Source organism: Pseudoflavonifractor phocaeensis, from assembly GCF_016901735.1.
Taxonomy (GTDB): domain Bacteria; phylum Bacillota; class Clostridia; order Oscillospirales; family Oscillospiraceae; genus Pseudoflavonifractor_A.
In genome coordinates, this window is the sequence record NZ_JACLZC010000001.1 from 54,843 (window position 1) to 112,513 (window position 57,671).

At 61.7% G+C, this 57,671-nt stretch carries 48 protein-coding genes, 1 tRNA gene and 2 pseudogenes (2 of these 51 cut by a window edge); 20 read left to right on the plus strand and 31 right to left on the minus strand.

The features are described from left to right. Positions 1-656: the 3' portion of an alanyl-tRNA editing protein gene (locus H7U37_RS00310; protein WP_204872678.1), read on the plus strand. The gene continues 511 nt to the left of window position 1, outside the view; 656 of the gene's 1,167 nt are visible here — the last part of the coding sequence; the start codon falls outside the window, past its left edge; the stop codon is at positions 654-656. Here H7U37_RS00310 and H7U37_RS00315 read toward each other — a convergent pair. Further along, positions 650-1,264, minus strand: a complete 615-nt coding sequence (locus H7U37_RS00315) for a Crp/Fnr family transcriptional regulator (protein WP_204872680.1) — start codon at positions 1,262-1,264, stop codon at positions 650-652. The genes H7U37_RS00310 and H7U37_RS00315 overlap by 7 nt on opposite strands. Before the next feature lie 223 nt (positions 1,265-1,487). Here H7U37_RS00315 and leuC point away from each other — a divergent pair, with 223 nt between their 5' ends. The 8 genes from leuC to pfkA all read left to right on the plus strand — a co-directional run bounded on the left by leuC (position 1,488) and on the right by pfkA (position 9,973). Then, the gene (gene leuC, locus H7U37_RS00320) at positions 1,488-2,747 is read left to right on the plus strand and encodes a 3-isopropylmalate dehydratase large subunit (protein ID WP_204872682.1); all 1,260 of its coding nucleotides are present in this window, start codon (positions 1,488-1,490) and stop codon (positions 2,745-2,747) included. 155 nt (positions 2,748-2,902) lie between these two features. After that, positions 2,903-3,388 (plus strand): 3-isopropylmalate dehydratase small subunit, encoded by a 486-nt coding sequence (locus H7U37_RS00325; protein WP_204872685.1) that lies wholly within the window; start codon positions 2,903-2,905, stop codon positions 3,386-3,388. Then, positions 3,385-4,464, plus strand: a complete 1,080-nt coding sequence (gene leuB / locus H7U37_RS00330; RefSeq protein WP_204872686.1) for a 3-isopropylmalate dehydrogenase — start codon at positions 3,385-3,387, stop codon at positions 4,462-4,464. The genes H7U37_RS00325 and leuB overlap by 4 nt, the downstream gene beginning before the upstream one ends. Before the next feature lie 113 nt (positions 4,465-4,577). After that, positions 4,578-5,363: a type III pantothenate kinase gene (locus H7U37_RS00335; RefSeq protein WP_204872688.1), complete on the plus strand. Its 786-nt coding sequence runs from the start codon at positions 4,578-4,580 to the stop codon at positions 5,361-5,363. 16 nt (positions 5,364-5,379) lie between these two features. Further along, the gene (locus H7U37_RS00340) at positions 5,380-5,985 is read left to right on the plus strand and encodes an ECF transporter S component (RefSeq protein WP_204872690.1); all 606 of its coding nucleotides are present in this window, start codon (positions 5,380-5,382) and stop codon (positions 5,983-5,985) included. 93 nt (positions 5,986-6,078) lie between these two features. Beyond that, positions 6,079-7,269, plus strand: a complete 1,191-nt coding sequence (locus H7U37_RS00345) for a pyridoxal phosphate-dependent aminotransferase (protein ID WP_338049720.1) — start codon at positions 6,079-6,081, stop codon at positions 7,267-7,269. A gap of 22 nt (positions 7,270-7,291) precedes the next feature. Beyond that, entirely contained in the window at positions 7,292-8,728 is a 1,437-nt protein-coding gene (gene purB, locus H7U37_RS00350; RefSeq protein ID WP_204872692.1) for an adenylosuccinate lyase, read from the plus strand. Positions 8,729-8,965: 237 nt separating this feature from the next. Further along, positions 8,966-9,973 carry a 6-phosphofructokinase gene (gene pfkA / locus H7U37_RS00355; RefSeq protein WP_204872694.1) on the plus strand — a complete coding sequence of 336 codons (1,008 nt, stop codon included), beginning with the start codon at positions 8,966-8,968 and terminating at the stop codon, positions 9,971-9,973. A 133-nt stretch (positions 9,974-10,106) separates the two neighbouring features. On the opposite strand, the gene H7U37_RS00360 is transcribed toward pfkA, so the two are convergent. Next, positions 10,107-11,351, minus strand: a complete 1,245-nt coding sequence (locus H7U37_RS00360; protein WP_204872696.1) for a 6-phosphofructokinase — start codon at positions 11,349-11,351, stop codon at positions 10,107-10,109. Between the two features lie 181 nt (positions 11,352-11,532). Here H7U37_RS00360 and fba point away from each other — a divergent pair, with 181 nt between their 5' ends. Beyond that, a complete protein-coding gene (gene fba, locus H7U37_RS00365) occupies positions 11,533-12,498 on the plus strand; it encodes a class II fructose-1,6-bisphosphate aldolase (protein WP_204872697.1) in 966 nt (321 codons plus the stop codon). Between the two features lie 105 nt (positions 12,499-12,603). After that, positions 12,604-13,140 carry an amidase domain-containing protein gene (locus H7U37_RS00370; protein ID WP_204872698.1) on the plus strand — a complete coding sequence of 179 codons (537 nt, stop codon included), beginning with the start codon at positions 12,604-12,606 and terminating at the stop codon, positions 13,138-13,140. A 33-nt stretch (positions 13,141-13,173) separates the two neighbouring features. On the opposite strand, the gene H7U37_RS00375 is transcribed toward H7U37_RS00370, so the two are convergent. From H7U37_RS00375 to H7U37_RS00385, 3 genes are all read right to left on the minus strand, one after another. Next, entirely contained in the window at positions 13,174-14,160 is a 987-nt protein-coding gene (locus H7U37_RS00375) for a tyrosine recombinase XerC (RefSeq protein WP_204872699.1), read from the minus strand. Positions 14,161-14,319: 159 nt separating this feature from the next. Beyond that, positions 14,320-15,711: a DNA repair protein RadA gene (gene radA, locus H7U37_RS00380; RefSeq protein ID WP_204872700.1), complete on the minus strand. Its 1,392-nt coding sequence runs from the start codon at positions 15,709-15,711 to the stop codon at positions 14,320-14,322. A gap of 10 nt (positions 15,712-15,721) precedes the next feature. Next, entirely contained in the window at positions 15,722-16,435 is a 714-nt protein-coding gene (locus H7U37_RS00385) for an N-acetylmuramoyl-L-alanine amidase (protein ID WP_243413503.1), read from the minus strand. Positions 16,436-16,607: 172 nt separating this feature from the next. Between H7U37_RS00385 and H7U37_RS00390 the strand changes: the two genes are divergently transcribed. Beyond that, entirely contained in the window at positions 16,608-17,063 is a 456-nt protein-coding gene (locus H7U37_RS00390) for a NanQ anomerase/TabA/YiaL family protein (RefSeq protein ID WP_204872701.1), read from the plus strand. Between the two features lie 77 nt (positions 17,064-17,140). Here the strand turns inward: H7U37_RS00390 and H7U37_RS00395 are convergent. From H7U37_RS00395 to H7U37_RS00500, 22 genes and pseudogenes are all read right to left on the minus strand, one after another. Next, positions 17,141-17,467: pseudogene (locus H7U37_RS00395) on the minus strand (manganese catalase family protein); the annotation flags it as partial. A 15-nt stretch (positions 17,468-17,482) separates the two neighbouring features. After that, entirely contained in the window at positions 17,483-18,571 is a 1,089-nt protein-coding gene (locus H7U37_RS00400; RefSeq protein WP_204872703.1) for a tetratricopeptide repeat-containing glycosyltransferase, read from the minus strand. Positions 18,572-18,658: 87 nt separating this feature from the next. Further along, the gene (locus H7U37_RS15965; protein ID WP_338049722.1) at positions 18,659-19,615 is read right to left on the minus strand and encodes a collagen-like domain-containing protein; all 957 of its coding nucleotides are present in this window, start codon (positions 19,613-19,615) and stop codon (positions 18,659-18,661) included. Positions 19,616-20,070: 455 nt separating this feature from the next. Then, positions 20,071-20,144: transfer RNA gene (locus H7U37_RS00410), tRNA-Pro, on the minus strand. 139 nt (positions 20,145-20,283) lie between these two features. Continuing rightward, positions 20,284-21,681, minus strand: a complete 1,398-nt coding sequence (gene gltA, locus H7U37_RS00415) for an NADPH-dependent glutamate synthase (protein WP_204872704.1) — start codon at positions 21,679-21,681, stop codon at positions 20,284-20,286. An 18-nt stretch (positions 21,682-21,699) separates the two neighbouring features. Then, positions 21,700-22,563: a sulfide/dihydroorotate dehydrogenase-like FAD/NAD-binding protein gene (locus tag H7U37_RS00420; RefSeq protein WP_204872706.1), complete on the minus strand. Its 864-nt coding sequence runs from the start codon at positions 22,561-22,563 to the stop codon at positions 21,700-21,702. 200 nt (positions 22,564-22,763) lie between these two features. Further along, positions 22,764-23,666, minus strand: coding sequence for a sensor histidine kinase (locus H7U37_RS00425; protein WP_204872708.1), 903 nt, complete (start codon positions 23,664-23,666; stop codon positions 22,764-22,766). 35 nt (positions 23,667-23,701) lie between these two features. Beyond that, positions 23,702-24,463, minus strand: coding sequence for an ABC transporter permease (locus tag H7U37_RS00430; RefSeq protein ID WP_204872710.1), 762 nt, complete (start codon positions 24,461-24,463; stop codon positions 23,702-23,704). A gap of 17 nt (positions 24,464-24,480) precedes the next feature. After that, positions 24,481-25,236 (minus strand): ABC transporter permease, encoded by a 756-nt coding sequence (locus H7U37_RS00435; protein WP_204872712.1) that lies wholly within the window; start codon positions 25,234-25,236, stop codon positions 24,481-24,483. Continuing rightward, positions 25,229-26,152, minus strand: a complete 924-nt coding sequence (locus H7U37_RS00440) for an ABC transporter ATP-binding protein (protein WP_204872715.1) — start codon at positions 26,150-26,152, stop codon at positions 25,229-25,231. The genes H7U37_RS00435 and H7U37_RS00440 overlap by 8 nt, the downstream gene beginning before the upstream one ends. A gap of 287 nt (positions 26,153-26,439) precedes the next feature. After that, positions 26,440-27,129, minus strand: coding sequence for a response regulator transcription factor (locus H7U37_RS00445; RefSeq protein WP_204872717.1), 690 nt, complete (start codon positions 27,127-27,129; stop codon positions 26,440-26,442). Positions 27,130-27,142: 13 nt separating this feature from the next. After that, on the minus strand, positions 27,143-28,867 hold the full coding sequence (locus H7U37_RS00450) for an Rqc2 family fibronectin-binding protein (RefSeq protein WP_204872719.1): 1,725 nt from the start codon (positions 28,865-28,867) through the stop codon (positions 27,143-27,145). A 3-nt stretch (positions 28,868-28,870) separates the two neighbouring features. Next, the gene (locus H7U37_RS00455; protein WP_204872721.1) at positions 28,871-29,272 is read right to left on the minus strand and encodes a Mini-ribonuclease 3; all 402 of its coding nucleotides are present in this window, start codon (positions 29,270-29,272) and stop codon (positions 28,871-28,873) included. A gap of 25 nt (positions 29,273-29,297) precedes the next feature. Next, positions 29,298-30,530 carry a class I SAM-dependent rRNA methyltransferase gene (locus H7U37_RS00460; RefSeq protein WP_204872723.1) on the minus strand — a complete coding sequence of 411 codons (1,233 nt, stop codon included), beginning with the start codon at positions 30,528-30,530 and terminating at the stop codon, positions 29,298-29,300. A 149-nt stretch (positions 30,531-30,679) separates the two neighbouring features. Further along, positions 30,680-31,693, minus strand: a complete 1,014-nt coding sequence (locus H7U37_RS00465; protein ID WP_204872725.1) for an L-threonylcarbamoyladenylate synthase — start codon at positions 31,691-31,693, stop codon at positions 30,680-30,682. A gap of 159 nt (positions 31,694-31,852) precedes the next feature. After that, entirely contained in the window at positions 31,853-32,122 is a 270-nt protein-coding gene (locus tag H7U37_RS00470) for a hypothetical protein (RefSeq protein WP_204872727.1), read from the minus strand. Between the two features lie 18 nt (positions 32,123-32,140). Next, the gene (prfA, locus tag H7U37_RS00475; protein ID WP_204872729.1) at positions 32,141-33,205 is read right to left on the minus strand and encodes a peptide chain release factor 1; all 1,065 of its coding nucleotides are present in this window, start codon (positions 33,203-33,205) and stop codon (positions 32,141-32,143) included. A 12-nt stretch (positions 33,206-33,217) separates the two neighbouring features. Further along, positions 33,218-33,820 (minus strand): YdcF family protein, encoded by a 603-nt coding sequence (locus H7U37_RS00480; RefSeq protein WP_204872731.1) that lies wholly within the window; start codon positions 33,818-33,820, stop codon positions 33,218-33,220. Further along, a complete protein-coding gene (gene abc-f, locus H7U37_RS00485; RefSeq protein ID WP_204872733.1) occupies positions 33,817-35,718 on the minus strand; it encodes a ribosomal protection-like ABC-F family protein in 1,902 nt (633 codons plus the stop codon). Before abc-f ends, H7U37_RS00480 begins: the two co-directional genes overlap by 4 nt. Before the next feature lie 13 nt (positions 35,719-35,731). After that, complete coding sequence (locus H7U37_RS00490) at positions 35,732-37,123, minus strand: UDP-N-acetylmuramoyl-tripeptide--D-alanyl-D-alanine ligase (RefSeq protein WP_204872735.1); 1,392 nt, start codon at positions 37,121-37,123, stop codon at positions 35,732-35,734. A gap of 14 nt (positions 37,124-37,137) precedes the next feature. After that, positions 37,138-38,190: a D-alanine--D-alanine ligase family protein gene (locus tag H7U37_RS00495; protein ID WP_204872737.1), complete on the minus strand. Its 1,053-nt coding sequence runs from the start codon at positions 38,188-38,190 to the stop codon at positions 37,138-37,140. 216 nt (positions 38,191-38,406) lie between these two features. Then, entirely contained in the window at positions 38,407-39,969 is a 1,563-nt protein-coding gene (locus H7U37_RS00500; RefSeq protein ID WP_204872739.1) for an L-lactate permease, read from the minus strand. A gap of 641 nt (positions 39,970-40,610) precedes the next feature. On the opposite strand from H7U37_RS00500, the gene larA reads away from it, so the two are divergent. The 3 genes from larA (at position 40,611) to H7U37_RS00515 (ending at position 46,438) form a co-directional block, all read left to right on the plus strand. Beyond that, positions 40,611-41,879, plus strand: coding sequence for a nickel-dependent lactate racemase (gene larA, locus H7U37_RS00505; protein ID WP_204872741.1), 1,269 nt, complete (start codon positions 40,611-40,613; stop codon positions 41,877-41,879). A gap of 56 nt (positions 41,880-41,935) precedes the next feature. Then, on the plus strand, positions 41,936-43,357 hold the full coding sequence (locus tag H7U37_RS00510; protein ID WP_204872743.1) for an FAD-binding oxidoreductase: 1,422 nt from the start codon (positions 41,936-41,938) through the stop codon (positions 43,355-43,357). Positions 43,358-43,795: 438 nt separating this feature from the next. Continuing rightward, positions 43,796-46,438 (plus strand): calcium-translocating P-type ATPase, PMCA-type, encoded by a 2,643-nt coding sequence (locus H7U37_RS00515; protein WP_204872745.1) that lies wholly within the window; start codon positions 43,796-43,798, stop codon positions 46,436-46,438. A gap of 403 nt (positions 46,439-46,841) precedes the next feature. On the opposite strand, the gene H7U37_RS00520 is transcribed toward H7U37_RS00515, so the two are convergent. Next, a complete protein-coding gene (locus H7U37_RS00520; protein WP_204872747.1) occupies positions 46,842-47,273 on the minus strand; it encodes a GTP pyrophosphokinase in 432 nt (143 codons plus the stop codon). Continuing rightward, positions 47,270-48,295, minus strand: coding sequence for an ADP-ribosylglycohydrolase family protein (locus tag H7U37_RS00525; RefSeq protein WP_204872749.1), 1,026 nt, complete (start codon positions 48,293-48,295; stop codon positions 47,270-47,272). Before H7U37_RS00525 ends, H7U37_RS00520 begins: the two co-directional genes overlap by 4 nt. 237 nt (positions 48,296-48,532) lie before the next feature. On the opposite strand from H7U37_RS00525, the gene H7U37_RS00530 reads away from it, so the two are divergent. The 5 genes from H7U37_RS00530 (at position 48,533) to H7U37_RS00555 (ending at position 57,502) form a co-directional block, all read left to right on the plus strand. Continuing rightward, positions 48,533-50,293 (plus strand): dynamin family protein, encoded by a 1,761-nt coding sequence (locus tag H7U37_RS00530; RefSeq protein WP_204872751.1) that lies wholly within the window; start codon positions 48,533-48,535, stop codon positions 50,291-50,293. Between the two features lie 733 nt (positions 50,294-51,026). Then, a complete protein-coding gene (locus H7U37_RS00540; protein ID WP_204872754.1) occupies positions 51,027-53,075 on the plus strand; it encodes a dynamin family protein in 2,049 nt (682 codons plus the stop codon). 32 nt (positions 53,076-53,107) lie between these two features. After that, on the plus strand, positions 53,108-54,079 hold the full coding sequence (locus H7U37_RS00545) for a M48 family metallopeptidase (RefSeq protein ID WP_204872756.1): 972 nt from the start codon (positions 53,108-53,110) through the stop codon (positions 54,077-54,079). A gap of 11 nt (positions 54,080-54,090) precedes the next feature. Then, positions 54,091-55,830: a dynamin family protein gene (locus H7U37_RS00550; protein WP_204872759.1), complete on the plus strand. Its 1,740-nt coding sequence runs from the start codon at positions 54,091-54,093 to the stop codon at positions 55,828-55,830. A gap of 220 nt (positions 55,831-56,050) precedes the next feature. Then, complete coding sequence (locus tag H7U37_RS00555) at positions 56,051-57,502, plus strand: recombinase family protein (protein ID WP_204872761.1); 1,452 nt, start codon at positions 56,051-56,053, stop codon at positions 57,500-57,502. 15 nt (positions 57,503-57,517) lie between these two features. Here the strand turns inward: H7U37_RS00555 and H7U37_RS00560 are convergent. Both H7U37_RS00560 and H7U37_RS00565 read right to left on the minus strand, forming a co-directional pair. Next, positions 57,518-57,613: pseudogene (locus tag H7U37_RS00560) on the minus strand (manganese catalase family protein); the annotation flags it as partial. After that, on the minus strand, positions 57,613-57,671 hold the end of the coding sequence (locus H7U37_RS00565) for a spore coat protein CotJB (RefSeq protein ID WP_338049724.1). The gene runs 421 nt beyond the window's last position; the window shows 59 of its 480 coding nt (coding positions 422-480); its start codon lies beyond the right edge, outside the window — the gene reads right to left on this strand; its stop codon occupies positions 57,613-57,615. The pseudogene H7U37_RS00560 and the gene H7U37_RS00565, both read right to left, overlap by 1 nt.

A 57,671-nucleotide genomic window follows, 5' to 3' on the forward strand; every position in this document is an offset into this window, starting at 1 on the left:
TGGCCCGGCTGGACTACCGCAGCAAGCTGGACCTTACGAACCATGTGCGCATTGTGACCATCCCCGGCTATGACGTGTGCGCCTGCTGCGCCCCCCATGTGAAGCGTACCGGCGAAATCGGCCTCATCCATATCTTGTCCAGCCAGAACTGGAAAAAGGGCGTCCGGCTGCGGGTGCTGTGCGGCAGCCGGGCGGTGGAGGATCTGCTGGAAAAGCAGGTGCTCCTCACCAGGATCGGCGCGCAGCTGTCGGTCCGGCAGCCGGATACCGCCCGGGCGGTGGAGCGGCTGTCGGAGGCTCTGGTCCAGGCCCGCTATGAGAGCGCCTGCCTGGGCAAGCGTCTGGCCCAGGCCATCGCCCAGACCCTGCCGGCGGAAAAGCACGCCCTGGTCATCGAGGAACTGGACACCGACGCCCTCCGGGCGCTGGTCAACGCCGCCGTGGAGCGGGGAGTGCCGCTGTGCGCCGCCTTTGCCCCCAACGGCGACCGGTATTCCTACATCGTGGGCAGCAGCCAAACCGACCTGCGCCCCTGGGTCAAGGAGCTCAACCGGGCCCTCCACGGCCGGGGCGGCGGTCAGGCCGAAATGGTCCAGGGCAGCGTGGCCGCCGACCAGGCGGACATCACCCGCTGGTGGAAATCACTGGGCTACTGAGACAGGGCCTCCAGCCCGTCCCGGTCCAGAATGACCAGCGAGCGGTAGCCGGTACGGATCAGCCCCGCCTTGACGAACCGGGATAGGGTACGGCTCACGGTGACCCGGCTCAGCCCCACCGCCGCGCCCAGCTCCTCGTGGGTACAGGAGAGGACGCCGGTTTCATCGGGGGACAGGGTGAGCAGATAGCGGGCCAGCCGGTGGTCGGCCTGCAAAAAGGCGCTGTCCACATGGGCGGAGAGGAGGCGCACCGTCTGGGCCAGATACTCCAGCATGGATACGGCCAGGTCCGGATGGCGGGCAAAGACATCCTCCAGCCGGGGCCGGTCAATGCGCACCAGCATACACGACGTTACCGCCACCGCCGACGATACCCGGGGCTGCTTATCGAAAAAGGACGCCTCGCCGATGAGGTCGCCGGCGTGGTGGAGGGTGAGGGTCCGCTCCTCGCCGGTGGGCGCGCTGAGAAAGCAGCGGACCGTGCCCGAGACAATGTAATAAAACGCCTCGGCTTCGGTGTCCTGCAAATAGATGAGCTGGCCGGGGGCGTAGGGGAGCGGCGACTGTCCCTCCGCCAGCGGGGACCAGATATTTGCAGAGCTCTTCATAGTAAACAACCGCCTTGTTAGAGTTTAGAGTGGAGAGTGAAGAGTGAAGATATGGTGTCCGGCTTTGCCGGACAATTTGAAATCATTCGCCGCAGGCGAATACCATATCTTCACTCTCAACTCTTTACTCTCCACTCTTTCCGAAATTGTATCACGGTTTACATTCTTTTGGCAAGAAGTCTGCCATACTAAAAAGCAAGAAAGAAACAGGAGGGATTCCGTTATGGGAATGACGATGACCCAGAAGATCCTGGCCCGTCACGCGGGTCTGGACCATGTAGAAGCCGGCCAGCTGGTGGAGGGCAAGCTGGATCTGGTGCTGGGCAATGATATTACCGCTCCGGTGGCCATCACCGAATTTGACAAGGCCGGTCTGACCCAGATTTTTGACAAGGACAAGATCGCCATTGTGCTGGACCACTCCGCGCCCTGCAAGGACATCAAGTCCGCCCAGCTGTGCGCCCAGGCCAGAGAATTTGCCAAGCGCTTCTCCATCACCCACTTTTACGACGTGGGCCAGATGGGCGTGGAGCACGCCCTCATCCCCGAAAAGGGCCTGGCCGCCCCCGGCGAGGCCATCATCGGCGCCGACTCCCACACCTGCACCTACGGCGCCCTGGGCGCTTTCTCCACCGGCGTGGGCTCCACCGACATGGCCGCGGGCATGGCCACCGGCATGGCCTGGTTCAAGGTGCCTTCCGCCATCAAGGTCACCCTCAAGGGCAAGTTCCAGCCTTACGTCTCCGGCAAGGACCTGATGCTCCACCTCATCGGCATGATCGGCGTGGACGGGGCCCTCTATCAGTCGCTGGAGTTCATGGGGGAGGGCGTGGCGTCTCTCACCATGGACGACCGGTTCACCGTGGCCAACATGGCCATTGAGGCCGGTGCGAAAAACGGCATTTTCCCCGTGGACGACGTGACCCGGGCCTATCTCGCCGGCCGTGTGGACCGCCCCTGGGAGGCGGTGGAGCCCGACGCCGACGCGGTGTACGAGCGGGAAGTGGTCATCGACCTCTCCGCCCTGGAGCCCACCGTGGCCCTGCCCCATCTGCCCTCCAACACCCGCACCGTCCAGGAGGTGGCCGGTATGCCCATCCAGCAGGTGGTCATCGGCTCCTGCACCAACGGCCGTCTGGACGACCTCCGGCAGGCCGCGGCCATCCTCAAGGGCAAGAAGGTCCATAACGGGGTGCGCTGCATCGTGCTCCCCGCCACCCAGCAGATCATGCTGGACGCCATGGCCGAGGGCTTGGTGCAGATCTTCATCGAGGCCGGGGCGGCGGTGTCCACCCCCACCTGCGGTCCCTGCCTGGGCGGACATATGGGCGTGCTCTCCAACGGCGAGCGGGCGGTGTCCACCACCAACCGGAACTTTGTGGGCCGCATGGGTCCCACCGACTCGGAGATCATCCTGGCCAGCCCCGCCGTAGCGGCAGCCTCCGCCGTGGCCGGCTGCATCGCGGACCCGAGAGAAGTGTGAAGATAGGAGAGTGAAGAGTGGAGAAAAGGAATTCGCCTCCGGCGAATGATTTTGAAATTGTCCGGCTTTGCCGGATACCATATCTTCACTCTTCACTCTTCACTCTTCACTCTTTACTCTCCACTCTAAATAACAAGGAAAGTGTGGTCTACACCATGAAAGTATATAAGTACGGCGACAACGTGGATACCGACGTGATCATCCCCGCCCGTCATCTGAACAACCCCGACCCCAAGGCCCTGGCCTCCCACTGCATGGAGGACATCGACGCCGACTTCGCCTCCACCGTGGAGGAGGGCGACATCGTGGTGGGCGGCGCCAACTTCGGCTGCGGCTCCTCCCGGGAGCACGCCCCCCTGGCCATCAAGTCCTGCGGCGTCAAGTGCGTCATCGCCAAGAGCTTTGCCCGCATCTTCTACCGCAACGCCATCAACATCGGCTTTCCCATCATGGAGTGCCCCCAGGCCGCCGGGGAGATCGTGCCCGGCCATCAGGTGAGCGTGGACTTCGCCAGCGGCGTCATCACCGACGAGACCACCGGCAAGACTTACCAGGCCGCGCCCTTCCCGGCCTTTGTCAACGGCATCATTGAAAACGGGGGCCTGCTCAACTCCCTGAAAGCGAGAGGTGTGGCGAAATGAATTATAAAATCGCGCTGATCCGGGGCGACGGCATCGGCCCCGAGGTAGTGGGCGAGGCCGTCAACGTGCTGGAGGCCGTGGGAAGGAAGTTCGGCCACAGCTTTACCTATGAGGAAGTGCTGCTGGGCGGCTGCGCCACCGACGCGGTGGGCAAGAGCTACCCCGACGGCACCGCCGAGAAGTGCAAGGCCTGCGACGCCGTCCTGCTGGGTGCGGTGGGCGGTCCCAAGTGGGGCTCCGACAAGCCCGCCGAGCAGCGGCCCGAGACCGCCCTGCTGGCCATCCGCAAGGATTTGGGCCTCTATGCAAACCTCCGTCCGGCGGCGCTGCGTCCCGCCATGGCCGACGCCTGCCCCCTGAAAAAGGAGACGGCGGAAAAGGGCATCGACCTGATGATGGTACGGGAGCTCACCGGCGGCATCTACTTCGGCCAGCGGGAGAAATACGAGACCCCCGACCGGGGCATGGAAGCGGCCGACCGGATGGCTTACTCCGAGATGGAGATCGAGCGCATCGGCCGGAGAGCCTTTGAGCTGGCCCGCCTGCGCCGCAAGAAGGTGTCCAGCGTGGACAAGGCCAACGTGCTGGAAACCTCCCGGCTGTGGCGGAGCGTGATGCACCGCCTGGCGGAGGAATATCCCGACGTGGCCTACGAGGATATGCTGGTGGACAACTGCGCCATGCAGCTGGTCCGGGACCCCGGCCAGTTCGACGTGGTGGTTACCGAGAATATGTTCGGCGACATTCTGTCCGATGAGGCCAGCATGGTCACCGGCTCCATCGGCCTGCTGCCCTCCGCCTCCATCGGCGACACCGCTCCCGGCCTCTACGAGCCCATCCACGGCTCCGCCCCGGACATCGCCGGTCAGGACAAGGCCAACCCCATCGCCACCATTCTCTCCGTGGCCATGATGCTCCGCTACTCCTTCCACCTGGCCGAGGAGGCCGACGCGGTGGAGCGGGCGGTGGACGCCGTGCTGGATCAGGGCTGGCGCACCGCCGACATCGCCGAGCCGGGCGTGACGGCCATCGGCACCAAAGAGATGGGCCGGCTGATCTGCCAGCAGCTGGCCTGAGTCAGACCCGCGCCCATTTGCGAGGACGGACCGTCAATGGTCCGTCCTCTTGCTTTTCCCGGGGGGTTCTGGTATACTAAACACCATCCAAGGAAGAAAAAGGGGGGATTTTTTTGGTCCTTACCATTGATGTAGGCAATTCCAGCACCACCATCGGGCTCTTTGACCTGGACGGAAGAAAGGTGTTCCATTCGGTCCTGGGGACCGATAAGGGCAGCACCCGCGACCAGTGCGCCGTCCGGCTCATGGAGGTGTTCCGCCTCTATCGGGCGGACATCACCGCCGTTACCGGCACCGTCATCTCCAGCGTGGTGCCGCCCATCACCGCCGCCATGTGCGGCGCGGTGGAGCTGCTCACCGGCCGCCGGCCCATCCTCATGGGACCGGGCGTCAAGACCGGCCTCAACATCCGGGCCGAGATCCACGCCCAGCTGGGCACCGATATCGTGGCCTTTTCGGTGGCCGCCATCTCCAAGTATCCCACGCCCCTGGTGGTCATCGACATGGGCACCGCCATTACCATGTCCCTCCTGCGGGGCAATCAGTACGACGGCTGCATCATCATGCCCGGCGTCCATGTGGCTCTGGAGGCCCTCTCCCAGGAGGCCGCCGAGCTGCCCCATATCGCCATTCAGCCCCCCGAAGCCATTCTGGGGCGCAACACCGTGGACGCCATGCGCTCCGGCGTGATCTACGGCAACGCCAGCATGGTGGACGGGATGCTGGACCGCATCGAGGCGGAGACCGGGGAGCATCTGGCGGCGGTGGTGGCCACCGGCGCGGCGTCGCCCGAGATCCTGCGCCACTGCCGCCATGAGATCCAATATGACGCCGACCTGCTGCTGGATGGTCTTTATCTGATTTATCAGAAAAATACGGCCCCCAGGCACCGGAATTGAAGGGAGGGGAGCGGTCATGACCTATACCGGGAAACGGACCAGACGCCTGGCCGGATTGGCGCTGCTCACCGGCCTGGTGCTGGTGCTCCAGACCTGCGCCACCTTCTTTCTCAACCTGGGCGGCTTTCCCATTACGGCGGCCCTCATCCCCATCGTGGTGGGCGCCGCCCTCTACGGCCCCGCCGCCGGCGCCTGCCTGGGCGCGGTGTTCGGCATCGTGACGGCCCTGGCCTGCGGGCTGGGCCTGGACCCCGCCGGCTATATCCTCTTCACCGCTCGGCCGCTGATGACCACCGCCCTCTGCCTGCTCAAGGGCATTCTGGCCGGCTGGCTGCCTGGGCTGGTCTACGCCGCCCTGGGGAGACGGCATCCCACCAGAGGTGGATTTTTGGCCTCGGTGTCCGCGCCGGTGGTCAATACCGGCGTCTTTGCGGCGGGAGTGGTCCTCTTTTATCCGGCGGTGCTGGAGGCGTGGGCCGGCGGTACATCGGTAGCCTACTATCTCGTGGCGGTTCTGATCGGCGTCAATTTTTTGGTGGAATTCACCGTCAACGCCGTGCTGAGCACCGTGGTGGTGCGGGTGCTGTCCGCCTACGGACACCGCAACCCCCGCCGCAGATGACCCCCTTTTCCGCAGGGAAATGAGGACTTGCTTTTTAGCGCGTCAGCGCATATAATATCCATGATTTTTGTATGATGAGAGGGAGAGATCACCGTGAAAGCACTTTCCACCATCGCCCAGGCCGTCCAGGCATCCACCACAATGGCGATTGATTCCATGTTCAAGCAGATGAAGGCCGACGGCGTGGACGTCATCGGCTTCGGCGCGGGCGAGCCCGATTTCCCCACGCCAGATGAGATCAAGGAGGCCGGCATTGCCGCCATCCGGGAGAACTACACCCGCTACACCCCCGCCGTGGGCTCCCTGGAGCTGCGCAAGGCCATCTGCGGCCGGGTGGAGGCGGATTTCGGCGTCCACTATGCGCCCAGCCAGGTGGTGGTGGCCAGCGGCGCCAAGCACGCGGTGTATATCGCCCTGCGCGCCATCGTCAACCCCGGCGACGAGGTCATCCTGCCCGCCCCGTACTGGGTGAGCTATATTGAGCTCATCCGCATCATGGGCGGAATCCCCGTGGTCATCGAGGCCAAGGAGGCCGACGGCTTCAAGATCACCGCCCGGCAGCTGGCCGACGCCATTACCCCCAAGACCAAGGCCCTCATTCTGAACAATCCCTCCAACCCCACCGGCATGATGTACAACAGGGAGGAGCTGGAGGCCCTGGCCAAGGTGTGCGTGGAGCAGGACCTCTATGTGGTGGCCGATGAGATTTACAGCTGCCTGGTCTATGACGGAAAGCCCTTTGTGAGCTTCGCCTCTCTGGGCGAGGAGGTCAAAAAGCACACCGTGCTGGTCAATGGCGTGTCCAAGGCCTACGCCATGACCGGCTGGCGCATCGGCTATGCCTGCGCCGACCCCTCTGTGGCCAAGGTCATGGCAAATTATATCAGCCATTCCACCGGCTCTCCCTGCGCCATCTCCCAAAAGGCGTCGGAGGCCGCCATGGCCGGCTCCCAGGAGAAGGTGGAGACCATGCGCCAGGCCTTTGAGGAGCGGCGCAATTACATCGTCCGGCGGATGAACGCCATTCCCAACGTGAGCTGTATCATGCCCGAGGGCGCGTTCTACGTGATGATGAACCTGAAGGACCTGCTGGGCAAGACCATCCAGGGGGTCACCATCACCGACGACAACGTCTTTGCCGACCTCTTCCTGAAAAAGGGCCTGGTGGCGGTGGTGCCCGGCTCCGGCTTCGGCGCACCCAACTTCGTCCGCTGGTCCTACGCCTGCTCCATGGACAACATCCGGGAGGGCCTGGACCGCCTGGAGAAATTCCTGGCGGAGTAAAAACAGAAAAAGGGGTACTTCCATGAGTAAAAACGTATACGAAAGCCCGCTGTCCTCCCGCTACGCCAGCGACGAGATGCAGTACATTTTCTCTCCCGACAAGAAATTCTCCACCTGGCGCCGCCTGTGGGTGGCCCTGGCCCGGGCCGAGATGGAGCTGGGCCTCCCCGTGACCCAGGAGCAGGTGGACGAGATGGAGGCCCACCTCACCGACATCGACTACGACGTGGCCGCCGCCTATGAAAAGAAGCTGCGCCACGACGTGATGGCCCATGTCCACACCTTCGGCGAGCTGTGCCCCAAGGCCATGCCCATCATCCACCTGGGGGCCACCAGCTGCTATGTGGGGGACAACACCGACGTGATCCTCATGCGGGAGGCCCTGCTGCTGGTGAAGGACAAGCTGGTGCAGGTCATTTCTCATCTGGCCGCCTTTGCGGACAAGTATAAGGCCCTGCCCACCCTGGGCTTTACCCACTTCCAGCCCGCGCAGCTGGTCACCGTGGGCAAGCGGGCCACCCTCTGGATGAATGAGCTCCTGATGGACCTGGAGGAGGTGGAGCACCGGATCTCCACCCTGAAGCTGCTGGGCTCCAAGGGCACCACCGGCACCCAGGCCTCCTTCCTGGAGCTCTTCGAGGGGGACCACGAAAAGTGCAAGGAGCTGGAGCGGAAGATTGCCGCCGAGATGGGCTTTGACGCCAGCGTCCCCGTCTCCGGCCAGACCTATTCCCGCAAGATGGACTATGCCGTGCTGTCCACCCTGTCCGGTATCGCCCAGAGCGCCAGCAAGTTCGCCACCGACCTGCGCCTTCTCTGCCACCTGAAGGAGGTGGAGGAGCCCTTTGAGAAAAACCAGATCGGCTCCTCCGCCATGCCCTATAAGCGCAACCCCATGCGCTGCGAGCGGATCTGCTCTCTGGCCCGCTACGTTATTGCCGACGCCATGAATCCCGCCATCACCTCCTCCACCCAGTGGTTCGAGCGCACTTTGGACGACTCGGCCAACAAGCGCCTGAGCGTGCCCGAGGCCTTCCTGGCGGTGGACGCCATCCTCAATATCTACGCCAACGTGGCCGGCGGTCTGGTGGTCCACGAGAAGGTCATCGAAAAGCACGTCATGGAGGAGCTGCCCTTCATGGCCAGTGAGAATATCATGATGGACGCCGTCAAGAAGGGCGGCAACCGGCAGGAGCTCCACGAGCGCATCCGGGTCCTGTCCCAGGAGGCCGGGGCCAACGTGAAGGACCGGGGCCTCTCCAACAACCTCATCGACCTCATCGCCGCCGACCCCATGTTCGGCATGAGCCGGGAGGAGCTCACCGCCCATCTGGAGCCCAGCCGCTACATCGGCCGGTGCCCCGAGCAGGTGGAGGACTTTTTGCGGGAGTATGTAACCCCCGTGCTGGAGGCCAACGCCGCGGCTTTGTCCAAAAAAGAGACCGAGCTCAAGGTCTGACGCCCCTTTGCCGGGCGGAAGCATCCCGCTTCCGCCCGGCTTTTTCCATAAAAAGAGGGGAAAGCATGGGACATGGAGATGGAAAAATCGAAGCCGAGGTTATTTCGGTTTCCGTTGAGGTTTGAAGGCGGGTATGGTATAATAGCGCTATGGCATTGCGCCAAAGTCCAAGCTGCTCTTTTCCCGCGCCAATCGGCGCGCATCCAGATTGTATCGCAATTAAGGAGGGCTTTTCAAATGGCAGAATCCAAGGTAAAACGTATCGGCGTATTTACAAGCGGCGGCGACGCCCCCGGTATGAACGCGGTCATCCGCTCTGTGGTGCGTACCGCCGTCCATATGGGCATTGAGTGCATCGGCATCCGCCGCGGCTATCACGGCCTCATCAACGGCGACTTTACCACCCTGGACTTCAACAGCGTCAGCGGCCTGTCCCGCCGGGGCGGCACCATGCTCTACTCCGCCAGAAGCAAGGAATTTATGACCGAAGCCGGTCAGGACCGCGCCATTGCCACCTGCAAGCTGCTGGGCATCGACGGTCTGGTGGGCGTCGGCGGCGACGGTACGTTCCGGGGCCTCCAGGTTCTGGCCAGAAGGGGAATCGCGGTGATCGGCGTCCCCGGCACCATCGACAACGACATCTCCTGCTCCTCCTATACCATCGGCTACGATACCGCCTGCAATACCGCCATCGACTCCATCGACCGCCTGCGCGACACCATGCAGTCCCACGAGCGCTGCTCCGTGGTGGAGGTCATGGGCCGTCATGCCGGTCACCTGGCCCTCTATGTGGGCGTGGCCTGCGGCGCCACCGCCGTGGTCATCCCCGAGCAGGAGCTGGATTATGAGCATGACCTCATCGAGCCCATCCGCCGGGCCCGCATCAACGGCCGCACCCACTTCATGGTCATCGTGGCCGAGGGCGTGAAGGGCGGCGCTTACGAGGTGGCCAACCAGATCCGGGAGGCCACCGCCCTGGATACCCGCGTCACCATTCTGGGCCACGTCCAGCGCGGCGGCGCGCCCTCCGCCCGGGACCGTGTCACCGCCACCCACATGGGCTATGAGGCCGTCCGCCTCCTGGTCGAGGGGAAGAGCGGCCGGGTCATCGGCCAGCAGGAGGACCGCTACGTGGACTTCGACATCGAAGAGGCCCTGTCCATGAAGAAGAGCCTGGACCTCCAGACCTACACCGTCATGGGCGCCCTCACCGGCATGGAGCAGGTCAAGCTGCGCCAGGAGTAAACCACGCCATTGAAAGAACAAAAAAGGGTATGCGTGTCAAAGCGCATACCCTTTTTCTATTGCCGCCTGACGAAAAAAGGACGCGCCGTTTTCTGCGGCGCGTCCTTTTGTGCGGACAAGAGGGGAGAGGGGCTTACATCTCGGTGGTGAGGACCTTCTTCAGGCGGGCAAAGCGGGGCAGGGAGTTCTCCTTGGGACCGTTGGCCTCGCCCTGGATGAGGGGCAGGACATAGTCGATGAAGGGCTGCTCGATGCCGTTGCCAGCGGCGTTGATCCACTCGCGGGGGACCTTCTTCTCGAAGTTGGCCACGATGTCCAGGGGCTGGAGAACGGTCTCGCACTTGTAGCCGTTGGCGTCGCGGGTGCACTGGAAGGCCACCATCTTGTCGGTGATGCCGGACACGGCGGCCTCGACAGCGGCCTTACCGGCGGCAAACGCCTCGTCGATGTCGGTCTTGGAGCCCACGTGAGAGCCGCAGCGCTGGAGGAGGGAGAGCTCGATGCCGCGGACCTTGGCGCCGGTCTTGTTCTTGATGGTGTCGGCCAGCTTGACGGCCAGACCGCCCAGCTGAGCATGGCCAAAGCCGTCGGTGGCGGAGGTCTCAGCCTCGGAGACGAAACGGCCATCGGCGTAGTGGATGCCCTCGGAGACGGCCACCATGCACTTGCCGGTTTTGTTGTAGATGTCGGTCACGTCCTGGATGAACTGATCCATGTCGAAGTCCACCTCGGGCAGGTAGACCAGGTCGGGGCCGCAGCCGGTCAGATTGGCCAGAGCGGCGGAGCCGGCCAGCCAGCCGGCGTGACGGCCCATGATCTCCACCACGGTGACCATGCCGGTGTCGTAGACGTGGGCGTCCTGCCACACTTCGGCGCAGGAGGTGGCGATGTACTTGGCGGCGGAGGCAAAGCCGGGGCAGTGGTCGGTGCCGTTGAGGTCGTTGTCGATGGTCTTGGGCACGCCCATGACGCGGCACTCATAGCCCATCTTCTGCATATACTTGGAGATCTTGTTGCAGGTGTCCATGGAGTCGTTGCCGCCGTTGTAGAAGAAGTAACGGACGTTGTACTTCTTGAAAATCTCCAGGATGCGCTTATAATCGGTGTCGTCCACGTCCGGGTCGGCCAGCTTATAGCGGCAGGAGCCCAGGGCGGAGGAGGGGGTATATTTCAACAGATCCAGCTCGGCGGCATCTTCCTGGCTCATGTCATAGAGCTTGTCGTCCAGCACACCCTTGATGCCGTGAGCGGCGCCCAGGACCCGGGTGATGTTCTCATTGTCCAGAGCGGTACGGATAACGCCCAGAGCACTGGCGTTAATCACCGCGGTAGGACCACCGGACTGACCGATAATGCACGCGCCTTTGAGTTCGTTCATAGCTTAATCCTCCTGTTACATTAAAACTGCCGGCGTTTTGTGCGCTTTTTTTCTTTTTGCCGGCACAATTTAGATATTTATGTGATATATCTAAATTTTTCATTATTATATCATGCCCTCTTGTAATTATCAATCACTAATGGTAAAATCAATGTGTAATTAAAAAAAGGAGATGAGCCCTATGCCTTTGGTCACATCTACTGAAATGTTCAAGAAGGCCTACAACGGCGGTTACGCCATCGGCGCCTTCAACGTCAACAACATGGAAATCGTTCAGGGTATCACGGAGGCCGCCCAGGAACTCAACGCCCCCGTCATCCTCCAGGTTTCCAAGGGCGCCCGCGCCTATGCCAACCACACCTACCTGGTGAAGCTGGTTGAGGCCGCTGTCATCGAGACCGGTCTGCCCATCGTCCTCCATCTGGACCATGGCGACAGCTTCGAGACCTGCAAGAGCTGCATCGACGGCGGCTTTACCTCCGTCATGATTGACGCCAGCTCCAAGCCTTTTGCCGAGAACATTGAGATCACCAAGAAGGTCGTGGAGTATGCTCACGATCACGGCGTGGTGGTCGAGGCCGAGCTGGGCGCTCTGGCCGGTGTGGAAGATGAGGTCAACGTCTCTGCCGAGGATTCTCACTACACCCGCCCCGAGGAAGTGGAAGAGTTCGTCACCAAGACCGGCTGTGACTCCCTGGCCATCGCCATCGGCACCAGCCACGGCGCCTACAAGTTCACCGCCGCTCAGTGCACCCGCAACGAGAAGGGCGAGCTGGTTCCCCCTCCGCTGCGCTTCGACATCCTGGACGAGGTCGTCCGCCGTCTGCCCGGCTTCCCCATCGTGCTCCACGGTTCTTCCTCCGTGCCCCAGGAGTACGTCAAGATGGTCAACCAGTATGGCGGCAAGATGCCCGACGCCGTCGGCATCCCCGAGGAGCAGCTCCGTCAGGCTGCCCGCGGCGCGGTCTGTAAGATCAACATCGACTCCGACCTGCGTCTGGCCATGACCGGCACCATCCGTAAGTTCTTCGCCGAGCATCCCGAGAAGTTCGACCCCCGCGAGTACCTGAAGCCCGCCCGGGCCAACATCAAGGAGCTGGTCAAGCACAAGATCGTCAACGTGCTGGGCTGCGACGGTAAGGCCTAATCTCGTTTCCATAACTTTATAGCCTGCCGAAGAGGGCGCATCGCAACGCGATGCGCCCTCTTTTTGTCTGCTGCATAGAATGGCGTGGAAAGGGGAGTGGCACAGATGGCGCTCATCCCATATGACCGGGAGGCCGCCGTGGCCTATGCCCACCGGTGGGCCTATGGCAGAAACCCGCAATTCTATGATTACGAGGATCTGGGGGGAGACTGCACCAATTTTGCCTCCCAGTGCCTGTACGCCGGCGCGGGAGTGATGAATTTTACCCCCGTGTTCGGCTGGTACTACATCGACCCCAACGACAAGGCACCGGCCTGGAGCGGCGTGGAGTTTTTCTGGAATTTCCTGACCCGTTCCGAGGAGACCATGGGCCCCTTTGGCCGGAGCTGCCGGCTGTGGGAGATCAAACCCGGGGATTTTGTCCAGCTGTGGAACACCCGGGACCGGTTCAGCCACACGCCGGTGGTGGTACAGACCGGACGCATTCCCACGCTGCGCAATACTCTGGTGGCCGCCCACTCGGAGGACGCCGATTACCGGCCGCTGAGCACCTATTCCTTTCAAAAGATCCGGTTTCTGCATATTCTAGGGGTGCGAACAGGACCGGACAGGGAAGTGGGGCCGCTGCTTCAGGGACAGTGACAGGGGAGCGGGGAAGTGGGGACGCTTTGCACCTCACTCCTCGCTCTGTACTTTTTTCTCCCGTTTTCGCCCCAAAGGATTGGCTTTTGCGGCGATACGCATACTTTCACTGTCCACATGGGTATAGATCTGGGTGGTGTTCAGATTCTCGTGGCCCAGCACCTCCTGGAGGGTGCGCACATCCACGCCGTTTTGCAGCATCAAGGTGGCGGCGGTGTGGCGCAGCTTGTGGCTGGAGTAGAGGCTGCTGTCCAGCCCGGCCTTTTTGAGGCGCTGCTTGACCATGTAGTGGACCGCGTCCCGGGTCATACGGCCGTGCCGACGGGTGATAAAAAGGGCGTTTGGGTCGGTGGAGGCGCTGTGGGAGCGCTCCTCCAGCCAGTCGTCCAGCGCCTGACGGCAGGCGTCGTTCAGGTACAAAATACGCTCTTTGTTGCCTTTGCCCAGGACGCGAAGCTGGTTTTCCCGCACATCCCGGACATTGAGGGCCACCAGCTCCGAGATACGCAGGCCGCAGTTGAGGAACAGGAGCAAAATACAGGTATCTCTTGTTTTGTTGGGTTCGTCCACCGCATCCAGCAGCTGGTAGCACTGGTCCAGGGTGAGATAGCGCGGCAGGGTTTTTTTGAGCCGGGGCGCGTCCAGGTCCTGCATGGGGTTTTCGGTGATGAGCTTGGCCTTGCTGGAGAGGTACTTAAAAAAGGAACGGATGGTGGCCACTTTGCGGGCGCGGGACGGGGCGCTGAGAGACCGGTCCCGGTCCAGATAATCCATAAAGGCGTACACGTCGGCCAGGGTCACGGTACGGATCAGATCCAGGCTGATATCGTCGATCCCGATCTGGTCCCAATCGGTATCCCGGCTGACCAGGCCCTTGTGGACCTTGAGGAACCGGAAAAAGGTACGCAGGTCCAGATAATACTCGTCCACTGTTTTGATGGAGTGTCCCTGGATGGTGCGGTGGTATGTGAGAAAATCACGAATGAGTTCCGGTGTTTGTGTGCGATAATCCAAAATCATCGGGCGTCTGGGGCTGGCCGGTCCCGGCGGGCCTAAAGGGGCCGTTTTCCCGGGAAGAGGGGTTTTTACCTCCCTCCAACTCAACAAAATTTTTATTTTGTTGAGTTGAGTATAGGGCCCTCCGACGCCCGTTCACCTCCTTCCAATGGCTGCCGGCCCTTATAAAATGGCGGCCAGCGCCTCGCGGATGTTTTTGACCCGGATGAGCTGCAAGCCCTCCGGTTCGCTGAGCTTGCCGCTGCTGCGGGCCGGGATGAGACATTTGGTAAAGCCCAGCCGCCGCACCTCGCTCAGCCGCTGGCCAAGGGCGTTCACCGACCGTAGCTCGCCGGTCAGACCGACCTCGCCGATGGCGGTCAGATCGCTGGGCACCGGCCGGTCCCGAAAACTGGATGCCAGCGCCATAATGGTGGCCAGATCCGCCGCAGGCTCGTCCAGCGACAGTCCCCCGATGACGTTGATATAGGCGTCGCAGGACCCCACCATCAGTCCGCCCCGCTTTTCCAGTACCGCCAAAAGCAGCATGGCCCGGTTGAAGTCGAAGCCGTTGGAGGTCCGCCGGGGCACGTTGAAGCTGGTGGGCGTCAGCAGGGCCTGTACCTCGGCCAGCACCGGACGCACCCCCTCCATCACACAGGTCACGCAGGTACCCGGCGTGTCGGTGGGACGGCCGGACAGCAGCATCTCCGACGGATTGGGCACCTCCGCCAGGCCGTCGTCCGCCATCTCAAAGACGCCGATCTCGTTGGTGGCTCCAAAGCGGTTTTTGGCCGCCCGCAGGATGCGGTAGGAATTTTGCTGCTCGCCCTCGAAATAGAGCACGCAGTCCACCATATGCTCCAGCACCTTGGGGCCGGCGATGGAGCCCTCTTTGTTGACGTGGCCAATGACAAAGACCGTGATCCCCTGCCCCTTGGAGAGCTGCATCAGGGTCATGGTGCAGTCCTTGACCTGTCCCACGCTGCCCGGCGCGGTGGAGAGATCGCCGTTATAAAGGGTCTGGATGGAGTCCACGATCAGAATATCAGGCTGAAGCCCGCTGACCGCCTCCAGCACGTCCTCCAGATTGGTCTCCGAGAGCAGATAGAGCCCTTCCCCCCCAATATGCAGCCGCTCGGCGCGGAGCTTGATCTGCCGTTCCGATTCCTCGCCGGATACATAGAGCACCTTGGCAAAGCGGCAGAGGGTATCGCAGATCTGGAGCATCAGGGTGGATTTGCCGATGCCCGGCGCGCCGCCCACCAAAACCAAAGAGCCCTTTACCGCTCCCCCGCCCAGCACCCGGTCCAGCTCGTTCATGCCGGTCTCAAAGCGCAGCTCATGGGTGGTCTCCACCTGGGAGAGCAGCTTGGGCTGCCGCAGCGGCGGAAGGGCCCCTCCCCCGCTTCTGGCGCCCGCCGCCATGGAAGCGCTGGCTGCTTTCTTCTTCGGCTCGGCGGGACGCTCCACAATGGTGTTCCATGCGTGGCAGGCGGGACACTGTCCCGCCCATTTCGGCAGTTCATTGCCGCATTCCGTACAATAAAATAAGATTTTTGACTTTGCTGCCATGGGTCTCTCCTTATGTCTGTTGTGTCCATTGAAACCACGCCCCGGCCAGTACCAGGGCCAGCTTGCGCTGATAATCGTCCCGAAGGAGCAACTGTTCCTCCTCCGGATTGCTCAAAAACCCGCACTCCACCAGAATGGCCGGGCAGGTCACATGGTTCATGAGGTAAACGGTATCCGGAATGGGCTTTGCCTCCCGGCTGTTTTCCGGGTCCAGGGTCTGACGCAGCAGCGCCTGGGTCTGCTGGGCGAAAAGCGCGCTGCCCTCTCCCCCGCCGTAAAACACCTGAGCGCCGTGGTACCGGCTGTCCGGATAGGAATTTTGATGGATGCTGATGAGCACCCCGTTGGGACAGGCCTCCACCGCCGCCGCACGGTTGTGGAGATCGGAGGACTTTTTTTCCCGCAAAGTGTCCGCCTCCGGGTCGTGCAGCGAGACGTCCTCCCGCCGCAGCACCTCCGGGACCGTACCGCAAAGGACGAGGACCCATTCCAGCTTGCGTGTAATGGCTAGATTGATGCCGCTTTCCGCCACACCGGTGACGGATACGGCCCCGCCGTCCTCCCCCCCGTGCCCGGCGTCCAGAATGGGGACAGGGCCGCTGGCTCCCAGCGTCTGTGATGCCGTGACCGATTTCGGCGGAGAGAGGGCCAGCCCCAGGAGCATCCCTGCCAGGACCACACCGGTCACCGCCCACAGCAAAAGCGTCGTTTTTTCCAGCCGCATGGCTACACCCCCCGCTGGGAGGATATGAGTCCTCCGGCGGCGCTATGACCTAAGGATGATTATATCATGTGTTTCCGCCTGGGTACACCCCATTTTTCCCAAAAGTACCGTTGCTTTTTGACACGAAATGGTATAGTATAGAGGTATCATCGAAACGAGGGAGGTCATTGCCATGGTATTTGACAACATCAAAAACGCTCAGCTCTACTACGGCCTGGGCGAGCGCTTCCGCACGGCGCTGGAGTGGATGGCGACCGCCGATGTGTCTGGTCTGAGCAATCGGGATCAGGTGGTCATCGACGGCGATAACGTGTACGCCAAATATTTCGATATGGAGACCAAATCCCCCGAGGGCGCCATGCCGGAGGGCCACAGCAACTATGCCGACATCCAGTACCTGCTGGATGGTGAAGAGGCGGTGGGCTATGCCCTCAAGGGTTCGGAGCCGCCCGCCAAGCCCTACAACCCGGAGAAGGATATCGCCTTCTGGGACGTACCCTACAGCACCATCCGGCTCAAGGCGGGCGACTTTTACATCGTCTGGCCCGATGATCTCCATGCGCCCCGCCTGGCGCTGGGCGAGCCGGGCAAGGTCCGCCTGCTGGTGGTCAAGGTGAAGCTCAACTAAATAACCACACATACCGACGGGAGGACGGGCTGATACACGGCCTGTCCTCTCTTTTTCCGTGTATGCGGCAACGCAGCATCCGCTGCAAGGTCCTCTGTAAGATCGCAGATGGGATCTGCTTTGACGCCGATGTAGGCGGCGGTCCAGGGGGCTCCGCTGGCGGCGGTGGGATAGACGCCCACGCCGTGGTCGGTGAAGTAGGGGGCGAAATTGCCCATGCGGGGGTCATCTTTTGAGAGATTGCGGGTCAGCTGATAGACCAGGGTACCGATCATCTCCAGATGTCCCAGCTCTTCGGTGCCGATGTCGGTGAGCAGCCCCTTCAGCTCCGGATAGGGCATGGCGTAGCGCTGGCTCAGATAGCGGATGGAAGCGCCCAGCTCTCCGTCCGGTCCGCCATACATCAATAGACGATGATTTTAACCTGCATATCCCGTCCGCTCCTCCAGCAGCGTCACATTGCCCCGCAGGCGCGCGTTATCCGGCTCCAGCGCCAGGGCGTGCCTGGCCTCCGCCAGGGCCAAAACGTCCCGCCCCGTCCGGGAAAACGCAATGGCCCGCAGATCGTGAGGCAGACTTCCCCATGGTTCCGCCTCGCAGATATAGGTCCGGGGCCGCTCTGTAATGGCCAGCGCACAGCCTGTAAGGTACAAAACCCCGTCCCACTCCCCCAGTTCATAGAGCAGATAGGCCAGCTCCACATACCCCTCCCGCAGATGGGGCGCCTCCGCGATGGCCCGCAAATACCAGTCCCGCGCCGTCCGGTCCTCCCCCTTCCTCCGGTACGCCCGGGCGATATACCGCATGGACGCCGCCCGCTCATCCTTCCAGGTGGCGGTGGGCATGGACAGATGGTGCTCCAAGGTGCGGATGCAGTCGTCCCAGCGCTGGTGGAACAGATATTCCCGCCCCAAATAGTGCATGTTCCGGTCGTCCTCCGGCGCTTCCGCTACGGACAGCTCCAGCAGCGGCAGATACTGCGCCCTGGATTTCGCTGGATCCGGGTGGTGATCCAGCTGCATCCCGTCCACCCGCACCGTGGGGCCGGGCGTCCCATCCCCTGTCCAGGCCAGCACCTCGTGGACCGGATGCACCCACCGGTAGCCCTTTCGGGCGTGGACCTTCTCATACCAAAACACCACCCCCTCCCCGCCGTCCGGCCGGAAGGACCAGGTGTACCGATAGGTCGCCTGTCCCGTGCCAGGAAGCCATGCCGCCTCCAGCAGCGCCCGCCACCCGGGGTGGAACACCTCGTCCAGATCGGTGCAGACGCAGATGTCCGTATCCTCCGGCACCAGCGCCAGGGACCGGTTCCGCGCCGTGTCAAACCGCCAGGGCATGACGGTCTCCACCGTCACCTCCGCCCCTCTGGCCCGCAGCTGCTCCACAGTGCCGTCGGTGGAACCCGTGTCCAGCACCACCACCCGATCCGCCTCTCCCATGGAGTCCATCCACCGGTCTACGAATTGGACCTCATCTTTACAGATGGCATATACCACAATCTTCATGTTCTCCCCCTCTCTCACCGTTGAAGGCTGCCGTCCCTCAATTGACGGCAGCCTTCTCTGTTTCCCTCTATTATTAGCGGGATGCTGTTATGTGGGAATATCGCCCAGACGAGTGATGTTCAGCGCCACGGCGTCAGCCAGATAAGCGCCGCCCGTCGGCACCACCTGGAGGGTAGTGGGTACGCTGGACACCGACAGCGGAACGGAAAAGGACGGCTCAGAGGTATCCGTGGCGCTTTGGAAGGTATAAGGCACCGACGCGCCGGGGACAACAGACCCGTTTTGCTCCAAAGAGGTGACGATATTCACCGGGAAGCTGTTTTCGGCATTGGGGGAAATGACCCCATGAAAATCCACGTTATAGACGCCGGGCTGATTGATGGTAGCGGTACTGCTGCCGGCGGTATGGGAAATATCACTGCCGTAGCTCAGGGCATTCCGGTCAAATTCAATGGGATCGCCGGAATTGCCTCCCTGAGAGGGAGTGGAATAGGCGGACAGCAGACTGACGGGGGCTGTGGGACCGGTAGGACCGGTTGCGCCCGTCATGCCGGTGGGCCCGGTGGGACCGGTAACGCCCGCTGCACCGGTGGGTCCGGTGGGACCGGTAACGCCCGCTGTGCCGGCGGGTCCGGTAGGACCGGTAACGCCCGTCGCGCCTACCGCGCCGGTAGGCCCAGTGGGACCCGTCGCGCCCGCTGCACCGGTGGGTCCGGTGGGACCGGTAACGCCCGTCATGCCGGTGGGCCCGGTGGGACCGGTAACGCCCGCTGCACCGGTGGGTCCGGTGGGACCGGTAACGCCCGCCATGCCGGTGGGCCCGGTGGGACCGGTAACGCCCGCCATGCCGGTGGGCCCGGTGGGACCGGTAACGCCCGCTGTGCCGGCGGGTCCGGTAGGACCGGTAACGCCCGTCGCGCCTACCGCGCCGGTAGGCCCAGTGGGACCCGTCGCGCCTGCCATGCCGGCGGGTCCCGTCGCGCCTGCGGGGATGATAAAATCAAAAATAGCGTGCTCCGCCGTACCGGAGTTGCTTACCTCCACATCGGTCCCAGGGGCGCCCGTTGTGACTGTCCCAACTTCCAAAGTCGCGGCAGCGCCAGCGGGGCCGGTTGGGCCCGTCGCTCCGTCAGGACCGGGAATTCCCTGGGGGCCGGTGGGACCCGTGGGTCCGGTCGCACCGTCAGGACCGGGTACCCCCTGGGGGCCGGTGGGACCTGTTGGGCCAGGCGGACAAGGGGGCGGACAGGGCGGCGGACAGGGGCAAGGCGGCTTGGGCGGGCACATTCCGCACCCGCCGTTGAGATAGGCCGCCACGCTCTCCTCCTGGAGCCGCTCCCAGTCAGAAGAACAATATCGTTTCATAGCTTCTCCTTGCATACATAAAGGAAAGGACCTGTGGCTTTGCCACACACCATCCTATGTATACGACGCCACAGATGCCCCTACAAATAAAAAAGGAGCCTTGAAACCCTTACGGTTCCAAGGCTCCCAGGCAGTCCGAGTGGCGGGATTCGAACCCACGGCCTCTTGGACCCGAACCAAGCGCGATACCAAGCTTCGCCACACCCGGATATGAGCCTCTTCCTTTTTTACAGAAAAGACCCGATAGCCAGTTATTAATTATAGCCGCTGACCGCCGCTCTGTCAAGCTTTATTTTTCCGGACCGCCGGAGTACTTCCCTGCTCCGGCGGTCCGGCAGACGCTCTCTTTAGTTGGCGTGCTTCTTCTGGAGATAGTCGTCCATGGCGGCGGCAGCCTTCTTGCCCGCGCCCATGGCCAGAATCACGGTGGCCGCGCCGGTCACCGCATCGCCGCCGGCGTACACGCCCTCACGGCTGGTGGCCATAGTCTCCTCATCCGCCACCAGGCAGCCCTTCCGGTTGGCGTCCAGACCGGGGGTGGTGGAGCGGATCAGCGGGTTGGGGCTGGTACCCAGGCTCATGACCACGGTGTCCACTTCCAGCTCAAACTCGGAGCCGGGCACCTCGATGGGACGGCGGCGGCCGGAGGCGTCCGGCTCACCCAGTTCCATCTTGATGCACTCCATACCGCGGACCTTGCCGTGGCCGTCGTCCAGCACCTTGACGGGATTATTGAGGAACAGGAACTCAATGCCCTCTTCCTTGGCGTGATGGATCTCCTCGCGGCGGGCGGGCATGGCCTCCTCGTCCCGGCGGTATACCACATATACATGCTCGGCCCCCATGCGCTTGGCACAGCGGGCCGCGTCCATGGCCACGTTGCCGCCGCCTACGATGGCCACCGCCTTGCTGTCCTTCAGCGGCGTATCATACCCTTCCTTATACGCCTTCATCAGGTTGATGCGGGTCAGATACTCGTTGGCCGAGTACACACCGGCCAGCGCCTCGCCGGGAATGCCCATGAACATGGGAAGACCGGCGCCGGAGCCCACGAAAATGGCCTCGTAGCCGTCGTCAAACATCTCGTCGATGGTGTAAGTACGGCCCACCACCATGTCGGTCTCCACGTCCACGCCCAGGGCGGACAGCTTGTCCACCTCGTTCTGCACGATGGCCTTGGGCAGACGGAACTCGGGGATGCCATACACCAGCACGCCGCCGGCGGTGTGGAAGGCCTCAAAGATGGTGACCTCATACCCCTTGCGGGCCAGGTCGCTGGCGCAGGTCAGGCTGGCAGGACCGGAGCCCACCACCGCCACACGGATGCCGTTGCTCTGGGGCTTCTGGGGCATGGCGTTCACGTTGGCCCGGTACCAGTCGGCCACAAAGCGCTCCAGACGGCCAATGGCCACCGGCTCGCCCTTGATGCCCCGGACGCAGTGACACTCGCACTGGCTCTCCTGGGGGCAGACGCGGCCGCTGATGGAGGGCAGGGCATTGGTGTCGGTGATAATGTCATAGGCGGCCTGGAAATCGCCCTCGGCCACCTTGGCGATGAACTCGGGAATGCGGATGTTCACCGGGCAGCCCGCCACACAGGGCTTGTTCTTGCAGTTCAGACAGCGCTGGGCCTCGTCTATGGCCATCTCGGCGGTATAGCCCATGGCCACCTCTTCAAAGTTATGGTTGCGGACGTTGGGGTCCTGCTCCGGCATGGGATTTTTGGTAGCTCTCATATTCGGCATGTTCTTCGACCTCCCTACTTAGTGGATCATATCGTGGGCCAGCTGCTCCATCCGGCAGGCGTGACGCTCCTTCTCCTGGGCCTCCCGCTCGCGGTAGACGGAGTTGCGGTTCATCAGCTCGTCGAAATCCACCTGGTGGCCGTCAAAGTCGGGGCCGTCCACACAGGCAAACTTCATCTTGCCCCCCACCGTCACACGGCAGCAGCCGCACATGCCGGTGCCGTCGATCATGATGGGGTTCAGGCTGACCAGAGTCTTGATCCCATAGGGCTCGGTGGTCTTGGAGACAAATTTCATCATGGGCACGGGGCCAATGGCGATGACGGCGTCATACTGATTGCCCGCCTCGATGAGGGCCTTGAGCTTGTCGGTGACAAAGCCCTTCTCGCCGTAGGTGCCGTCGTCGGTGGTGAGATAGAAGTGGTCGCTGGCCGCCTTGAACTCCTCCTCCAGGATGACGATGTCCTTGGAGCGGAAGCCGGCGATGACGTCCACCTCGATGCCCTCGGCATGGAGGCTCTTGGCCTGGGGATAGGCGATGGCACAGCCTACGCCGCCGCCGACCACGCAGACCCGCTTGATGTTCTCCCCCAGCTCGGGACGGGTGGGCTGGCCCAGCGGGCCCACAAAGTCCTGGATGGTGTCGCCCTCGTTCAGATCCCCCAGCAGCTGGGTAGTGAGGCCGACTTTCTGGAACATAATGGTAATGGTGCCCTTCTCGCGGTCGTAGTCGCCGATGGTCAGAGGGATGCGCTCCCCCTTCTCATCCAGGCGCAGAATGATGAACTGCCCGGCCTGCGCCTTCTTGGCGATCCGGGGCGCCTCCACCTCCAGCAGGGTAACGCTGGGATTGAGGACCTGTTTTCTCACGATCTTGACCATAACTGATTGACCATTCCTTTCCTATTCCTGCCGCCGGGGCTACCCGCATACCACGGCGCTTACTCGGCTCTCTCCGGGCAGGCAAAAACAGCAGCGCAAAGCCCGCCCCTTCCGGAACGGTCTCCCACTTACTTTATCATGTCAAAGATAGCAGTTTCCCACCCTTTTGTCAAGGAACATTCCCGGCTTTTTCCCCACTTTTATTTCCATTTCCGCCAGGTCAGCACAATCGTAAAGTTGCCGTCGACTAACTCAGCGTCCACCGTCCCGCCCATCCGAAGCGCCAGAGTCTTGACGATGGCCAGACCCAGGCCGGTATTCCGGCCGGTGCGCATCTTATCGGAGGTAAAAAACCGGTCAAAGACGTGTTGGGCGTCCTCCGGGTTCAGGTCCGGGGCGGCGTTGGTGAAGCGGCTCACCACCCGCTCCCCCGCTTCATAGAGCCGGATGGTCATGGGGCTCTGTCCGTGGTCCAGGGCGTTGCGCAGCAGGTTGGTCATCACCCGCAGGGCACCCCCCGGGTCGGCCCGCACCGCCGGGATGTGCTCGTCCAGTTCCACCCGCATATCAAAGCCGGCGTCCGTAAAATCCTGATAAAAGGAGGCCAGCAGCTCGGCCAGCACCCCCCGCAGATCCACCTGGGCCTCCTCCAGGGGAAACTCCCCCCCTTCCAGCCGGGACAGGTCGTAAAAGCTGGTGATGAGCCGCTGGAGGGCCTGGGAGCGGCTGCGCACCACCTCCAGATAGGCTCTCCGCTCCTCCGGCGAAAGGTTCTCGTCCTCCAGAAGCTGCAAATAGCCCAGAATAGAGGTCAGTGGGGTGCGCAGATCGTGGGAAATGTTGGAAATTTGGCGCCGTAGCTCCTTCTCCCGGGCCCGGCCCTCCGTCCGATCCTCCATGCGCAAGGCCAACAGCCGGTTCACCTCGGCCAACAGATCCTCCGCCGCGCCGTTTGGCGCCGCCAGACGGACCCGTCCCCCGCTGCCCTGCGCCTCCAGCGCCCGCAGCTGCTCCGCCGCCCCGCGCAGCGCCCGGTTCTGTGTCCACAGCCGGAAGCCCAAAACCACACTCGTCAATCCCAGCAGAATACAGACGATCACCATCTGCCGTCCCCCCTTTCTTCCCTCTTCTCTTTTCCCTACCGTACGTCACGCCGGGCGAAGAGGAGCAGCCCCGCCGCCGTGCTGCCCAACAGCCACAGCATCCCCACCCCCCAGCACCAGAGCTGATAGGCCAGCGACAGGCTGCCGCTGAGATACTCCGCCATCAAAAGAGAGTAGGGCATGAGGATGGTCTGGATGATCTCCATGGGCCAGACGTTCACATTGCCGCCAAAAAACAGAGAGGCGATTACCACCAGTATGGGCTGGCCAAAGAAAAAGAGCAGATAGTAGCCCCCTACCCAGGCCCCGGCGCTGGGGATCAGCATGGCCGCCATGTGACAGAAGGCCGCCGACCCGCACCAGAGAGGCAACGCCGCCAAAATGACAAAGAGCAGGATCATGCCGTTGAGCCACAGGTTGTCCTCCGTGCCATGGGACAGAAAGAGCCAGCCCAGCCCCAGCGCGCCGCCCATGAGTGCAAGGGCCAGCCCCACGCCCGCCAGCAGGACGGCCCACAGCTTGCCCAGATAGATCCGCCGCCGCTCCAGCCCAAAGGATACCTCATTTTTCAGCGTGTCGGTGCAGCGGCCGTCCACCGCCTGGACCAGCAATGGAGCCAGCAGCATCCCCACAAACTGAAAGGCGGGAAGATCCCCCGCCAGCTCGGCCAGCGTCGCCCCGCTCAGCGTATACAGCAGAAAAAATAAAAAGGCCAGCGCCGCCAGAATTCCCGCCAATGCCCAGAAAGAACGGCGGCGGGAGACCTTCCACAGCTCCGCTTTGACATAGTTGAGCATGGATGGTCTCCCCCCTTTTATCGAATCTCCTTTTTCCGGAACAGCGCCAGACCAGCCGCCGTGAACACCGCGCACCACACCAGGCCGCTGGCCCAGCAAAGGCCCAGATAGCTGCCGTCAAAGGCCATGTTTTTCAGATTGTCCAGCATAAAAGACGGCGTAAACTGCCGCATCACCTCAAACACCGGATGGAACAGCAGCCCGAAGGCCTGCAATACGCTGGGCAGCACCCCCAGAATCCCCACGGCCGCAAAGGCCGCCACCGTGGAGGAGCGAACGTGAAAATAGCAGAAGATGGATACCGCCTGGGCCCCAAACCAGAGGGGCAGCGCGCCGGACAGGGTGTAGCCGATGAGAGACAGCGCTCCCTGGTCCAGCTCGTTGTGGGGATAGAGCACCCAGCAGCCCAGCAGGTAGAAGCCCACCATGACGGCGGCCGCCACCAGGGATACCAGCAGCGACACCAACAGCTTGCCCACATAGATCCGGGTGCGGGAGAGGCCGTAGGAGACCTCGTTTTTCATGGTATTGTACTTGTACTGGTCAGAAAAAACCATGTCCGCGGTCAGCAGGGTGGCATACATGCCCACCCCCAGCAGGACCGGGATCATCAGGGCGGTGGAGCAGAAATCAATGGAAGCGTTGCCCCACTGAAGGGTCAGCCAGCTGCCCCACAGCAGCAGTCCTTCCAGCGCCAGACAGACCAGCAGCGTCACATAAAAATAGCTGCGATGAAACACTTTATAGCACTCGGCAGAGAGATAGTTACGCATGGCGGGCACCTCCGATCAGATTGAGGAAGTAGTCCTCCAGATTGGCGCCCCGGCTCTCCAGGGCCGACAGGGTTACCCCCGCCTCCACCATGGCTCTGGCGATCTCCCCCGGCCGGTCCAGATGGCTGTAAAGCCGGAGCACCGTGGGATGGACCACTTCATAATCGTTGGTGCCCAAAGTACGCTCCAGCACCAGGGAGGCCGCGGGCGCGTCGTCCACGTGGAGCTCCAGACAGGCCCGGCATTTCTCCTCCAGCCGTTTGGCGCTGATCTCCTCCAGCATAATGCCCCGGTCCAAAAAGCCGTAGCAGGTGGCCAGATTGGAAAGCTCGCTCAAAATGTGGCTGGAAATCAAAATGGTGGTCTGCCGCTCCTGGCTGAGCCGGAGCAGCAGGTTGCGGAATTCCACGATGCCCTCCGGGTCCAGGCCGTTGATGGGCTCGTCCAGCAGCAGAAAGTCCGGCCGGTTCATCAGCGCCAGCGCCAGCCCCAGCCGCTGCTTCATGCCAAGCGAAAAATGCTTGAACTTCTTCCTGCCCGTGTCGGCGAGGCCCGCCGCCTCCAGCGCCTCCTCCACGGCCGACTTGCCGGGAATGCCCCGCTGAATGCGGTAATACTCCAGATTCTGCCGGGCGTCCAGATAGGGATAAAAGCTGGGGACCTCTACCATGGCCCCCGTCCGGGCCCGCATGGCCGCCAGACCTTTGGGCGTGTTGGCCCCGAAGAGGGTGATCGTCCCCTCCGTGGGGGTGGTCTGGGCGGTAATCATCCGGATGATGGTGGTCTTGCCCGCGCCGTTGCGCCCCACCAGTCCGTAGATCTGCCCTTTTTCCAAATGTAAATCCACGTGGTCCACCGCCAGCGCGTTTCCGTAGCGCTTGGTGAGCCCACGGGCTTCCATGACTTGTTCCGCCATTTGGCTTTCACCGTTCCTTTCCTGAATGTGAGTCCAGTATAGCGGAAAGAGGATAACCCGTCTTTAAGCAAAGATAAAGAAACCATAAAGTATATAAAACGGCGGGCGGCCGCAAGGGCCGCCCCTACGGGGTGGGCGTTCCCCGCTTGCCTCCCTCTCTGAGGGAGGTGCCCCGAAGGGGCGGAGGGAGTTGCTGTTATGAAGGATGACTCCCTCAGTCAGCTGCGCTGACAGCTCCCTCAAAGAGGGAGCCCAGGCACGCGGGGAATTGAAAAACGACGGTGTTTTCATTCGTCTGCCATTTTGAACCCAATACCCCACACCGTCTTGATGTACTCCCGGTCGCTGACCTTGGCCAGCTTGGAGCGCAGGTTGGAAATATGGACGTTCACCGTGTTGTCGTCCCCCATGTAGGGCCCGCCCCACACCTGCTCATAGAGCTGCTCCCGGGTAAAGACCTTCTTGGGGTGGGACAGGAGCAGGGAGAGGATCTCGAACTCCCGGGCGGTGATGGACACCGGCCTCCCCCCTGCCGTCACCGTCACGCTCTCCCGGTCCAGCACCAGGTCCCCGTGGGTCAGCACCTGGCCGCCGGCGCCGCCGGAAAACTCCTTGTACCGCCGCAGCTGGGCCTCCACCCGGGCCAGCACCTCGTCGTTGTCAAAGGGCTTGGGGATGAAGTCGTCCGCCCCCAGGCGGAGCACGTTCACCCGGTCGGAAAGACCCGTCTTGGCCGAGAGGACGATGATGGGCATGGTCTTGCGGCGGCGCAGCCGCTCGATGAGCTCCTCCCCGGTGAGACCGGGCAGCATCAGGTCCAGCAGGATCAGATCGTATTCATACTTGGAGGCCCACAGCTCCGCCTCGCTGCCCGAAAAGGCCGGGCGGCAGTCGTAGCCCGCGCCCCCCAGCACCGTACACAGCAGTCGGTTGATGTCCGGGTCGTCCTCCACCACCAGGATGTGGCACGTCTCCATTGTCCGTCCTCCTTTACTTCACCCGCAGCTTCCGGGCCAGTTCCCCGTCCGGGTCCACATAGGCCGTCTGGCAGGTGGTGTAGATCACCATGCCCGGACGGGACCCCGCCGGCTTCTTCACATACTTCACCGGCGTATAGTCCACCGGCACCTTGGTCCCCTCCCGTGCCTGGGAGTAGTAGGCCGCCAAAATCGCCGCCTCGCTGAGGCTCTGGGCGTCCGGCTCCCGGCCTTCGGTCCAGAGGATCACATGGGAGCCGTGGATCTTCTGGGTGTGGAACCAGATGTCCCACTTCCCCGCCTGCTTGGCGGTGAGCTGGTCGTTCTGGGTGTTGTTCTTCCCCACCGAGATGCGCAGCCCCGCCGTGGAGCGGAACTCCATGGGCCGGCCCGCCACCCGCTTTTCCCGCTTGGCCGCCGTCTTGGCCCGGCGGAGATAGCCCGTGTCGGTGAGCTCCTGCCGGATCTCCAATAGATCCCGCTCCCCCTCGGCCAGCGCGATGGCCTCCAGCACGCTGTTCAGGTATTCCAGCTCCCGCTCCCCCTTGGAGATCTGGACGCTGAGCATCTCCTCCGCCGTCTTGGCCTTGTTGTAGGCCTTATAATACTTGGCCGCGTTCTGCTGGGGGGTGAGCAGCGGGTCCAGCTTGATCTCCACCTCCTTGCACTCCGGGTCGTAGAAGTCCATGGCCCGCAGCACCGCCATGCCCTTTTCCATGGTGTGGAGGTTGGACGTGATGATGTCCCCCAGCTCCCGCAGCCGGTCCCGGTCGAAGGTGGCCTCCAGCTCCTTCTCCTGCCGGCCCAGCTTGCGGGCCACCCGGTCCCGGGCGTTGGTCACCGCTTTGATGAGGTCCTGCCCCCGCTGGCGGGTGCGCTCCGCCTGGTCCCGGGTCTCGTAAAAATCGTCCAGCAGCTTGGAAAAGCTCTCCTGCCGCCGGCACTCGGTCTGGGGCCCGTACTGCAAAATGGGCAGGAAGGTAAAGTCCACCGGCTTGCCCTCCCGCACCAGCACATAGGGGGTAAAGCGGTTTTCCCGTACATCCTCCAAAAAGCGGTCCAGCACCGCCGGCAGGGCTTCCGGGTCCTCTCCCGCCCGAAAAGCCAGCTCCCGGGCAATTAAGGGCGAGATGCCGGTGAAGGCGTCCAGCAGCAGTTTATCCATGGCCTTGCCGTTGGGGTTATGGAGGGCTGCCGCCAGTTCCTCCGGCGTCGCCGTTAGGGGGTTTACCTTATCCGGCGCGGGCGGCAGGCGGTAAAACATGCCGGGCAGCACCTGCCGCTTGGACGACAGGTCCCCGTCCACCCGGCGCAGACAGTCCACGATGCGCCCTTCGGCGTCCAGCAGGATGAGATTCGCCCGCCGCCCCATGCACTCCAGCACCAGGCGGCGCTCCACCCGGTCCCCCAGCTCGTCGATGGTTTCCAAGCGAAAATCCAGCAGACGCTCCATGGGGGGCTGGGTGATGTCCAGAATCCGTCCGCCGGTGAGGTGCTTGCGGAGCAGCATACAGAACATGGGGGGCTTTTCCGGGTTTTCCCGGGGCAGGGTGGTGAGCTGGGCCCGGGGCTGGCTGGGACTGGCCGACAGCAGCAGCTTGACGTTGCCCGCCGGGCCACGCACCGCCAGCATCACCTCGTCCCGGCCGGGCTGGTAGATCTTGTCGATCTTCCCGCCGCCGATGGCGGCCCGCAGCTCCTCCGCCACGGCGGAGAGACAAATGGCGTCCAGTGGCATTCCTTATTCCTCCTCCATCATGACGGCAAACAGATCGTTGAGCCGGTCTGTTTTCCCCTGCAAATAGAGCCACCCGAAGAGGGCTTCCAGCCCGGTGGCCGCCTGGTACTCCGCCCGGCTGGCGTTCTGAGGCACGCTGTGGGGGCTGGTGTTGCGCCCCCGGCGGAACACGTCGTGCTCCTCCTCGCTCAGAAGGGGCAGCACCTTCTCCGCCGCCCTGGCCTGGGCCGGCGCCGCCACATAGCGCACCGTGGCCTTATGTAGGCCCCGGGCGCTGGCCTTGCCGTGGAGGCACAGCCAGGAGCGGACCATGACTTCAAAAACCGCGTCCCCCAGATGGGCCAGCCCCAGGCTGCTGATGGCCGCCCGCTGGTCGGCGGTGGTGTTTAGGTGAAAATAATCCATGGGTGTTCTCCTTGTTCAGTATCGGTCAGACCACTTGGAAGAGGTAGAACTTCAGATAGTTGGTCTCGGGGACGTTCCACAAGATGGGATGGTCCGGGGCCTGCTGCCGGGCTTCGATCTGCCTCAGCTCCACGCCGGCGTCAAAGGCGGCGGCCCGCAGCATCCGCACAAACCGCCCCTCCTCCATGAAGTGGGAGCAGGAGCAGGTGGCCAGATAGCCGCCCCGGGGCAGCAGCTTCATGGCCCGGTAGTTGATCTCCTTATACCCCCGGGCGGCGCTGTCCACCGTCCTGCGGCTCTTGGTAAAGGCCGGCGGGTCCAGGATAATGAAGTCGTAGGGCTTGCCCCCCTGCCGCTCCAGTTCGGGCAGCAGGTCGAACACGTTGGCCGCCACGCAGTCCATCTTGTCCTCCAGGCCGTTGCGGAGGACGTTGGCCCGGGCCAGCTCCACCGCCGACTCGGATACGTCCACCGCCGTCACATGGGCCGCGCCCCCCTTGGCCGCGTTCAGCGCAAAGGAGCCGGTATGGGTGAAGCAGTCCAGCACCCGTTTCCCCCGGGCCAGCTTGGCCACCGCCCGGCGATTATACTTTTGGTCCAGGAAAAATCCGGTCTTTTGGCCGTTTTCAAAGTCCACGGCGTAAATCACGCCGTTTTCCACAATGGTGGTCTGGGTGCTGTCCGGGTGGGCCTCCCCGGGGAGCGCAAACCACCCTTTGTTTTCTTCCAGTCCCTCATGGGCACGGAGGGCCACGTCGTTGCGCTCGTAAATTCCCTTGATATCCTGGCCGTCGGCCCGGAGGGTCTCCGCCAGCAGGGGGAAAAGCACCGGCTTAAGCACCTCCATCCCCCGGGACAGGGTCTGGGTCACCAGTACGTCGTGGAACCGGTCCACCGTCAGTCCCGGGAAGGTGTCCGCCTCCCCGAAAATCACCCGGCAGCAGTCCAGATCCGCCGGGTCCATCACCGTCTTGCGGTAGTCCCAGGCGTACTTCACCCGCCGGGCCCAGAAGGCCCCGTCAAAGCGGTCGTTGGCGTTGCGGGAGATGAGACGTACCCGGATCTTGGAGGTCTCGCTCAAAAACCCCGTGCCCAGATAGCGGCCCTTCTCGCTGCACACGTCCACCAGGCCGCCGTTCTCTGCGCTGCCCTCCATGGCCTTCACCTCAGCGTCATATACCCAGGGGTGTCCCCCCACGATGGCCCGCTCCGCCTTCTTCGTCACCGTGCAGCGGGCATAGCCCCGTCCCTCTTTCATGTCCGGTCCTCCCTTTTCATTGTTGCAACTTTGTAGTATACCCCAAAAGCCCCCTCTTGACAAGCCGCCGGACTGGTTCAGATACGGTTGGAAGCCGTCGGAAGAAAAATGAGGTCAGGAAACGACGCCGTCTCCTGACCTCTCTCTTTTTACACGTCCACGATATGAAAGCCGGCGGCCTTGTTCAGCCGGTTGTTCACCGCCAGGCCGATGCCCTCCTCGTCGGGGCACTGGGACCAGATCTCTTTTACGCCGGTGCTGTCAAACCGCCGCAGGGCGTCAAACACCCGCCGGGCCTGTTCGCCCTTGTCCGCCGCGGGACCGATGGTCTCCACGATGCAGACCCCAAACAACTCCGCGTACTCGTCAAAGCAGATCACGCCGCTCCCCTCCCCCGCGTGGGAGGAGATGTACGCCGCGCTCTCCGCCGGATCGCCCCGCACCACCGTCACCGGCGCTTTGGGCGCATAGTGCCGGTACTTCATCCCCGGCGCTCTGGGGTGCTCGTCCTTTCCCATCAGACGGGTGACGGCCTGGTCCACCTCTACCGCGCCCAGGGCATCCCGCAGCTCCTCCAGCGTGATTCCGCCGGGACGGAGCAGCCGGGGCGGCTTGGCCGTCAGGTCGATGATGGTGGACTCCACCCCCACCTGACAGGGGCCTCCGTCCACAATGGCGTCGATCTTGCCGTCCATGTCCTCCAGCATGTCCGCCACGTTGGTGGGACTGGGCCGGCCCGACGTGTTGCCCGACGGCGCCGCCACCGGCACGTCCGCCGCCGCGATGATGGCACGGCACAGCCTGTGAGCCGGACAGCGCATCCCGACTGTATCCAGCCCCGCCGTCACCGCGTCGGAGACCAGAGGCTTGCGCCGCAAAATCATGGTCAGCGGACCCGGCCAGAACCGTTCCGCCAGCACCCACGCCGCCGCCGGAATGTCCGCGCAGTACCGCTCCAGCCAGGACGCCTCCGGAATGTGCAAAATCAACGGGTTATCCTGGGGCCGGCCCTTGGCCGCGAAGATGCGGCGTACCGCGTCCTCGTTCAGCCCGTCGGCCCCCAGGCCGTATACCGTCTCGGTGGGGATGCCCAGCAGGCCGCCCCGGCGCAGGACCGCCGCCGCGGCTTCCACATCCGCCGCCGTATATCTCTCTGTGATCAAATTATCTTTCGCCTCGTTCCCGCTCAGCGCCAGTCGTCCCGCCGACAGGTGCAGGCAGAAATCAGTGCCAGAATGCCCGCCGCCGCCAGCGCCGCACCGGCTACGATGGTCAAAATCGCGCTTCCTCGTTTCACGGCTGCCGCCCTCCTTCTCGTTTTCTTATTCGTAAATGCCCACCGGCATACCCGCCAGCTCAATGGTGGTGTCCGGCGCAAAGGCCCGCTGCTGCAGGTAGTTCTTTACCGCCAGAATCCCATACTTGGGGTTGAGCCGCTCGTCCTCCAGCTCCAGCTCCACGCTGCCCCCCGGGCCCTCCTGCCGGGAGCCCAGCAGCCAGCCGTTGTCCTCCAGCACGTAGTCCAGCTCTTTCTTCATGCCGTCCAGGTCCAGGTCCTGGGGCAGCGTCTTAAAGTGGATGATGAGTTCCATGGTCCTTTTCTCCTTTGTTCAATGTTCCTCGCTGCGGCGCAAGCGCTCCGCCTGATCGGCCGTCACCAGACCGTCGATGACCTCGTCCAGCCCGCCGTCCATCACCGCCTCGATCTTGTACAGGGTCAGACCGATGCGGTGGTCGGTCACCCGGCCCTGGGGGAAGTTGTAGGTCCGGATGCGCTCGTTGCGCATCCCGCTGCCCACCTGGCTGCGCCGCTGGGCGGTCACCTCCTCCGCCTGGGCCTGGACCTGTTCGTCATAGAGCCGGGCCCGCAGAATCTGCATGGCCTTGTCCCGGTTCTGGAACTGGCTGCGCTCCTGCTGACACTCCACCACCGTGCCGGTGGGCTTATGGATGAGCCGCACCGCCGACGAGGTCTTGTTCACGTGCTGCCCGCCGGCGCCGGAGGAGCGGAACACCTGCATCTCAATGTCCGCCGGGTTGAGCTCGAACTCCACCTCGTCCACCTCGGGCAGCACCGCCACCGTGGCGGTGGAGGTGTGGATGCGCCCGCCGGACTCGGTCTCCGGCACCCGCTGCACCCGGTGGACCCCGCTCTCAAATTTTAACCGGGAGTAGGCCCCCTCCCCCTCGATGACCATGGAGAGCTCCTTGACGCCCCCCAATTCCGTCTCGCTGAGGGAGGTCACTTCCACCGTCCAGCCCCGGCGCTCGGCGTACATGGTGTACATCCGGTGGAGGGAGTGGGCAAAGAGCGCCGCTTCCTCTCCCCCCACCCCGGCCCGGATTTCCACGATGACGTTTTTTCCGTCGTTGGGGTCTCTGGGCAAAAGCAGAAGCTTGAGCTCCAGCTCCAGCCGCTCCACGTCCTCCTTTGCCTGGGCGAACTCCTCCCGGGCCAGGTCCTTCATGTCCGGGTCGCCCATAAGGGCCTCGGCTTCGGCCAAATCCCGCCGACGACCCTCCAGCGCCCGCCAGGCCCCCACCACCGGCTCCAGCTCCCGCTGCTCCCGGTTCAGACGGGCCACCAGCGCCGGGTCCCCATAGGTCTCCGGCGCGCTGAGCTGGGCCTCCAGCACCTCATACCGATGCTCCAGCCCCCTCAGTTTGTCCATCATATCCAATTGCAATCACCTGTCAAAGAAAAAGGATTTCACCAGCGCCAGCGGCTCCCGCAGGTACATCTTCAGACGGGAGGGCACATGGGAACTGGGCGCCGCCAGAGTGGACAGGTTGTCCGCCCGTCCCCACACCCGCTCGCACAGCAGGCGCACCCGGGTCAAGTGGAAGCCGTTGGACACCACCACCATGTCCGCCCCGGTGTCGTAGCCCTCCGCCGCCAGCAGCGCCAGACTGTTTTCCAGGTTCTGCATGGTGTTGAAGGACTGGTCCTCCAATAAAATGCGCTCGCCGTCCACCCCGTGCTCGGTCAGGTAGTCGTACATGCACTGGGCCTCGCTGACCGGCTCGTCCGCACCCTGGCCGCCGGAGACCACCACCGTCAGATTCGGGTGATCCTCCAGATAGGAAAGGGCCTTGTCCAGCCGGTCCTGCAAGAGAACCGACGGCCCCCAGGGCTTCACCTGACAGCCCAGGATAATCATGATCTCCGGCGTGCCGCTGACGCGGTCCACGCTGCCCGACAGCACCAGACCCAGCAGCCCTCCGAAGCAAAGAAGCCCCGCAAGGACCACCGCCAGCAAAATACGGACCGGTATGGGCAATCTCCTCATCCTCTTGCCTCTTCCAGCTCGGCGGCCAGAGCCTCCCAGCGGGTGTAAAGGGTGGCGATCTCCTCTTCCAGCGCCTTCTGGGCCTCGCAGACCGCCTGGAGCTCCAGATAGTTGCTGGAAACCTCCTCCGCCCGGCGGGTGAGCTCATACATCTGCTCCTCCGCCCTGGCCACCTCCCGCTCCGCCGCGGCCACCTGCTTTTCCAGCAGCTTGGTGCCCCCGGCCCGCTTGGGCTTCTCCTTCTTCGGTTCGGGCGGTACGGCGGCCTTTTTGGCCTGCTCCACCTGCCTGCTCTTTTCCCTGGCCGCCCGGAAGGCCCCGAAGGTGCCCCGAAAATCGGTGAGACCGCCGTTTTCCAGCATCCACACCCGGCCGGCAAACTGATTGATGAAGTACCGGTCGTGGGACACGAAGAGCAGCGCCCCGTCATAGTCGGTGACCGCTTCCTCGATCCACTCCCGGGAGGCGATGTCCAGATGGTTGGTGGGCTCGTCCAGGATGAGCAGGTTGATCTTGCTGTCCATGAGCATACACAGCCTTAACCGGCTCTGCTCGCCGCCCGACAGGGCGGACACCGGCTTAAACACGTCCTCCCCCCGGAAGTTGAAGACCGCCAGACGGTCCCGTGCCTCCTGGGTGGTGCAGTTCTGGTCGTACAGCATGGTGTCCACCAGGTTCCGCTCCGGGTGGTCAAAGTGGACGATCTGGGGCAAATACCCGATCTTCACCGTGGGGCCCAGACGGATCTTGCCCCCGTCGGGCTGCTCCTCCCCCATGATGAGCTTGAGGAAGGTGGACTTGCCGGTGCCGTTGTCCCCCAAAAGGGCGATGCGCTCCCCGCCCTCCACCAGAAGATCCACGCCGGAAAAGAGGGTCCGGTCCCCAAAGCCCTTCTTCAGGTCCTTGACCACCATCACCTCGTCGCCCTGAAAGTCCCGCTCGCCGAACCGCACGTCCAGCCGGCGCTCCTTTTTGGGCTTGGCGGTGGTGCGCAGGCGCTCCATCCGCTTTTCGATGGAAAAGGCCCGCTTGTGCAGCTTGTCGTTGCCCATAAAGGCCCACAGATGCAGCTTGTCCGCCGCCGTCTGGAGCTGCTGGAGCTTGGCCTGCTCTTTTTCGTACTGGCGGAGCCGCTCCTCATACCGCCGCTCTTTTTCCTCGGCGTAGAAGCTGTAATTGCCCGCGTAAAATTCCGCCTTGCCCTCCTGAATCTCAATGACCCGCTTGACCACCCGGTCCAAAAACCACCGGTCATGGGAGATGGCCAGCACCGTGCCCTTGTACTTGTCCAGATACTCCTCCAGCCACTCGGTGGCCCGGAGGTCCAGATGGTTGGTGGGCTCGTCCAAAAGGAGAATCTCCGTGTCCTCCAGAATCAGGCGGGCCAGATTCACCCGGGTCTTTTCCCCGCCGGACAGAGAGGCAAAGAGCTGTCGGCGCATATCAGGGGAAATTTGCAGGCCGTTGCACACCTTGTTCAGCGGGGTCTCGGTGTCGTAGCCGCCGCCCGCCTCAAAGGCGGCGGTCAGGGCGTCGTACCGCCGCAGCAGGGCCGGGTCGCTGTCGCTCCCCATCCGCCCAGCCAGCTCCGCCATCTCCGCCTCCATGTCCCGCAGCCGCCGGAAGGCCGTGCGCAGCACGTCCTCCACCGTGTAGTCCGGCGGGTAGACCGGGATCTGGGAGATGAGCCCCACGCCCTTTCCCGGGGCGATGGTCACCTCGCCTTCGTCATAGTCCAGCTCTCCGGTCAGGATCTTGAACAGCGTGGTCTTGCCCGCGCCGTTGCGGCCCAGCAGGCCCACCCGCTCCCCCTGGTCCACCTGAAACGTCAGGCCGTCCAGGATGCGGCTGCCCACCTCAAATTCCTTCACCAGACCGGAGACCGATAGATCAATCATATATGGTCTCCTTTTATTCTTCCGCTGTGATGGATTTCAAATACTCCACCAGCTCCTCAAAGGCCATGCCCCGGGACGCTTTGACCAGAATGGTGGCCCCGGGCTTGACCAGCGTGTCCAGCACCGGCTTTGCCGCCTCCTTGTCCGCGCAGTAGCAGACCTCCGGCACGCCGGCCTTGCGGGCCGCGTCCGCGATGTGGCGGGAGAGCCCTCCCACCGCCACCAGGCAGTCCACCCCCGCCTTGCCCAGATACTCCCCCACGCCGGCGTGGAGAGCGGGAGCCAGGGGGCCCAGCTCGAACATATCCCCCAGCACCGCCGCCCGATAGCTGCCGTTGCTGGTGGACAGCACCTCCACCGCCGCCCGCATGGACTGGGGATTGGCGTTGTAGGTGTCGTTGAGGATGGTGATGCCGTCCCCCCGATGGAGGATGTTCATGCGCATCTTGGTGGGGGCGAAATGGAGAACCCCCCGGATGATCTCCTCCTGGGTGAGGCCGAAATGTTCGCCCACCGCCGCCGCCATCAGGGTGGGATAGATCATGTGCTCCCCCAGGGCCGGGATCTCCACGTCCCGGTCCATGCGGGGGGTGGTGATGCGGCAGGTGATGCGGCTTTTCCCGTCGCTGCGCACGTCGCTGGCCCGGTAGTCCAGACCCTCCGCCGCGCCGCACCACACCGTCTCAAAGGGCAGGACGTCCTTTTTGCTGCGCAGGAGGGGGTCGTCGCCGTTGAGGATTACATGGCAGTTGGGCTTGGCGTGGTGGAAGATCTCGCACTTGGCCTCCAGAATCTTTTCCCGGCTGCCGAAAAACTCAATATGAGAGTCCCCGATGTTGGTGATGAGGGCCACGTCCGGCTCCACGATGTCGGACAGGTAGTCGATCTCCCCGGCGTGGTTCATGCCCAGCTCCAGCACGGCAATCTCGTGGCTGTGGTTGAGCCGCAGCAGGGTCATGGGCACCCCGATGTCGTTGTTCAGATTGCCCTCGGTCTTGAGGACCTTGAACTTCTCCCCCAGCACGGCGGCCACCATGTCCTTCGTGGTGGTCTTGCCCACCGAGCCGGTCAGCGCCACCACCGGGATCCGGAACTTCTTTTTATAATACTTGGCCAGATCCCGAAGGGCCCTGGAGGTGTTGGCCACCTTGATATAGAACTTGCCGGGCAGATAGCTCTCCCGCTCCCGCTGGGTGAAGCAGCCCGCCGCGCCCCCCTCCAGGGCGGCGTTGATGTAGGCGTGGCCGTCGAACCGCTCCCCCACCAGCGGCACAAAGAGGCTGTCGGGATGGATGGTCCGGCTGTCGGTCTCCACCCGGGCCACCTGCCGGCTTTCCTCAACCGGCTCGCCCAGCAGACGGCCGCCTACCGCCTCCAGAATCTCTCGTATGGTCATCGGCTCCATTACAGCTTCTCTCCTTACTTTCCCTGTTTTCTGGCCTCCAGCGAGGCGTTTACGATCCGCTGGCAGAGGGTGGGGTAGTCGATCCCCACCGCCGCCGCCTCCTGGGGCAGAAGGCTGGTAGGCGTCATGCCAGGCAGGGTGTTGATCTCCAAAAACCAGGGCTCCCCCGCCTCGTCCAGAATGAAATCCGCCCGGGCGTAGACCGACAGGCCCAGCAGCTCGTAGACCCGCACCGCCGCTTCCCGCAGCTTCTTCTCTTCCTGCTCCGTCACCGGCGCGGGACAGACCTCCAGCGCCGCGCCGGGCTGGTATTTGTTGGCGTAGTCATAAAAGTCCGCCTTGGGGATGATCTCAATGGAGGGCAGCGCCGTCCCGTCCAGAATGCCCACCTGGACCTCCCGCCCCTTGACATACTGCTCCAGCACCGTCCGGCCGCCCAGCGAAAGCCCTTCGGTGAGGGCCGCCCGCAGCTCCTGGGCCGTGTGGGCGATGGATACCCCGATGGACGAGCCGCTGGCCACCGGCTTTACCACCAGGGGCAGCCGGGCCTTGGCCACCAGGCCGTCGATGTCCTCCGCCGTATAGTGTACCGTTTTCCAGCCGGGGGTGGACACCACTTCCTCCACCATCCGCTTGGTCAGGTCCTTATCCATGGCGATGGCGCTGCTGAGATAGCCCGCGCCGGTGTAGGGAATGCCCATCAGGTCAAAGGCGGCCTGGACCCGGCCGTCCTCCCCGCAGGCCCCGTGGAGGGCCAGAAAGACCAGGTCCGCCGCCTGGCACAGCTCCACCACGCCGGGGCCGAATACGCTGGCGCTCTGGTCCTTCCGGCTGGCGCGCACCTGCTCCAGGTCGGGCGCCGCCGTGCTGATGTGCTTGGCCTCCGCCGACAGCGGCGCGTCAAACAGATCCTCCAGTGCGCCCGTATGGCCTTCCAGGCCGAAAAACAGGTCCACCAGCGCCGCCCGATGGCCCAGGCCCCGCAGCGCCTCGGTCACCATAGTGCCCGTGGAAAGAGATACGTTCCGTTCCGGCGAGAGCCCGCCGGCCAATACTACAATTTTCATGCTATTCCGACACCTCGATACAATCAGTCTGCCCCGTTGCGGCAGGATAAGATACGCATTTTGCCCCTATTATAGCACACTCTCCCGCCACGCTCAACGCAAAAAATACCATCCGGCACTCCGCCTCCCTTTGGGCAAAAAAGCCCGCCGCAAAATTGTGAGGATGCACAATTCTGCGGCGGGTATCCAGAGGCTTGTTCCCCTTACCTCATTTGTTTATACGCCCAGCATGGCGGGTACGATGCCGCCCAGCAGGCCAACCAGCAGGCAGGCAATGACCAGCTCGAAGAGGGCCCACTTGATGATGCCACCCAGGAGCTTGGAGTCCTGTCCCACTAGGCCCACGGCCGCGGCGGCGGTGGCGATGCACTGGGGAGAGAGGATCTTGCCGATGCCGGCGCCGGTGGAGTTGGCGGCGGCCAGCCAGAACTGGGACGCGCCGATCTGCTCGGCGGCGGTGGTCTGAAGGGTGCCCAGCAGAACCTCGGTGGAGGTGCCGCTGCCGGTGATGAAGGCGCCCAGGGCCGCGATGATGGGGGCCACGAAGGGATAGAAGGACCCGGTAATGGTGACGAACAGAGAGGCCATGTCATCGATCATGCCGCAGTAGGTCATGATCTTGGCCACCGCCAGCACCGACATGATGGTGATGATGGTCTTGGACATCTGCTTCACCGTGGCCACCAGGGTCTCCCACATGACCTTGCCGCTGGCTTTCTGGACGATACCGCCGATGATGGCGGCCACAAAGATCCAGATGCCCGGGGTGTTGATCCAGCTGAAGGAGGCGTTGCCCGCGTTGGCCGAGGTGCTGATCTTAAAGGAGCTGGCAAAGGTGGCCAGGAAGTTGTTCACCGGCGGCACCAGCTTGGAGGTGGCCAGCAGCAGAACAAAGATCAGAATGAAGGGCAGCCAGGAGATGAAGGCCTTGTTGCCGTCGATTTTGATCGCCTTGGAGGGGTCGGCGCCCATGTTGTACTCCGCCGGGACCTCCCCCTTGCGGGCACGGGCCATGAGAATGGTAAAGCCCAGGCTGAACACGCAGCCCACGATGACCGCCAGCTCGGGGCCGGTGAACTTGGCCACCACCAGCTGGGGCACCACGAAGGACACGCCGGACACCAGGGTGATGCCCACCATGCCCTTGAGGGCCTTGAGACCGCCGCCGCCCACAATGACCATCAGGAAGGGCACCAGGATCATAAAGGGCACCATCTGCACCACCGTCACGAAGGCCAGCGTCACCGGGTCCAGTCCGGTCACGTTGGACAGGGTCACCGTGGGGATACCCACAGAGCCGAAGGCCGTGGGGAAGGCGTTGGCCAGCATACACACCAGGCAGGCCGCGATGGGGTCCATGCCCATGCCGGCCAGCATGCTGGCGGGAATGGCGATGGCGGTACCGAAGCCGGCCATGCCCTCCATGAAGCCGCCGAAGCACCAGCCGATGAGAAGCACCAGCACCCGCTTGTCCGCCGAGACGCCGGTGAGCATCTGCTTGATGACATCCATGGCCCCCGTTTTCAGGGACAGGTTGTATGTAAAGATGGCGGCGATGATGACCAGGATGATGGGCCACAGCGCCGAGGCAAAGCCCTCCAGCGCCGAGGTGGCGCAGTCAAGAACCGGCATCTTCCAGATAAAGAGAGACTCCACAATGGCAATGCCCAGCGCCCCCAGACAGGCGATGTGGCCGGGCAGCTTCAATCCCGTCAGCGCCACGATCAGCCAGATGATGGGCAGCAGCGCCAGGACGCCCATGAGTATGATGGTTCCCATAAACGTATCAGCTCCTCATTTTTATTTTGCGTCTCGATGCTCAATGCGCGTGCCTGCGTTCCCCTTCTCCGCTTGTCGCCCCCCTTTGCTGTTGTACCGGTCGGTTTGCTTTTGTGTCTTTTATACAAGGACTTTTTTGCGGATTCTATCCGCCTTTTTCAGATCGTGTCCGAAATACCTAGAGTTTTACAGCCTTCCGGCACTTTAATTTTTGCTTAATCACTTCACAACCCACTTAATTTTTACCTTAGCGTTATTTTAGCGCTTTCTTCTCAGAATGTCCAGTCTATTTTTTTCGCTACTCATGGTGTTACCTTCGCTTTATCTCATTTATTTCTACTCTTCAGTTTACCTAATTTTCCGTCAAAACGACGAAAATTTATTTGAACTTGTCAGTATTTTTCCAGGTTTTTTGTGGTTTTTGTCTGTTTTTTATCCTTAAAACGCCAGTTTTTATCCAAAATATCCAGTTGCCCACTGCGTACAAAGCGTATCCCGCCGCATCCCGTCCTCCCCCCTTGCATATCTGTCCGGTTGTGGTAAACTAAGGGCAGTGAAGGGACCGGTCCGGTGCTGCGGCCGGTCCCATTTGGGTACAGAATCAGACGGAACGATTTTTTGAAAGACGGAGGGATCATCCTATGCGCATTCCCTATGGTACCACCGGATTGGAGCTCAAGCGGGACGTCTCCGGCGCCGAGGTGCTGGAGTCCGCCATCGGCACTCTGAAGGCCCAGGCCAGCGAGGACGACCTGGTCCGGCAGGCCATGGCCAACCCCATCGGCTCCCCCACCCTGCGTCAGCTGGCCCAGGGGAAAAAGACCGCCACCATCATTATCAGCGACCATACCCGCCCCGTGCCCAGCAAGCACATCCTCCCCTTTATGCTGGAGGAACTGCGGCAGGGCAACCCCGACATCGACATCACCCTCCTCATCGCCACCGGCTTCCACCGCCCCACCACCCACGAAGAGCTGGTCAATAAGGTGGGCGAGAAGATCGCCAACGAAGAGAAGTTCGTCTGCCACGACAGCCGCGACGCCGAGAGCAACGTGGAAATCGGCGTGCTCCCCTCCGGCGCCAAGCTGGTCATCGACAAGGTGGCCGCTCAGACCGACCTGCTGGTGGCCGAGGGCTTCATCGAGCCCCACTTCTTCGCCGGCTTCTCCGGCGGCCGTAAGAGCATCCTCCCCGGCGTGTGCGACCAGGTCACCGTCCTGGGCAATCACTGCGCCAAGTTCATCGACTCCCCCTATGCCCGCACCGGTATCCTGGAGGGCAACCCCCTCCACAACGACATGGTAGCCGCCGCCAAGCTGGCCAAGCTCCAGTACATCGTCAACGTGGTCATCGACGAGGACAAGCACGTGGCCGCCGCCTTCGCCGGCGACCCCTTCCAGGCCCATGAACAGGGCTGCGCCTTCCTCAAGGGCTACTGCCGCGTCAAGCCCGAGAAGAAGGGCGACATCGTCCTCACCTCCAACGGCGGCGCGCCCCTGGACCAGAATGTGTATCAGTCCGTCAAGGGCCTCACCGCCGCCGAAGCGGCCGCCGCCCCCGGCGCCGTGCTCATCATCTCCGCCCGCTGCAACGACGGCACCGGCGGCGAGAGCTTCTACCGCGCCCTGCGGGACTGCTCCTCCCTGGACGAGCTGATGGACCGCATCCTGGCCACCCCCATGGATAAGACCGACCCCGACCAGTGGGAGTATCAGATCCTCTGCCGTATGATGCGCAAGCATCGCATCATCTTCGTCTCCGACCCGGCCATGCAGCAGACCCTGGAGGAGATGAAGCTGGAATACGCCCCCGACCTGGATACCGCGCTGGACCGCGCCTTTGCCGACAAGGGCCCCGACGCCCATCTGGTCCTCATCCCCAACGGCATCTCGGTCATCGTGGAGCCCTGATTTTTGTTCACATACGCCTTTTGCAAAAAGGCGCTTAGGATTAGGAGGTAATTATTATGGCTCAGTACAATTCCGTTACGCCTGAGATCATCGAGCAGCTCAAAGCCGCCGTCTCCTGCCAGGTCTACACCGGTGAGGACGTCAACGCCGACTACGCCCGGGACGAAATGCCCATTTACGGCACTCGTATGCCCGAGGTGGCCATCGACGTGACCTCCACCGAGGATGTGGCCGCCATCATGAAGATCTGCAACGAGAACCACATCCCCGTCACCTGCCGCGGCGCGGGCACCGGCCTGGCCGGCGCTTGTACCCCCATCGCCGGCGGCGTGGTCATCTGCACCACCAAGATGAAGAAGATCCTGGGCTATGACACCGATAACTTCGTGGTCCACGTTCAGCCCGGCGTGCTCCTCAACGACCTGGCCGAGGACGCCTTGAAGCAGGGCCTCCTGTATCCCCCCGATCCCGGCGAGAAGTTCGCCACCCTGGGCGGCAACGTGGCCACCAACGCCGGCGGCATGCGCGCCGTCAAGTACGGCGCTACCCGCGATTACGTCTCCGCCATGACGGTGGTCCTCCCCTCCGGCGAGATCGTGAAGTTCGGCTCCAACGTCTCCAAGACCTCCTCCGGCTACTCCCTCCTCAACCTGATGATCGGCTCCGAGGGCACCCTGGGCATCATCACCGAGCTGACCCTGAAGCTCATCCCCGCCCCCAAGCAGACCGTCAGCCTCATCGTCCCCTTCGAGGACCTGCAGACCGCCATCGCCACCGTGCCTCTCTTTAAGAAGAACCACATGAATCCCCAGGCCCTGGAGTTCTTTGAGCGCGAGATCCTCATCTCCTCCGAGGAGTACCTGGGCAAGGCGGTGTTCCCCCGCAATGTGGGCGGCACCGACGTGGGCGCTTACCTGCTGGTGACCTTCGACGGCAACACCCAGGACGAGATCGACGCCATGGTGGAGCAGGGCGCCGAACTGGTGCTGGAGGCCGGCGCCATGGACGTGCTGGTGGCCGACTCTCCCACCAAGATGAAGGACGCCTGGGCGGCCCGTTCCTCCTTCCTGGAAGGCATCGAGGAGCAGACCAAGCTGCTGGACGAGTGCGACGTGGTGGTCCCCGTCAGCCGCATCGCCGACTTTGTGGGCTACTTCAAGAGCATCGAGGGCAACTATGACTTCGCCGTCAAGAGCTTCGGCCACGCCGGCGACGGCAACCTGCACATTTACACCTGCGCCAACGACATGGATCTGGATGAGTTCAAGAAGCAGGTGGACGACTTCATGAACCACATCTACGACAAGGCCACCGAGATGGGCGGTCTGGTCTCCGGCGAGCACGGCATCGGCATGGGCAAGATCGACTATCTGGCCCGCTCCGTGGGCGCCACCAACATGAAGCTCATGGAAGAGATCAAGAAGGTCTTTGACCCCAACCTGATCCTCAACCCCGGCAAGGTGTGCTACAAGCTGTAAGTTTTCATCCCTTCTCTCTCAGCTGCGGGGACCGTATCTCTGATACGGTCCCCGCGTTTCTGTGCCGGGACGACAGGCGTCTCATACAGGGCGCAAGATCTCATCCGAAAGCCGGCGGGCGACCACAAGGGTCGCCCCTACGGAGTGTCATGGACGACAGGCGTATCATCATAAGGATCGTTCTGTCCTTTTACCTAAATCTCTGTTTGTTTTCCACGGAAAATTTTGCTGGACATTTTCCGCCGGATATACTAGAATAAAAACAACCCCATGAGGGAGTAGTGAGCGTACGGCTTCCCCCGTACGGGTCAGTACCAACATCCGTCGGTCCCCCGACTGGTCTGACTGAAACCACAAGACTCATGCGCCTGGCGATTACGCCTGTGCGCATGAGTCTTTTTGCATATAATAACCCTATCTCTCTCGATATCGGAAAGGATGAAGTGCGTTTTGTACTACAATGAAAGCCCGGAAAAAGTGCTTCAGGACCTGCACGCTTCCGCTGATGGCCTAACCGCCGGGGAGGCCGCCAAGCGCATGGAGCGGTATGGCCCCAACCAACTGGCCGAAGGAAAGAAGGCATCCCTCTTCCAGCGCTTTTTGGAGCAGCTCAAAGACCCCATGATTATCATTCTGCTGGCCGCCGCCCTCATCTCGGGCATCACCAGCGTCTACTCCGGCGAGAGCTTCGCCGACGTCATCATCATCCTGGCGGTGGTGCTCATCAATGCGGTGCTGGGCGTCTACCAGGAGAGCAAGGCCGAAAAGGCCATCGAAGCCCTCCAGCAGATGACCGCCTCCACCTGTAAGGTCCTGCGGGACGGCAAACAGCTCTCCCTCAAAAACACCGACCTGGTCCCCGGCGACATCGTCCTTCTGGAGGCCGGCGACGCCGTCCCCGCCGACGGTCGCATCCTGGAAAGCGCCTCCCTCAAGATCGAGGAGTCCGCCCTCACCGGCGAGAGCGTCCCCGTCAACAAGGCCATCGACGTCCTCCAACTGGGGGCCGACCAGAAGTCCATCCCCCTGGGCGACCGGAAGAACATGGCCTATATGGGCTCCGCCGTGGTCTACGGCCGGGGCGCCATGGTGGTCACCGCCACCGGCATGGAGACCGAGATGGGCAAGATCGCCACCGCCCTGGCCGACACCCAGGACGGTCAGACCCCCCTCCAGAAAAAGCTGGAGCAGCTGGGCAAGACTTTGAGCGTCCTGGTGCTGGGCATCTGCGTCTTTATGTTCATCTTTAGCCTCCTCCGCGCCGGCGACTTCCACCTGGAAGTGATTCTGGACACCTTTATGGTGGCCGTCTCCCTGGCTGTGGCCGCCATTCCGGAGGGCCTGGCCGCCGTGGTCACCGTGGTCCTCTCCATCGGCGTGACCAATATGTCCAAGCGCAACGCCGTCATCCGCCGTCTCACCGCCGTGGAGACCCTGGGCTGCGCCCAGATCATCTGCTCCGATAAAACCGGTACCCTGACCCAGAACAAGATGACGGTGGTGGAACACACCGGCGTGGGTACGGAAGCCGCCAAGGGTATGGCCCTTTGCTCCGACGCCAAGTGGCAGGACGGCGCCGCCGTGGGCGAGCCCACCGAGTGCGCCCTGGTGGCCTGGGCCGCCTCCCTGGATATGCCCAAGGACCGGCTGGAACAGGAGCTGCCCCGGGTGGCCGAGGTCCCCTTCGACAGCGGACGCAAAATGATGAGCACCCTCCACAAGACGGGCAGCTCCTTTATCCAGTACACCAAGGGCGCCCCCGACGTGGTGCTGGACCGCTGCACCTATTATATAAAGGAGGGCCAGGTCCTCCCCATGGACGAGAAGGCCCGTACCGAGATCATGGCCCAGAACAAGGCCATGGCTGACAAGGCCCTCCGGGTGCTGGCCGTGGCCCAGCGGCTGTGGGACGCTCCTCCCGCCGACGCCGAGAGCGACACCTGGGAGCGGCAGCTCACCTTCCTGGGTCTGGCCGGCATGATCGACCCGGTCCGCCCCGAGGTGGTGGACGCCGTGGCCCAGTGCCGTGACGCCGGCATCCAGCCTGTCATGATCACCGGCGACCACCGGGACACCGCCGTGGCCATCGCCCGCACCCTGGGCATCCTGGACGACGAGTCCCAGGCCATCACCGGCGCCCAGCTGGACGACCTGAGCGACGACGAGCTGGCCAAAAACATCGACCACTTCCACGTCTACGCCCGGGTACAGCCCGAACACAAGGTGCGCATCGTCAAGGCCTGGAAGGCCCGGGGCTGCATCACCGCCATGACCGGCGACGGCGTCAACGACGCCCCCTCCATCAAGGCCGCCGACATCGGCGTGGGCATGGGCATCACCGGTACCGACGTCACCAAAAATGCCGCCGATATGGTGCTGGCCGACGATAACTTTGCCACCATCGTCACCGCCGTGGGCGAAGGCCGCCGCATTTATGACAACATCCGCAAGTCCATCCAGTTCCTCCTGGCCTCCAACATGAGCGAGGTCATCGGCGTGTTTGTCTCCACTCTGCTGGGCTTCACCCTGCTGGAGCCGGTGCATCTGCTGTGGATTAACCTCATCACCGACACCTTCCCAGCCCTGGCCCTGGGCACCGAAAAGGCCGAGCCCAACGTGATGCACCGTCCCCCCCGCAGCACCTCCGACGGCATTTTCGCCGGCGGTATGGGTGTGGACATTGCCTATCAGGGTATTCTGGTGGCTGTCATCACTCTGGCTTCCTACTTCGTAGGCCACTATATGGAGAGCGGCGTGTGGGAGATCGCCCAGAGCGCCGACGGTATGACCATGGCCTTCCTCACTATGAGTATGTGTGAGATCTTCCACTCCATCAACATGCGCAGCCAGCGGGGCAGCATCTTCTCCCTCCCCACTCAGAACAAGCTCCTGTGGCTGTCCATGCTGGGCAGTCTGGTGCTGTCCACCGCCGTGCTCTATGTCCCCGGCCTGTCCACCGCCTTCGGCTTTGAGCACATCAGCCTGGCCGAGTACGGCGTGGCCCTCCTGATGGCCGTGTGCGTCATCCCCCTGGTGGAGATCGTCAAGTTCGTCCAGCGCGCCATGGCCAAGCACAAGTAAATCCCTTTCTTCGCGGCAAAGACGCGGGGTCAGGTTTTGGATACCTGATCCCGCGCTTTTTTGTCAGAAAACATGGCCTTAAGAGGATAATATAAGAGTCTCCTTGCGCTGGCAAATATTAAATTGAATATTTTGGGAAAATATAGTAAAATAATACAAATACAATAAGGGGATATAAAATGAAGCAGAAAAAAATACGTTTTATCCTTCTAATCCTGTCGTCCATCTTAAACTCTCTCAAAACACACGACTGACCATTTCTAAGATTATCATATTGCATCCCATAATAGAGGACTCTTCTTTCGACCAAGCTAAACTCTCTAAAACGCGGGGTCAGGTTTTTAGATGCCTGATCCCGCGTTTTTTCGGTTTTTGGAAGGGCGGACGGCCACGAGGGCCGCCCCTACAAAAGTTCCGCGGCGGAACGGTATTTTTCCAGCCGCTGCCGGTCCGCCGGACCCACCCAGTCCAGCCGGGCTTCGTCGCTGTTGTGGGCCAGATCGGCCCGCTTGACCTTGCGGGCGATGGGATTGGACCGCAGACGGGCCACATAGTCCAGATAGGGCGTCCCCTCGTCGTGGGTCAGGAGAGCCAGCGCCTCCAGCACCGCCTCCGGAAAACCCATGGCCCGCAGATCGTCCAGGGTGTAGCCGGAATCCTCTATCACGTCATGGAGGAGGGCGGTACAGATCTCCGCTTCCGTGTCCATCTGCTCGGCCAGGTGGAAGGGGTGGAACACATAGGGCAGACCCCCCTTGTCCCGCTGGAACTGGTGGACCTCGAAGGAGAGGGCCAGAGCCTTCTTGGTCAGCGGCGTATAGAAAAAGCCGCTCATACCCCGTCCCCCACCGTGCTTTGAAAGAGCGTTTGGGCCGTTTCCACTATCACATCCGCCAGCTCCAGGTCCTTCAGGTCGAAGGCCGCTTCCACCCCTTCCCTGCCCAGCCAGGCCCCCAGTATATTGCCGCACACCGCGCCGGTGGAGTCGCTGTCCCCCTTGTGGTTCACCGCGGCCCGCAGCGCGGCGCAGAAATCGTCCTGATGGCGGACGGCGCAGAACACCGCGATGTACAGGGCCTCCTCCGCCACCCAGCCCTGTCCCAGGGCGTGGACGCCCTCCAGATCGGAGACCGCCGGGTCCAGGGCCAGTTCCACCGCCCGCCTGATGTCGGGCAGCAGAAGGGCGCGGAAGTCCCCGTCTCCCCGCTCCGCGCCCCGCAGCAGGACCGCTTCCAGCCGCTCCCCTTGAGAAGCGCCGTAGACGATCTCCCGCACCATCAGGGCCAGACCGCCGGAACTGAGGTAGCCCAGCGGATGGCCGTGGGTGAGCGCCCCGTCGCAGACGGCGCTCTGGAACGCCTGCTCCGGCTCTGGATAGGCCAGACCAAAGGGCGCCGCCCGCATGACGGTCCCGCAGCCCTTGCTGTTGTTGACCGGCTCCTCCGGCGTGCCGCCGTGGCGGCTGTGGTGCAGGGACGCGAGACAGGTATTGCCTGGCGCTCTCCGGGCGTGGAGCCGAGGCTCCCGGTAGAGCGTTGTTTTCGGGTGCTCCGGGTCCATCCGGCTTTGATCTCCCTGGGTGCCCAGCCACTCCAGATAGGCCGTCCATAGGGCCTTATGCAGCGCCGTACCGGCGGCTTTGGCATAGAGGATGCCTTCCACCGCAAAAAGGGTCATTTGGGTGTCGTCCGAGATGAGGGCGGGCTGTCCGGCCTGGTCCAGACGCTGGATGCCGTCTGGGCCGAACCGGCTGTAAATGGAAGCCTCATTCATGAATTCCACCGGATAGCCCAGGGCGTCGCCCACCGCGCCGCCCAGCAGGCAGCCGAAAAAAGCGTCTTGTTTCTGAATGGTCATACAAAACCGTCTCCTCTCCTTTTTCTCTTCTCCTATTTTAGCTTCTTTTCTCCCGCGTTACAAGCGCGGCAAAAATAGCGGGGAGCGGAGCCGGAGCGCTCCCGCAAAGTTTGGGAATAAAAATGCAGGATGCGTGTTTCCATCTATGTTATAATAGATATCGACATAAATCCTGGGCTTTCGCCTAAATTTGAGCTGTTATTTTCCGTTTTCCACAATAAGGAGCCGCGCATCAGAATGAACGATCTTGAATTTCAACTCTATGAGGCCCTCCACCGGATGGTCTCCGTTTTTGAATATGCACCCAACGACGCCCTTCAGACTTCCATGGAGCAAGGTATTGCCTCCATTCAGCAAAACCACCTTCAGGTCGCTATCGTGGGCGAATTCCGCCGGGGCAAGTCCAGCCTTATCAACGCCTTGCTCGGGATGCCCATCCTGCCCGTGGACATAGAGCCTACCACCGCCACGGTAAACCGCATCGTCTACGGCAACAAGCCGGAGGCGGTCATCCACTACAAAAATGGCGACGCCGAACTTGTATCCATTGAGGATCTTTCCAAATATGTCACCAAGCTTACCGATGAATCGGCTTCCATCGCCCGGAATGTCCGGGAGGCCGAGATCCGTTACCCTACCGAGCTCTGTCGGCACAACATCGACATTTTAGATACCCCCGGCCTCAACGACGAGGAAAATATGACCCTGGTTACAGAGCAGGTGCTCCAATATGTCGACGCCGCCATCGTTGTCATTAAGGCCACCATGCCTTACAGCGATACCGAATGTGAGTGGGTGGCCCGGCTCATCGGTTGTGAGAATATCCGCCACATCCTCTTCGCGGTGACCTGTATGGATCTGGTCCGGCCGAGAGAACGGCAGCGCCTTACCGCTTACCTCCTGGAGCGGATCACCCAGCATACGCTGGAAAAGGTCCAGAACCTCTTCTCCGACAAGCCGGATATCCTCCAAAAAGCCCGGCGTATGCTGGAAAGTCAGCACATACTCCATCCCGTCTCCTCCCTGATGGCCCTGGAGTCCTTTGAAAATGGCGACTATGACCAATTGGAGGAAAGCGGCCTGCCCGCCTTCAAAAAGCAGCTTGTGACCATCCTGTGCGCGCAGCGTCAGCTCTCCTCCATTCGCCACGCAAATCAGATGGCGGAAAAGATACAAACCTGGTTTTCCCAGCATGCCCCACAGAATGCGCCCATGGAGCTGGAGGCCCAGAAGCAGCGCTTCCTCACGGCGGATGACCGGCAAAAACAATATTTTCAGCAACGTTCGGCGCAGATGGAACAGGCTCTCTCCCAGATATACCCCACCCTGCCCTTTTTCCCAAACGCCGCGTTTTATGATGAGATTATGCAGTGTTTTATTCGCTGCCTCTCCTCTATTCAGGAATATTCTAATCCGGCCATTTATGCCGCGCTGCAGGAGGCCATGGATGAGATCCGGCGGGAGGTCGTTCCCCCCTTCCAGTCCAAACTCCAAAAGGAATGCAACGCCGCCATTATACGGCAGGCCATATTCTACCTTCGGATGCGGGAGGAACGGCTCTTTGGGCAGGACGACGGCGTCAGCCTTCTCAGAGAGCACTTTCCCTCCTCCGACGACCTGCAAGCGCGTATGCGTGCCGCGCTGTCCGACACCCCATTCGTCATGCTCCCGGGCTTTTCCATGATGTTCCCCAGGACGCTGGTGGGTAAGGACCTGATCCGAACTCCCATCGCGCCGGCAGTGCAGCAATACACCCTCCAATGCGCTCAGATCTGGACTTCCGCCCTGCGTCCTTATGTGGAAAATGCTATGTACGCCATGATGCAGGCTGAACCGCTGGAGCTGACAAAGACATATACCCGCCTTACCTTCCAGTGGATCGGCGCGCTGGAGGAAAAAGAAAAGCAGCGGCAGAATATGTACCAGCGGGCGCTTCAACAGCTGGAAGAGGCCTGCGGACAGATCAGCTGTATTGCTGCAAAGGAGAACGTTTTATAGACATAGCGGCTGGAAAATACCCGATTTTTGCCCGCGTTGCGGCACTTTCTCCAGATTCAGCCAAGGCTCACGCCGAGTCCTGCCTGAAATGCTGTGTGAATCAATAATGAGGTGATTAACCATGGGAGGATTCCGAATTAACGGCTGTGGTACCAAGGAATACTTCACGCGGATAAAATGCATTGGGGAGTATATGTGTCCCGCCTGTAAACAGACGCGGCCTTTTTATCTGGTCAGCATCAAAAATAAAATCTCTGTTTTCTTCATCCCTACCGTTACCATTCAGGAGCGCTATGGGATCATATGCGGTCACTGCGAGGAAGGAAAATATATCGAGGCAACAGAAATGCACCGGCTTATGGCTGCTCCTGCGCCCGGGACCGCATCAAAGGCAGTTCCCACGCCCACACCTGCGCCCGCGCCCAAGCCCGCACCCAAGCCCAAATCTGTCCAGAAACCAGCTGACAAGACCTGTCCCTCCTGCGGAGCGCCGGTATTCGGTTTGTTTTGCGGTAAGTGCGGCGCCAAATACGAACCGCAGAAAACGCCGCCTGCGCCCCTTTCCGTACCGCCCACTCCAAAGGAGGACAAGCCCGCGCCCAGAGATAACTGGGAATGTCCGCTCTGCGGTACTCTGAATCCGATCGATAAGCCGGTATGCAGCTTGTGCGGGCTTTCAAAACCTGCGGGAAGCTAATACGGTTGCTATAAATTATTTTTGGGAGGAAGCCTTATGGACACTAACGACACTTACAGCAGCTATCACTCCATGACGGGGCAGATCACCGAGGCGCTGAACGAAATGTCGAAGATATGCACCGAGCTGCATCTGGATGAGTCTGGCGCAGCGCTGATGGCGAGCCGAAAAAAACTCCAGAGCCACACCTTCGCTGTTGGGATCCTGGGAGAATTCAAGCGGGGGAAGAGCACCGTTATCAACGCCCTCTTGGGCACCGAGGTAATGCCCGCCGACATTCTCCCCTGCTCCGCCACTATGAACCGGGTCTCCTATGATCTCCAGCCCCACGTCCAACTGCACATGATAGACGGCGGAACCCAGGAAATCTCCGTGGACCAGCTGGCCCAGTATGTGACCAAGCTGGACGACAGCTGCTCCGCTCGGGCCGAAAATATCGAGGAGGCCGTTGTTTTTTACCCCTGCCGCTTCTGCCAAAACGGCGTGGACATCGTGGATACCCCCGGCCTCAACGACGACGAGCGTATGAACCGGATCACCGAGGAGATCGTGCCCAAGCTGGATGCCGTTATCATGGTTCTGGTTCCCGACAACCCCTTCAGCATGAGCGAAGCGGAATTTGTGCGCAACAAACTGATGTGCAGCGATATCGGACGGCTGATCTTCCTGGTCAATAAGATCGACACCGTGCGTAAGAAGGACCGCCAGCGGGTGGTGGACAGCATCCGGGAAAAGGTCATCAAAAGCGTGCTGGACAAAACCGCGCAGGTCTACGGTGAGGATTCCGAGCAGTTTAAGGCCGTAAAATCCAAGCTGGCCGATATCCGCATCTTCCCCATCTCCGCCCAAAATGCGCTGGACGGACGGCTGGACGGCGACGAGGCTATGGTGAAAGAAAGCGGTATGACCACCTTTGAGGACGCCCTGAGCCATATGCTTACCGAAGAGCGCGGCGTGCTGGAGCTGAGCGCTCCCCTGGGACAGCTCTACCGGTGCGGCGACGATGCCAAAAAGAGCGCCTTGGTTCTGATCCAGGCCCTGGACACAGACGAGGAGACCTTTATGAAAACCCAGCGCGAAACGCTGGAGCACAGCCAAAAGGTGCGGGAAAACATGAAGGCTGAGCAGCGCAGATTACAGCAAAGCGCCAAAAAGCTAAATCTCACCATGGCCTCCCGTGCGGCGGATACCTACGCCGAACTGGAGGAGGCTGCCTTGCAGATCGTGGACAACATCCACCTTGCCGATCCAAAAGCGCCTATGTCCGAACAGGTCAAACAGTCTCTCATCGACTCCGCCATGGAACAGATCGAAGCCATGTCCAAAGAAAAACTCTCCTTTTTCTGTGAGCGAATCTGCGCTGATGTCAATGAAGTTATCGGCAAGGAAGCCGTTCAGGTGAGTAATTTCGTCACACAGGCTCAGATAGAAATGAAAAAGCCCCAGCAGCTCATGAGTGCCGATCAGAATACAACCATGATCGTGGACACCGCCGGTCTGGCGCTGGACGTGGTCACCGATTTTATGGGGATTTACGGCCTGGGCGGTTTGATCTCCGGATACCGCGCCGCCGGCGTCAAAGGGGCGTTGGTGGGCGGCACGGCCGGCCTGGCCGCTAACCTTTTGGCCGCAAACCTGCTTGTGGGCGTATTGGCGGCCCCCGCGCTGCCGGTCGTCGTCATCAGCTGCGCCGTGGGTACCGTGGTGTCCAAACTCGTGTGCAACACCCTTTTCGGCAAGAGTAAAAACATCAAGGAGCTGGCCGCCCTGAAGGAAAGCATCTCTGCCCAGGTCAAGGAAAACTATACGAAGATGCGGGGAGAAAAGAGCCTGGAAAAATGGATCGAAGCCACCATCTCCGAGCAGTTCGACAGCCTGTGTACCGCTATGGAGCAGGAATGTGAACAGGCCATCCAGGAGGCCAACCGCACCGTCAGCCAGGTGAAGATTGACCTGGCCCGCAGCAAGGCGGAAAAAGAGGCCGCCCGCACAAATTACTATAAACTCATCTCCGCTGTGGACCAGCTCTTTGCTGCCATAGATCCCCTGCGCTTGAAGCTGGAAGCCTGCATGACCAGATGCTGAACCACTCGCCCAGAAACAGAAAGGAATACAATATGAGATTGCGTGAAACGACCTCCTCCCCGCTGGAGGGTATGGACCCTACCTTCCGCTCCTATCTGACCGTCCAGAAGCAGCGGTCCGCAAGACATATGCTGGGCAACGGTATACCAGATTACGCATATGGCATGGACTTTAAGCTGAGAAAAAAGCTGGACAGCATCCCCGGCTTCTATAAGATCAGCAAAAATCTGACCGTCACCCACGCCAGCCAGACCTTGCAATTGATGAATCAGAATGCCGTCTGCGCTACCCCCACCAACTTTCCGGACGTATACGAGATCGGATGTGAATGCGCCCGCCGCCTTGGCATCCCCATCCCCAACATCTACATCTTCAACGACGTGACCCTCAACGCCTACACCGTCTCCTCCGACGAGGTGGAACCGGTCATCGTGATCCACAGCGGCCTCTATGAGCGCGTGACAAAAGGGGAGCTGAAAGCCTGCATCGGCCATGAATGCGGCCATATCCAGAATTACCATGGCACCTATGACTACGTGGGTACTATCCTCGCCCACCAGGGTGCCGCGGCGCTGGGCGCGTTTTCTCAGCTGATCTCTTCCGTACTGACTCAGGGCGTGCAGCTGGCCCTCCTTTCCTGGTCCCGGGCAGCAGAGGTGACCGCCGACCGGGCGGGGCTAATCTGTGCCGATTCGCCGGAGGATTGTCATTCCCTGAACGCAAAACTGCTGTATGGCGGCGCCTTCGGCACCCAGGGCGTCGACTATAAGGCCATTGAAGAACAGCTGGAGATGCAGATGGAGAATTTTTCTAAGTATGCCGAGCTCTTCAGTACCCATCCCACTGCCGCCAGGCGAATTATGGTGGAACGAGAGTTTACACAGTGCCGTGTTTTTTACGATTGGCGGCCTGATCTCAAGAAACCGGATTCCATTATGCGCTCTTTGGAGGAATGCGACGAGCGGTGTAAAAAATACATTGATCTCACCCAAAAGGGCAGATGAGGTGTGGCAGTATGGAACAGAATATTACCTATAACATCGAAGAATTACACCAGCAGCTGGAAGAACGCCTGGACGAGCTGGGCGCCCTGCGCCGCAATGAACGTCTTTCCGCCCTCCTGGGCGCGCCCTTTATGACCAAGGTAAAGGAGTGGGAGAGCAGTATCCGCAGACAGAAGGATATCCCCTTTACCATCGTGGTCTGCGGCGAGTTTAAGCGGGGCAAGTCCAGCCTTATCAACGCCCTTTTGGGGGAGGACGTGGTGACCACCGATGTGACCACCGAGACCATTACGCTCAACCGGGTGTGCTACGGTGAACACAGCAACGCTCTGGTACTTGCCGGCGGCAAGCGGATGCTCTTGACCGATCAGCAGCTGTGCCGGTCGGAGCTGGAGCGGATTCTGGCGCAATCCAAAGAGACAAGTTACCAGCTGGAACTGAAACGTCCCATCGAATTTTTGAAGGATGTTACCATCATTGACACCCCCGGCTTGAACGATTCCCTTCTGGAGTTTGACGATATGGTGGCCGATGCCCTGATGCAGGCGGACGCGGTGGTCTATGTATTTTCCGTGGTTTACCCCCTCTCCGGCAGAGAGCAGCTTTTCTTAAAAACCTCCGTTCTGCCCCAGAAGCATACCGAGCTCTTTGTCGTAGGCAACTATACCGATATGCTGGCAAATCCGGCCCAGCTGGAGCGAATGCAGCAGGAGATCAGAACACGGATGGATACGCTGCTGCCTGGCCAGCGGGTTTATATGCTCAGCGCACTGGATGAGCGCTGCCGTCAGTTGGAGGAGGAACGCCCCAACGACACACTTCAGAAGCAGTTGGAAGAGGAATTCTGCTCCTTCCGTAAACAGGTCGCCGACCTGATCCAGGAAAAGAAGGATATGGTCCTGCCGGATCGGATGGAGCGGATGATGAGCGGTATGCGGGAAGAACTGGGCCAGGAGCTGGATGTCATTGAACACGGCGCCACCATTCAGCAGGACGCCCTCTCCAAAGAACAGCAGTCTGCCAAGCAGACCTGTGACGAGATCTTCGCCAAGCAAAATGAAACCTTGCATGCCCTCTCCCAACGCATCGAGCTGATGGAGGGAGACAGCCTTTTGTGGCTCAGTGAGCTGGCAGAACAGATGCGGACGGAGTCCTGTCATCTGGACGATATCGATTTGGAGGACATCCGCAAATATTACGCCATCTATTGTATTGATACCTTGCAGGAAGCCCTAAATCGCTGTATGGATTACCACACCGATCTCCTCTATGACGACCTGGACAAAATTTCGGAGGAGCTCTCCCGCAAGTCAGCCCTCAAACCCTCTACCCCGCAGCACAGTTTTCACTTCAAAATGAACAATAAGACCTGGACCAAGGGCGATAACGTCTCCTTTGTAATCAATCAAACCCAGCTGGGTTCCTCCCTCGTCGGTGTTTTTGCCACCGGCGTTGCCGGCGGGATGCGGCAGCGCGAGATGAAAAACAGCCGCAAATCAGTAATCGCAGATATCCAGCAGCAGTACGACAAGCTCTCCGTCACGCTGCCCGCAACCGTGAAGCGCACATACGATCAGTTTGCCAGGCAGATCCAGGAGCAGCTCCATACCTATTTTTCCGACTGCGTTTCCAAAACCCAGCAGCAGACCGAACAGCTGCTGGAGATTGCCCACCGCGCCGCAGATGAAAAGGAGGAGATCCTCCAGGCGATCAGGTCCGTACGCAGCCTGTTGGATGAAATCGCCGGATAGGCCATCTTTCCGTTCAGACACATCTATACAACAGCAAAACGGCAGGGATCAAGGGATCTCTGCCGTTTTCATCTATACATGGGCCAAAGAGGCAGATCCGCCGGCAGCGTGGACGGATGTATGTTTCCTCTTGTACACGGCATAACATTTCTGTTGACGAAAAGCCGCGCCGCTCTGCGGCAAAAGGTCTGCCAAGCGCTGAAACGGTTGAGGTGTTTTTATGGAAACCAAACTGGCCGCCGCCTATATCCGGGTCTCCACCGAGGATCAGGCCGAGTACTCCCCCGACGCCCAGCTCTCCGAGATCCGCAAGTATGCCGACGCCCACGGTTACCGCCTGCCCCAGGCGTTCGTCTTTGTGGACGAGGGCATCAGCGGCAAGCACACCGGCAAGCGCCCCGGCTTCCAGCAGATGATCGGCCTGGCCAAAACCAAGCCCAAGCCCTTTGAGGCCATTCTGCTTTGGAAGTTCTCCCGTTTCGCCCGCAACCGGGAGGACAGCATCGTCTACAAATCCATGCTCCGCCGCCAGCTGGGTATTGATGTCATCTCCATCAGCGAGCCCCTGGGAGATGACAAAACCTCCATCCTGATGGAAGCCATCATCGAGGCCATGGATGAATACTACTCCATCAACCTGGCCGAGGAGGTCAAGCGGGGCATGACCGAAAAAGCCCGCCGGGGCGGTCTCCAGAATTCTCCCCCCTTCGGCTACCGGGCGGAGGGCAACCTCCTCCGGCCCATCCCACAGGAGGCCGCGCTGGTGCGGGAGCTCTTCCGGCGCTTTGCCGGCGGACAGGGCCTCTTCCCACTGGCCAAGTGGCTCAACAGCCTGGGGGTCACCACCCACCGGGGCGGACGCTTTGAAAACCGTACGGTGGAATATATCCTCCGCAACCCGGTCTATCTCGGCAAGCTGCGCTGGAACCCCACCGGACGGACGGGGCGGGATTTCGACAGCGCGGACCTCATCCTGGCCGACGCCGGCCACGAGGCCATCGTCTCACAGGAGCTGTGGGACGCCGTACAGGCCCGCATGCTTCAGGTCAAGGCCCAGCACAAATACCATGGCCGCCCCCTCTCGGAACACCGGGACTGGGTGAGCGGACTGGTCCGCTGCGTGAACTGCGGCTCCACCCTGGTTTTTGCCAAGCCCCACTACTGGAAGTGCAACGGCTACGTCCGGGGGCGCTGCAAGACCGCCCAGCACATCTCCGACGAAAAGCTGAAGGGGATGATCCTCACTCGTATGGGCTACGACGCCGCCGGCGGCCCCGCCCTCACTTATACCATCGTGTACCCCCACACCGGCGGTCTGGACGAAGAGGCGCTTATCCGCGCCCAGCAAAAGCAGCTGACCGCCCGTCTGGGCCGCCTGCGGGAAGCCTATCTGGCGGGTGTGGAGGATCTGGAAGGTTACAAGACCGCCAAGAAGGCCATGGATGCCGAGCTGGCCGCTCTGGACGCCCGCCTGGCCAAGCTGACGCATCTCCCCAATCAGGAGGCCGAAACACCGGAGGCGGAGCCCTTCCGCTGCGCCGTCCTGCTGGCAGACCCGGAACAGCCTTTGGAGCTGAAAAAAGCAGCCGCCCATGCCATCATGGACCGATGCACCCTGGATAAGGAGGCCAACCGGCTGGAAATCTACTACCGTCTTTATTTGCCCGAATAGCCGTCTATTGCTGTATGGTCCGCCATACTGGCTGATGATAAAGGACGCCAGCTGAGGGTTGGGATTTTTGATCCGGACCGGATATTGCAGCTTCTTTTCATAGACGAACATCAGCCCTCTCCTCCCTTCTCACTGTACTCCTCCCCCATGTTCCACGGCCAGGGGTCCT

Bases quoted from the DNA above. Each gene is read 5' to 3' on its own strand.
- H7U37_RS00375 (WP_204872699.1), bottom strand. From the start codon at position 14,160: ATGATTTTGGATTATCGCACACAAACACCGGAACTCATTCGTGATTTT.
- H7U37_RS00495 (WP_204872737.1), bottom strand. From the start codon at position 38,190: ATGAAAATTGTAGTATTGGCCGGCGGGCTCTCGCCGGAACGGAACGTA.
- H7U37_RS00540 (WP_204872754.1), top strand. From the start codon at position 51,027: ATGGACACTAACGACACTTACAGCAGCTATCACTCCATGACGGGGCAG.
- purB (WP_204872692.1), top strand. From the start codon at position 7,292: ATGAGTAAAAACGTATACGAAAGCCCGCTGTCCTCCCGCTACGCCAGC.
- H7U37_RS00425 (WP_204872708.1), bottom strand. From the start codon at position 23,666: ATGGTGATCGTCTGTATTCTGCTGGGATTGACGAGTGTGGTTTTGGGC.
- H7U37_RS00325 (WP_204872685.1), top strand. From the start codon at position 2,903: ATGAAAGTATATAAGTACGGCGACAACGTGGATACCGACGTGATCATC.
- gltA (WP_204872704.1), bottom strand. From the start codon at position 21,681: ATGCCGAATATGAGAGCTACCAAAAATCCCATGCCGGAGCAGGACCCC.
- prfA (WP_204872729.1), bottom strand. From the start codon at position 33,205: ATGATGGACAAACTGAGGGGGCTGGAGCATCGGTATGAGGTGCTGGAG.
- H7U37_RS00420 (WP_204872706.1), bottom strand. From the start codon at position 22,563: ATGGTCAAGATCGTGAGAAAACAGGTCCTCAATCCCAGCGTTACCCTG.
- H7U37_RS00515 (WP_204872745.1), top strand. From the start codon at position 43,796: ATGAAGTGCGTTTTGTACTACAATGAAAGCCCGGAAAAAGTGCTTCAG.
- H7U37_RS00520 (WP_204872747.1), bottom strand. From the start codon at position 47,273: ATGAGCGGCTTTTTCTATACGCCGCTGACCAAGAAGGCTCTGGCCCTC.
- pfkA (WP_204872694.1), top strand. From the start codon at position 8,966: ATGGCAGAATCCAAGGTAAAACGTATCGGCGTATTTACAAGCGGCGGC.
- H7U37_RS00525 (WP_204872749.1), bottom strand. From the start codon at position 48,295: ATGACCATTCAGAAACAAGACGCTTTTTTCGGCTGCCTGCTGGGCGGC.
- H7U37_RS00470 (WP_204872727.1), bottom strand. From the start codon at position 32,122: ATGGAACTCATCATCCACTTTAAGACGCTGCCCCAGGACCTGGACCTG.
- leuB (WP_204872686.1), top strand. From the start codon at position 3,385: ATGAATTATAAAATCGCGCTGATCCGGGGCGACGGCATCGGCCCCGAG.
- H7U37_RS00435 (WP_204872712.1), bottom strand. From the start codon at position 25,236: ATGCGTAACTATCTCTCTGCCGAGTGCTATAAAGTGTTTCATCGCAGC.
- H7U37_RS00550 (WP_204872759.1), top strand. From the start codon at position 54,091: ATGGAACAGAATATTACCTATAACATCGAAGAATTACACCAGCAGCTG.
- H7U37_RS00445 (WP_204872717.1), bottom strand. From the start codon at position 27,129: ATGGAGACGTGCCACATCCTGGTGGTGGAGGACGACCCGGACATCAAC.
- H7U37_RS00370 (WP_204872698.1), top strand. From the start codon at position 12,604: ATGGCGCTCATCCCATATGACCGGGAGGCCGCCGTGGCCTATGCCCAC.
- H7U37_RS00460 (WP_204872723.1), bottom strand. From the start codon at position 30,530: ATGAAAGAGGGACGGGGCTATGCCCGCTGCACGGTGACGAAGAAGGCG.
- H7U37_RS00480 (WP_204872731.1), bottom strand. From the start codon at position 33,820: ATGAGGAGATTGCCCATACCGGTCCGTATTTTGCTGGCGGTGGTCCTT.
- H7U37_RS00430 (WP_204872710.1), bottom strand. From the start codon at position 24,463: ATGCTCAACTATGTCAAAGCGGAGCTGTGGAAGGTCTCCCGCCGCCGT.
- H7U37_RS00385 (WP_243413503.1), bottom strand. From the start codon at position 16,435: ATGCGGCTGGAAAAAACGACGCTTTTGCTGTGGGCGGTGACCGGTGTG.
- leuC (WP_204872682.1), top strand. From the start codon at position 1,488: ATGGGAATGACGATGACCCAGAAGATCCTGGCCCGTCACGCGGGTCTG.
- H7U37_RS00530 (WP_204872751.1), top strand. From the start codon at position 48,533: ATGAACGATCTTGAATTTCAACTCTATGAGGCCCTCCACCGGATGGTC.
- H7U37_RS00360 (WP_204872696.1), bottom strand. From the start codon at position 11,351: ATGAACGAACTCAAAGGCGCGTGCATTATCGGTCAGTCCGGTGGTCCT.
- fba (WP_204872697.1), top strand. From the start codon at position 11,533: ATGCCTTTGGTCACATCTACTGAAATGTTCAAGAAGGCCTACAACGGC.
- larA (WP_204872741.1), top strand. From the start codon at position 40,611: ATGCGCATTCCCTATGGTACCACCGGATTGGAGCTCAAGCGGGACGTC.
- H7U37_RS00555 (WP_204872761.1), top strand. From the start codon at position 56,051: ATGGAAACCAAACTGGCCGCCGCCTATATCCGGGTCTCCACCGAGGAT.
- H7U37_RS00340 (WP_204872690.1), top strand. From the start codon at position 5,380: ATGACCTATACCGGGAAACGGACCAGACGCCTGGCCGGATTGGCGCTG.
- H7U37_RS00490 (WP_204872735.1), bottom strand. From the start codon at position 37,123: ATGGAGCCGATGACCATACGAGAGATTCTGGAGGCGGTAGGCGGCCGT.
- H7U37_RS00500 (WP_204872739.1), bottom strand. From the start codon at position 39,969: ATGGGAACCATCATACTCATGGGCGTCCTGGCGCTGCTGCCCATCATC.
- H7U37_RS00450 (WP_204872719.1), bottom strand. From the start codon at position 28,867: ATGCCACTGGACGCCATTTGTCTCTCCGCCGTGGCGGAGGAGCTGCGG.
- H7U37_RS00455 (WP_204872721.1), bottom strand. From the start codon at position 29,272: ATGGATTATTTTCACCTAAACACCACCGCCGACCAGCGGGCGGCCATC.
- H7U37_RS00510 (WP_204872743.1), top strand. From the start codon at position 41,936: ATGGCTCAGTACAATTCCGTTACGCCTGAGATCATCGAGCAGCTCAAA.
- H7U37_RS00390 (WP_204872701.1), top strand. From the start codon at position 16,608: ATGGTATTTGACAACATCAAAAACGCTCAGCTCTACTACGGCCTGGGC.
- abc-f (WP_204872733.1), bottom strand. From the start codon at position 35,718: ATGATTGATCTATCGGTCTCCGGTCTGGTGAAGGAATTTGAGGTGGGC.
- H7U37_RS00315 (WP_204872680.1), bottom strand. From the start codon at position 1,264: ATGAAGAGCTCTGCAAATATCTGGTCCCCGCTGGCGGAGGGACAGTCG.
- H7U37_RS00440 (WP_204872715.1), bottom strand. From the start codon at position 26,152: ATGGCGGAACAAGTCATGGAAGCCCGTGGGCTCACCAAGCGCTACGGA.
- radA (WP_204872700.1), bottom strand. From the start codon at position 15,711: ATGGCAGCAAAGTCAAAAATCTTATTTTATTGTACGGAATGCGGCAAT.
- H7U37_RS00400 (WP_204872703.1), bottom strand. From the start codon at position 18,571: ATGAAGATTGTGGTATATGCCATCTGTAAAGATGAGGTCCAATTCGTA.
- H7U37_RS00545 (WP_204872756.1), top strand. From the start codon at position 53,108: ATGAGATTGCGTGAAACGACCTCCTCCCCGCTGGAGGGTATGGACCCT.